The organism is Mucilaginibacter aureus (genome assembly GCF_053514885.1).
On record NZ_CP170601.1, the window covers coordinates 690,400 to 748,070 of the forward strand.

The window sequence follows — 57,671 nt, forward strand, 5'->3', positions numbered from 1 at the left end:
TAGATTAGCAAAACAAATAAGCCCCGCGCGCGTTTAATAACTATACAATCATAGTTGACATTCGTCCAATTCAAAAAGTTCAGTTAATCCTATCTTTTTCCTGCCGATCAATGCTGTGTAACTCGTCAAAGTGATGAGCATATCTGTGATGCTTTACATTAAATTGATTTTTATGATCATCCTCCTCTTCTTTTTTTCGCATTGGTTCCTGTCGCTTTTTTTTCAAACATTCTTCCAGCACCGTTACGCATCGCACCAAATGTTTACTACCAGCAAAAACTGGGAAAAGGTTTTTTATGTACTGGCCTATCTATTTGAAGGTGCATCCTTTTTAACCCCACGTGCCTATGCCATGATGCACCGCGAACACCACGCTTACAGCGACACGGAAAAGGACCCGCATTCGCCGCACTTTTTCAGGGACGTGATCCAGATGACCAGGGCCACCTTTAAAAACTTCACCGCGCACCTGGATAGAACAAAAGTGACTGATGCTAAGCTTGCAGGGCATTATCCTGAATGGCCCCTGATCGACCGGATGGGTTGTTCTGTTGCTTCACAACTATTGTTCGGCGCGGCTTATACCACTTTTTATATCTTTTTTGCTACGCACTGGTGGATGTTCCTGCTGCTGCCTATCCATTTTTTAATGGGGCCGGTACAGGGCGCCATAGTGAACTGGTGCGGGCATAAATACGGTTATTCTAATTTTGATAATAAGGATAAGTCAAAGAACACTACCCCATTCGACTTTTTGATGCTGGGTGAGTTATTCCAGAACAATCACCACAGGCACCCCAACAGCGCCAACTTTGGCAGCAAATGGTTTGAGTTTGACCCGGTATACCCGGTAATGCGACTGTTGCACTGGATGAAGATCATTAAACTGCGTAAAGCTTATTGATTGTTTACGCACGCACCTTTTTAAATATTATAAAATGAAAGATCAAAAAATAGAAGATCAAAGCAAGGTATACCTTTTTGATCTGATCAATACGGCCCTCGAAAACGGCTTTAAGTCCGATGAAAAATGGGAGCTTGGCCTTGTAAACGAGGAGCAAAAAATCAGGATCCAAAAAGATTATTCGCCTGCTATTGCCAGCAAGGTACTGCCGGAAATATTGTTACAGGTTTACCACGTAGTTAAAGCAAAGCTTAACCAAACCCTAAACAGCGAAGAACAATTACTGGATATGAAACAGGTACTGAGCGAAAAACTGAATTATATTGTGGCTTATATCCCGGCAAGGCAGCGGAAGTAATGGTTAGGATTTTGTTAAAGACAGCCCACTAATGGACGCTTTGCGTTTGCGGGTGGTATAATAAATATATAATTCCGCTATCAGCAAGTTACCAACCCATCCCAGCCACGAAACTATATGGTAAACATCCATGGGCCGGGGTTCAACCATGAGCACAAACAACCATTTCCAAAAGCGGAGACTTATGGCGGAAAGTGTGAGCGCATAGCTGCGGTACATCCATATACGGTGGGTTATTATATTACGTGCGACGGCTGCGGCAACGCCTTTATAAGTAAACACCACCCACAAAACAGCAAGGATGCAAAATGCCGACCTGCTTACCCAGCCACCGTTACCGTAAATACCCATTATTAAACCTGCCGGGCCGGTCACGATGATAATGAGATAAGCGTAAACTCTGCCACACCAGCGGTGCAATGCAGGAAAACGGTTACGGATGTAAGCCGGGAATTGCAGGATGCCTGCTATCAATACAAACATTCCCGTGTAAACATGAGCAAAAAATGCGATACGGTAATGCAGCATACCTACAACATCTTCTTTGATGAGTAAAAAGGCTACATCGGTACGCATGGGCACGTATTGTAGGGTGATGAGCAGCATAAGGTACGAAAACCATAGCAATGCTGCATACCAGATAACCAGACTGGTATTATGGAGATACAGTTTCTTTACAGCGATCATGTTCATTTACCCGCGACCGAAAACATCGTAATATTCTTTGGCATTGGTTTCATAGCGCATCAGCAGCTCAATGTTTTTCTTTTCGACATCGGTGAGGTCTTTTTTGATATCGGTGCTTACCGGGATATACCACATTTCCCTATCGAAATAAGCCCGCAATTGTTGGTTTTTAAACGAATAGCCGTGTCGCGCATAAATTGAGTTACGCAAAATAAACAGATCGGCTTTTTTAAGGTTGGCTACCTGAGCTTTGGTGAGTTCGTGGGCTGAGGCATTGTATTTAAAAAGATCGCGGGTGGTAGTAAAATAAGATATATCATAGTCGGAACGATAGTGGGGATCGTTAGGTGGCACCTTTTTGTTTCTCGCCCAATTAACGTACTGATTACTTTCATTCAATTTTTCGTTTGCATTATAATGAAATACCTTTTTTTCTAAATCAAAGTTTCTTTTCGGGATCCGTATTTTATTATTTGCTTTCCAGGTTCCTGTCAAGAGATTTTTTTCGGTAATGTAAAAATCAAAAACACCGTCGTACTTATCATCGCCTGGCTCTTTTACCAGAAAATGAAAGGTATTATGTTCATTGATCATTTTACCTGTAAAAGGTCGATAATTGCCTGCAACCACGCTATGGCCCTTAACCAAGCCGTTCGTAATTTCATCGATCGAAATGGTTATCTTATTTTCGAAATTCCAGGCGTCATGTTCGCCAGTGCTAATGCCGACGATATCTTTATCCGGCTTAAACCATCCCACCCAATAACCTAAGAATGCATCTGCAGGGTTCGCTGCTTTTGATGCGTGGCTTTGATAATTGCTCAAAAATGCCAGGGCAATAAATAAAAAAGATGTTTTAAAAAATCTCATAACAGAATTTCTATAATGATACAGAGAACATTAACGGCCAAAAGAACGATAATAATCTTTGGCATTTTTTTCGTAGCGCATCAACAGGTCGACGTTCTTTTTTTCAATTTCGGTGAGATCTTTGTCAACATCGGTACTCATCGGGATATACCACTGTTCGCTATCAAAATAGGCCCGCAGTTGGGGCGTTTTGAAAGCGTAGCCATGCCTGGCGTAAATGGAATTACGCAAGATAAAAAGATCGGTTTTTTTTAGGTTAGATACCTCGTCTTTAGTTAATGGTTGAGCTGAGGCATTAAATAAAAACACATCGTTAGTAGTAGAAGAAAAAGCCCTGTTATAACTTTTTACGTACTTTTCGCCAGCAGACGGTGCATTTTCGCGTTTTACCCAATCAATGTACAGATGGCTATTGGTTAGTTTTACAGATGGATCGTACTTAAATACCATTTTCTGCAATGTATAATGCCAGGCCGGTATGTTTATTTTGTTAGTTGCTGTCCAGGTGCCGGTTAGCTTAAGGTCATCATCAATATAAAAAGTAAAAACGCCATCGTATTTATCGTCGCCGGATTGTTTAAGCACGAAGGTATACATCGATCTATCTTTTGTAACGGTACCCGTAAACGGCCGGGTGTTACCTGCAACAATGCTATGGCCGGTTACGTTGCTGCCATCAATCTTATCGATGGAGATATTTATTTTATTTTGATAATCCCACGCTTCTCTTTCGACGCCATTTACTGGTTTAAAATCTTTATCGGGTACAAACATTCCCACCCAGCTACCAGGTATAGTGTTTACATCGGCATTTTTTACTGTTTTTGGAACTTTGATAACGGGCACGTTTACCGCGATACCGGAACTTGCCAGGCAGGCACTAATGGCGAGGATGCAAAAGGCTACAAGTGGTTTCATTGGTTGAAAGTTTGATTAAATATAAGTTTATTTTTGAATAGTACCATGAATAAACCCGATACAAGGCAAGCCGTTTTCTTGCAATTGTCCGAAATTAATGGTATATTGTATGGATGCAGAAGCTCACGAAATTCCATAATTTTTTTTTGAGCGCGACGCTTGAAACAAAAAGGAGAAGCGAAAGGGTTGAAAATTCTCTTACAATTTCCCCCCTTTTTTAAGGATTGAATGATTGAGTTTTGAATGACTGAATGGGAAAGCTTTGTGAAAATACCCATGTACCGTAAAAAAATAGGTACACCGATGTAATACCGATGCCATACCTATGTGTTACTTCGGTATAAATTAGCAGGAAAATGCATTTAAAGCTCAATACGGTGGTTTTCGCTAAAAATTGTGAAAAATACCGAAGAATACCTATGTAGCCCCCTCTAAATCTCCCCCGGGAGGGGAGACTTTACCATTGCTTAAGCCCTCCCTGCTGGGGAGGGTTGGGTGGGGCTTTTACCATCCAATCTTGGTATCATCACCCCTTGGGTCGGCGCCGCCTTCGTAGTAGCCCCATTGGGTAAGTAATATGGCGTCTACCCGGCCGCTGCTGCCTTTGCGTTGTACCAGTTTATAGCCTTTTTGGGTAAGCCTGATCTGGGCGAGGCTATCAATGGCGCCTTTTTCAAAGTCGACCTGATCGGGCAGCCATTGGTTATGGAAGCGTTTTGAGGTAACAGCCCTTTGCATGCTTTGGTCGAACTCGACCACGTTGAGGATAGTTTGGAATACCGAAGTGATAATAGTCGATCCACCGGGCGTACCCACTACCATGAACAGCTTGCCATTCTTTTCGAGGATAGTCGGTGTCATGGATGAGAGCATGCGTTTGCCGGGTTGAATAGCATTGGCCTTGCCGCCAACCAAACCGAACATATTGGGCACGCCGGGTTTGGCGCTAAAATCGTCCATTTCGTTATTGAGTAAAAAGCCCGCGCCTTTCACAAATATTTTGGAGCCAAAGCCGCCGTTGAGCGTTGTAGTAATGGATACCGCGTTACCGTCGCGATCCACAATAGAGTAATGCGTGGTTTGGTCGCTCTCATAACCCACAAACGAACCGGGCTGCACAGCGGTGCTCGGCGTAGCTGCTGCCAGATTGAAAGTTTTCATGCGCGATGCAACATAGGCAGGGTTCAGCAGACTATCAACGGGCACTTTGAAAAAATCTGGGTCGCCGAGGTATTTTGAGCGGTCGGCATATACCCGGCGTTCGGCTTCAACCATCAACTGGATAGTTGAATCTTTATTGAATCCCCATTTTTTGATGGGATAAGGTTCGACAGATTTGAGTAGTTGCAGCAAAGCGATCCCACCGCTTGACGGCGGTGGCATGGTAATAACTTTATAACCTTTATAACTGCCGATAATAGGTTTGCGCCAAATGGAATGATAAGCAGCCAGGTCGGCTTTGGTGATCATGCCTTTGCCGCTTTGCATTTCGGCTACCAGGCTATCGGCGACAGCGCCATCATAAAAACCGGCGCGACCCTTGTCGCGGATCAGTTCGAGCGTTTTGGCAAGGTCTTCCTGTACCAGCAGGTCGCCCTCCTGCCAGGGCTTGTCTTTGATAAAGTAAGTTTTGCCCGGGTTGAGTTCTTTGAAATCTTTTTGTGAGGCATTGAGTGCCGCAGCTAACTTTTTGGTGATCTTAAAGCCATCGCGGGCCAGATCAATAGCAGGCTGAACGAGGTCGGCCCATTTTAATCTGCCATATTTTTGGTGAGCGGTGATCATGCCGTCAACACTTCCGGGCACACCCGATGCCTGGTGGGTTAACAAGCTCATATTGGGCACTACATTACCGGCCGAATCTAAAAACATGTTTACAGACGCGGCTGCCGGGGCTTTTTCCCGAAAGTCGAGTGTGTTAGTTTCGCCTTTACCTGAGCGGTATACCATGAAACCGCCGCCGCCAATGTTACCAGCTTCGGGGTAGGTAACTGCCAGCGCAAATTGCACCGCCACCGCGGCATCAACAGCGTTACCACCTTTTTTGAGAATATTTACACCAACCTGGGCTGCATCCGGATAGGCGCAAACCACCATGCCGTTGGTAAATTCGCCGCCATTGTTTTTGCCTAACTGCCCTTGCACACAGCCCAAAGGCAAAAAAAATCCTGCCATAACAAGCAGGATAAAATATTTTGAATTGAATTTGGCGTTAAGCATGGTGTGCATCTGTCTGATAAATTTTCTCCACTAATTTATCATATTTTTTTAAGATCACCTTACGCTTCAAACTCAGTTTAGGGGTCATTTCGCCGCTGTTGATTGACCATTCATCGGCAACAAGTTCAAACTTTTTAACCTGCTCCCAGTGGCCAAAGCCCACATTATACCGGTCTATCTCGCGCTGGTACTTTTCAATAACCTGCGGGTTGGTAATGATCTCTTCGCGGGTGGTATAGGTGATGCCTTTTTTTGTGCACCAGTCTTTCAGGGCATCAAAGGCAGGCAATATCAAAGCAGCGGGGAAACGTTGGTTTTCGCCGATCACGATGATCTGTTCGATGAGCGGCGATTCCTTGAATTTATTTTCGAGGGTTTGCGGGGCTACATATTTGCCGCCGGCTGTTTTGAAAATCTCTTTTTTACGGTCGGTTATGCATAGGTATTTGCCATCGAGCAGTACGCCAATATCGCCGGTATGGAAAAAGCCATCGGCATCAATCACTTCGGCCGTGGCGTCAGGGCGGTTATAGTAACCTTTCATTACGTTAGGACCCTTAACCAACAGTTCGCCGTCTTCGGCCATTTTAACGGTAACGCCTTTCAATATCGGGCCAACACTGCCTAATTTGGTTTCGCCGGGAAACGGCGCGTTTACCGCGATCACCGGTGAGGTTTCTGTCAAACCATAGCCTTCGAGCACCTTGATATCGGCAGCCCAAAACACACGGGCCAAACGTGGCTGCAGTGCCGCCCCGCCCGATACAATGGCAATAATATCGCCGCCAAGGGCCTCTTTCCATTTGCTGAACACCAGTTTGCGGGCAATTTTGAGCTGTGTTTCGTACCACCAGCCATTAGCTCCGTCAAGTTCATATCTCAAACCCAGTTTAAGGGCCCAGTTAAATATGCTGCGTTTGGCGCCGGTTAGTTCGTTGCCTTTGGCCACTATCTTATCGTAAACCTTTTCGAGCAGGCGTGGCACCGTGGTAAAGCAATGCGGTTTTACATCAACCATATCGGCAACTATGGTGTCCATGCTTTGGGCGTAGTGGATTGAGATGCCCAGGTAGATATACATATAGATCACCATGCGTTCAAAAATGTGGCTCATGGGTAAAAAGCTCAATGCCCGGGTAATTTCTTTAGGGTATAGTTTTGACGATTCGAGCACGTTGCTCATCAGGTTGCCGTGGGTAAGCATCACACCTTTAGGGGTACCCGTTGTGCCCGATGTATAGATCAGCGTCAGCAAGTCATCGGGCTGAATGGCATCGCGGCAGGCGTTCAGATCGGCCTGCCGGTTATTTTTACCGGCCTCTGTAATTTCGCTCCAGTGTTTTGCACCGGCTACTTTTTCGTAGGTGTAAATATCCAGATCCAGTCCGGTTTTGTTTTTTACGCTGGTTATTTTGGTGCAGATATCTTTATCCGATACAAAAATGAGTTTGATGCCGGCATCCTTTAATATGTATTCGATATCGGCATCGGCCAGAGTTGGGTACATAGGTACCTGTGTAGCGCCTATCTGCATAATGCCAAAGTCGCAAAAGTTCCATTCGGGCCGGTTAGGCGACATGATGGCTATTTTGTCATCTTTTTTGATGCCGATGGAAAGTAAACCGCAGCTCACATTATTGATGGTATCAACCACTTGTTGTGTGGCATAGTTGCTCCAAACGCCCGATTCTTTGTACGCCAGCATATCGGCCTTCGGAAATTTTTCCAGGTTGTAGGGCAATAGATCGAAAACCCGTGTTAAGGCCATAGCGGTAGGAGTTAAGTTGTTATAAATCGGTATAAAAGTAAATTGGTGCAGGGCCTGGTAGCGCCTTAACCAAAGTTATAATAATTAGATTTCATACCCAAACTGTTTTTAAAATATTATGCATGCATAGATAAATTTTTACAAAAAGCAGATCGTGGCTATACTTATATGCACCATAAAACGTTTTTTGTGGCTGATGGCAGGAAATCTGTTTCTTTGCCGCATTCAACTAAAACGCTATATGAAAAAGCTATTTCCCTGTTTTATTGTATTTAATTTATTTTTATTTGGCGCTCAATCGCTACACGCGCAAACTTATCAAACCGCCTTTGGCTTAAAATTCGGAGGATACGAAAACGGCCTTTCGGCCAAGTATTTCTCCACCAAAGACATATCGCTCGAAGGTATACTGGGCTTCCGTTCTCACGGTGTTGTTTTTACCGGTTTGTACGAGATAAACCAAACCGCGTTTGATGTGGCCGGACTTAAATTTTACTATGGCGCAGGTGCGCATATCGGTTCAATAAGCAGCGGCTCCTATCAGCGCATAGGCAGCAGCAGCCAGGATTATAACGGCAATTCACTTTTGCTTGGCGCTGATGCCGTAGTAGGCCTGGAGTATGTGATCCCTAAATCGCCGATAGCCATCAGTCTCGACCTTAACCCGCGCCTCGAACTGGCGTCGGGTCCGTTCTTTGACCTTGCCCCTGGTTTGGGTATCAAGTACACGTTGTAATTTTTGAGGTAGAAATAATTTAGCTCTGTGTTCTTTGTGCTTTCTCTTAGTGCTCTCTGTGGTAAAATTAACCACAAAGTTCACAGAGGGGTTACACAGAGACCACAGAGTTTTTCTAATTCTACTTCAGCATCGTTATTCGCCGCACATAGGTTTTGTCGTCTATCTTCAGTTGTAAAAAGTATACCCCATCCGCCAGGGAAGATACATTGAGAATGGTATTGAAAGGGCCGGCCGTTATTTGCTGTGTACTGCTGTAAACGCTCTGGCCTATGGCATTTTTTATCGTCAGGGTAAGCGGTTCGTTCTTCGGGGCCACAAACGCAACATGCAGTTCGGTAATTGCCGGAACCGGAAATACCGCTAACGATATATCCGAGCCATCGCCTGTGCCTTTTGCAGGTAACACAAAGCTAAAATCGTCCGACCGGGATATACAACCGCTCGCTGTTGTTACATCAACCCGGTATATGCCGCTGACCAAAGGCGTATAGGTTTGGTCAGTTGCGCCGGCAATCAGGTTACCGTTCAAGTACCATTGGTTGTTGGCGGCAAAGTTTGAGGTGAGTACTGTACCGTTTAGTGTTATTACTGGTTTTGTAAACGCAACGGCTACCCTTGGCCCGCCTAAACAATCCAGACTTTTAACTTTCATGTTATAAAAAAAGTAGTAAAAACCCTGGTTGTAGGTAGTATCGTTTGGTGCTGTGGCTGACGTGGCGCCATTACCCGTTATGTTAAAAATACCGTTCAACGTAAACGGATAACCGGTTACCCCCCCGTTGTTACGGTATACAGTGGCAGCATCCGGATAGCTGATATTGATACTGTAAGTACCTGCTGAGGGTAATGCCAGGTTTAACGGGTACACTGCACCCTGGTCGTTAGGGTCATTGGGCTGATCGCCAGCTGCGGGCGTAGTTCGGGTAGCAACTACATTGAGTGTTGTGCTCGAGACATTTATTCCGCTCGAGTTTGTAACAGTAAAGGTTATTGTGCCCGAATTACCGATATATAGCCTTGCACTCTGGATCAAAACAGGTACACGCGTACTTACATATACCCCCGGTGTATACTGGTTATACCCGCCTGCCGAAAATACATTTTTTGTTGCCGGGCCCACAGTGCCGCTAAAATCATTTACCCCGGCATAGTATAGGTTATTGGTTGGTGCAACAGTTGTATTTACGCTTGCGCCCGACGTAAACGGTAAAGCATCCCCTATGTTTTTATACCAGAATATGGTGCCATTGGCAGTACCGCTAAGGCTATATAGTTTCAGGTCGGTGCAATATGATGCCTGAGCGCTGGATATTGAGGGAGCGGTGCTCACCACTATATTGGCTGTTGTTTGATTATTGGTGCTGTTTAAGTCGGTGCTTAGCGTTGAAGTGGCGGTAATAGCATAGCTTGCACCCGCAACGGCGGTAAATGTACCGGTTAAGTTAAAATCAGCCTGGGCACCCGCAGCTATCGACCCTGTGTACACTTCGTTAAGCGTAGTTACAGCGCCGCCGGCAGCAGCGGTAATGGTTACCGTTACCGGGATATTACTTAACGTTACGGTACCAAAATTTTTCAATTTTACGGATACCGGGCTTGTAGCCGACGCGCAAACACCGTTTACTGCCGGGCTGTTAACAGCGGTTATACCAACATCCACACTGGCCTGCAAAAATTTGACGGTATAATCCTGCGTTTCGCCTTTTGCATAACTGCCGCATGCACTGATAGTTGCAGGATCGGTGGTTTCGCTAAGCACTATACGCATTAAGCTTAAATTACCCGGTATAACCGTTGTTGGCACCGTAATATTGGTGGTAAACACACCGTTGCCCGCGTATACGCCCGATGTGGCAACCAGTTCGGCGGCATCAAAAACACCATTGCCGTTCCAATCAATAAAAACCTTGGCTATTTTATTGAAATTTGAAGTACAGGTACCTAACGAAATGCTTAACGGATAGGTTTTCCCTTGTTCAAGCGATATGGTTTGGCTGGTATTGTTAGTATACGTTGTACAACCCGCCGGTGCGGTATAATTGAGATTTGAAAGGGTAACGTTGGTGATTTTTGAATCGGCGCTTGATGTTGGCGCCGAGGCGCAATAAGCCGAGCCGCCAATACCTGTAACTATCAACGAATAATTTTGAGCAGACCCGGTACCTGCAAGCGTGCCTTTATGGTTTACAGTAATCGTATAACTTTTGCCCACAATGGTATTTGCAATATACACCTGTTCAACATTATCGCGTATATTATCGCCAGTTGTGGCGTTTGCCGATGGCGAGTTAGGGTCGAGCACCCAGGGTTTAAAGGTTGTTGTGCCATCGCTTATGCGGATGTCCAGGTCGTTTACCAATTTAGGTGTCCGGTCGTTTATCACACCTACGGCATTTGATGTTCCGGCAGGGTCGGTCCAGCAGATCGTAGCCATCAACGCCCCATTTCCTGATGCTATCACAGTATAGGTTTGGGCTTGCCCTTGTGTCAAGGTCTTTTCAGCGATCATGCTTTTTGTACCGTTATCGGTAATTGCCTGCGCTGCTGCGCCCATATCCAGCAAGCCCCAGCCATATACATAATCGGGGCCGGGATTACCCGCATCAAGCGCGGTATGGCAAACCAGCCCTTTTAAGGTTGAAGCGTTCATAAAGCCCGCATATTTTTGTAAATAATACTCCTGGAGTAAAAGCAATGAGCCGCTTACATTGGGTGTGGCCATTGATGTACCCGAAAGTATGCCATAAGCGTTTGTAGCGCTCGAGAACGATGAAAGCACGTTTACCCCCATCCCTGAAATATCCGGTTTAACCCGGCCGTCATCGGTGGGGCCCCAGCTGCTAAAGGATGCGTTTTGTACCGAAGCTGATCCTGAGGGGCCGGCAGGCAGTTGATTAACGGCGCCAACTGTCAATACATTTTTGGCCACCGCGTGCGAATCTAAATCATCATACCCCGTTTGGCTGCTGATACCGGCCGGACGTAGACCTTTATTAATGATAGTTGCATCAGTACGGCTGGTATAACCGTAATAAGTAGAACCAACCGCGGGGCCATTGTAACCGCGTGAGTTACCGGCTGCAAAAACCATCAGATATTGAGGGGCGTTACTTGCTGCATGATCCAAAGCAATGGATGTTGAATTGTACTGGCCAAAGTTGTAATCTTCCGGATCGCCTGGTAAGCCGTACCATATCCATTTTGTGCCGTCATAATCCCAGCCAAATGTAAATCCGTACGAATGGTTTGAAATGAGCAGGCCCGATGCCGCATTGGCTATTTCAGACAAGTCGTTATTAAAATCATATGATATCAACGAAGTGGCACCAAATGCCATCCCTTTTGCAGGAGCATAGATACCCTTGGCTATCATTGTACCGGCCACATGTGTTGAGTGGTCAACTAAAGCAACAGCCGAATTATCTTTATTTGCAACAGTTTTACCAGCAAATTCCTGGTGTGATGCATATACGGTGCTTCCGTCCCATATAGCCAGCTTATTAACCAGCGCAGCAGTTGAACCGCTTAAATTTAAATTAAGTGAGCCACCGGGCTGCACTGTATTGGTGCGGGTTGTAGCAGCGGCAATAACATTATCATTGGTTTTTAAATAAACCGGGAAACCAAGTTCGTTAACTCCGTCCAGCACCATTATTCCACCCTGAGGTAGTTTTTTAAAGATGGCCCAGCCTTTTTTAGCGGCAAGCTCAAGCGCACGTTTATGGTTGGCCTGGTAATTGGTATTTAAGGTATTTGACAGATTCGACAGGTTTTCTTTTTTGATCGCATCCGTTGCAAGATTTTGTGAAAGTACTGTTCCCGTGCTAAAAACAAATATTACCAATAATAAAATAGTGTAAAGTTTATTCATATACGATCTGGTTTCGAATTTTAGCTCAAGTTGCGGGAATAATATAGCTGTAAAAACGTTATATTAGCGTGAAAGGTATGAAAAAAAAATTATTATTTATGACGTTGCTAACTTGTTGTATCGTGGCAAACGCAGCCGGGCAGGTTAAACAAGGCATTAATGGCAGGGTCTATTTAAAAACCGGTAATGCCATGCCTTCACCTGATCGTAAAATCACCCAGGGCACACCTGTGTCACGCACTGTTTTGGTTTATGCATTAACGCGCCGTATCGATGCTAATGCTAACGGGACCTTGTTTAGCGACATTAAAACCAAACTGATAGCCAAAACAAAAAGCGATACTACAGGGCGCTATGCCATTGCTTTACCAACAGGCAGTTATTCTGTTTTTGTTGAAACAGATGCCGGCTTATTCGCCAACCTGTTTGACGATCAGGGCAATATCAATAAAGTTGAGGTTAAAAAAGACAGTATCAGCAAAAGAGATATCGTGATCAATAACCTGGCAGTATATTAGCGATCTGCATTTTTAAGACAGGTATTTCCCAACTATCGGCATACGCCTGCCCATTCCAAACGCCTTTGGCGAAACCCGTAATATAGGTGGTGTTTGATAGCGTTTATGCTCGGCACTGTTTACCAATTTAATGATGCGCCTTACTACAGCTTCGTCATAACCCATCGCGATAATTTCGCTCGATGATTTACGGTGCTCGATATATTCCATCAAAATTGTATCCAGTATATCATATTCGGGCAATGAGTCCGAATCTTTCTGATCCGGCCTTAGCTCTGCCGATGGAGGTTTCACAATTGAATTAACCGGAATAATTTCGCGGTCTTTATTGATCTGGTTAGCCAGTTCGTAAACCTGGGTTTTATATACATCGCCCAACACCGAAATACCGCCACACATATCGCCATACAAAGTGCCATAACCAACTGCCGCCTCGCTTTTGTTAGAGGTATTGAGCAGTATATAACCAAATTTATTGCTCATGGCCATCAGCAATACGGCCCTGCTGCGCGATTGGATATTTTCTTCGGCAATATTGAACGGCAGCCCTTCAAACTGCGGGTGCAGCGCGGTTTCAAAAGCTTCGGTAACGTTCTTTATCGCGATGGTTTCGCTTTTACAGCCGAGGTTCTTAACCAGGTCTTCAGCATCGGTAATCGAATGATCTGTTGAGTATTTGGATGGCAGAAGTACTGCCATTACATTTTCGGGGCCTAAAGCTTCCGCGGCAAGCGCACATACCACTGCCGAATCTATCCCACCCGACAAGCCCAGTATGGCCCGGGTAAAACCTGATTTATAAAAATAATCGCGTATGCCCAATATCAACCCTTCATGTATTTGTTCAATATCTGTAGCTCGTTCGGCTTTAATATTGACTGTGTGCTCAAAGCTTACTTCTGATTTACCCTGCGCATTTTTATCAAGCCGGTAATAAGCAACATGCTCTTTAAAATAAGGCATCTCGTCAACCAGTTTACCGGTCGCGTCAAATATCAGCGATCCGCCATCAAATATCAACTCGGTTTGCGCTCCTACCTGGTTAACATAAAATAAAGGCATTTGATATTGTTTGGCATTGTTGCTCAAAATAGCTATCCGTTCCTCATCATGGTTATAGGCAAACGGCGATGCCGCTATATTGATCATTACATCGGGTTGCTGATCGATCAGCTTGTCCATCGGGCGGGTTATGTACAGCGGGTTTTCGATGGTATTCCACAAATCTTCGCAAATAGTTAAAGCAATGCGATGCCCTTTAAAATCAATACAATTAAAATCAGTTTCGGGTTCAAAATAACGGTACTCATCAAAAACATCATAGTTAGGCAGCAATGCTTTGTTTACAATGGCTTTTACTTTTCCATCAGCAATAAAATAAGCCGAGTTGAACAGATCTTTACCTTCGTCTTTTAAATTATAAGTTGGCAAGCCAATTATACATGCAACATCATTACATACCGCGGCAATCTGTTTGGCCGACTCTTCACAAAGCCCAACAAACTCTTTAAATTCCAAAAAATCACGGGCCGGGTAACCGCAAACGCATAGCTCGGCAAATACAACCAGATCGGCCCCATTTTTTTTGGCACCCTGTATGGTATTTATAATTTTATTGGTGTTCGATTCAAAGTTCCCAACATGGTAGTTAAGCTGGGCTAAAGCTATTTTGATCATATATATTTATAGGTAGTAAACAATAGTATCGGCAAAATTCAGTTTTTAGTTTAATTTCGTAGTTCATGACCACTGTTCGCCAATATAGACTTTCTAAGCAAATTTACCTTTTTTTTTCAATCAGCCTGCTATTAACAGCATGCGGCAGGAATAAAAAGGTTGACGTAAGTAACATCAATGTAAACATCAGTATCGCAAGGTTTGACGCCGACCTCGACAAAATGCGCACCCAACCGATGTATGCCCAGGCCCAGGCGCTGCAAAACAAATACGGTGCTTTTTACGATGATTATATACAACGTATTTTAGAAGCCGGCAGTACCGGTGATACCACCTATTTTGCTACACTACGCCGGGTGTTCGGCAGTAGCGGTTATGCCGACCTGAAAAAGGAAGTTGACCAGGTGTACCCCAATCTTAACAAACAAAACGCCGAACTGACGGATGCCTTCCGGCGGATAAAATACTATTTCCCGCAGGTAAAGATCCCGGCGTTTTACGCCTACTTTTCCGGCTTTAAAGCGCAAACCTCTATAGGCAATAATTATTTTGGCATTGGCCTGGATATGTTTTTAGGCGCCAATTCAAAGTTTTATCCGGCTATCATAGAGTCTTTTCCACATTATTTATCGCGCAGGTTTACCCCCGATAACATTACACCGCGTGTAGTTGAAGGTTTTGTTCGCGAAAACATGTTTCCCGAAAATGATGAGAACAAATCGTTGTTAACTAAAATGGTTTACGGTGGCAAGATCATGTATTTTATGGATCAGGTTTTACCCGATGCGGAAGATTCGATCAAAATAGGTTATACCCCCCAACAGTTAAAGTGGTGCAATGATTTTAAGGCACAGATATGGGGTTACTTTTTGGAAGACAATTTGCTGTATGAAACCGATTTTCAGAAAATACAGAAATACCTGAACGAAGCACCATTTACACCGGGGCTTGGTGAAAAAAATGATTCGGCACCTAAATTAGCTATCTGGACGGGCTGGCAAATTGTACGCCAGTATATGGACAGACATCCCGAAGTAACGCTGGCAAAATTAATGGCCGATGACGACGCACAAAAAATACTAAATGAATCCAAATACCGACCAAAATAAACCTAAAGTAATCGGCCTGGCCCTGTCGGGCGGCGGCATACGGGGTGTAGCACACCTGGGGGTAATGCAGGCCCTTACCGACCGGGGAATTAAATTTTCGCACATATCGGGTACCAGTGCAGGGGCTATAGCAGCGGCCTTTTTTGCTGCCGGTTATGCGCCTAAGGAAACTTTAAAGATAATCCGCGAAGCCCATTTGCTGCGTCAGCTAAGACCGTCAATTGGCAGCACAGGCTTATTATCCATATTGCGTATTGAAGATCTTTTAAAAGAGTACTTTCCTGACAATAAATTCAGCAAGCTTAACATACCTATTACGGTCACCGCGGTCGATCTGGGAGAAGGTAGGCTGGTGTATTTTAACGATGGCGAACTGGTTAAATGCCTGCTGGCATCGTGCTGTTTACCGGGGGTATTTAAACCCATCATTATTAACGGCCACATGTTTGTTGACGGCGGCATATTGAACAACTTCCCGGTAGAGCCGTTGGTGGGCAACTGCGATTTGATCATCGGTGTAACCTGCAACCACCTGGCACCTGTTACCGAAATACATTCGTTTGGGCAAATGGTCGATCGTGCTGCCATGCTGGCTATCAATGCCAGCCTTGATAATCATAAACAATTATGCGATGTGGTTATCGAGCCCCATGGACTGGGCACTTATGGCATTTTTGATACCAATTACGCCGAGTATATTTACATGATAGGTTACGAGGAAGGGCTTAAGGCTTTAGAAAGCAACGAGGTGCTTAAAGCAATTGTGGCGCCGCGCAAAAAGCAATAAAAAAGGCGTTGTATACCACAACGCCTTCAAAATATCTTTAAGTGAACCTTATTTCATTATTGTAAAAACAGCTTTCAGGGCAATCAGTACACCGATAACCAGTATAATGTTAGCTGCAATGTTCCAAATACGGGCGTCGCCGGCAAAACGCAGGTAAACACCTACCAAACCAATAACTATGGCAACAATTAATAAAATATAATTACTTGGATTATTAGCTTGTTCTCTTGTATTCATTGTTGTATTTTTTTTAACGCCCAAAAATAGGAATGTTTACCGAAAACCAATAATTATTAGCCACAAAAAAAATTAATAATTTAATCGTTTTCAGTTAGTATAGTAACAGGTTATTAATTACTGTTTATCAATAGCCGGTATCGCCTCATATATTCATCTATCAATATGTCCTGGGCAAAATTAGCTTCTACAAGCTGCCGGCTGGTTTTGTTTATGCGTTCCCGCTTTTCAACATCAAGCGTGGCCTGCAATATGGTGTTGCTTATAAGGTTAATATCAAGCGGTGTTATCCAGCCCAGATCATTAGCTTTTACAAATGATGAAAGGCCAACCATATCGGTGATCAGTACCGGAGTCCCCATATATAGCGATTCAACGATCACGTTGCCAAAATTTTCGTTATACGAGGTGAGGATACATATATCGGCCTGCATCAGCTGCTTAAATTTGGTATCAGCTCCCTGCCATTCCATCCATTCAACCTTGCGCTCAATGTTCAGTTTTTTTGCCAGCTGTTTTAGGTCTGTAATATAATCAGGGTCGCCGGATCCGTATACTTTCAGTTTCACTTCGGCTTGTAATCTGGCCATAGCCTCAAACACATACTCCAAACCCTTTTTAGGGTCAATGCGCGAAAGGAAGGCTATGGTAAATACTTCGTTAGGTACTTTTTGAATGGGTGGCCCGGTAAGCGGTAGTATGTTGGGTACAATAAAACCATCCCAGCCTGGTATCAGCGCTTCGCACTCATCATACTCCATAACAGCGGTGGCATGAAAGCGTGAACGTTTCAGCAAGCTTTTACCGATAAAAAGATGGATGCATTTTTTTATAAAACTATTGTTCCCATTAAATATATAATCGCACAGCATGCCCCGCGGCGATATAATAACTTTTGCTCCTTTAAAATAGCAGATCATTGCCGAAACCAAAACCAGGATGTTCCACCAGGTGTGGATATGCACCATATCGTACTCGTTTACATTTCGGTACAGGTATCGCCACAGGCCCGGCGAAATAAAGGTGTTGTTTTTGGTATAGCGTTTAAAATAGATTACCGGAACCCCGTCAACCATGAGTTCTTTACCGGTTTCCACATCCAGTTCTTCGCGCCCGTTGCCCGTGGTGGTCAGTACTTTTACATAGGTGCCATTTTCAATCAGTAACTCGCATAGTTTACTAACTGAGTTAACTGGCCCTCCGTATTTGTAGGCTGGCTTATAACATGGTACGATATGTAAACTTTTCAATTTTAAAAAAACCTATTGAAGTAGCGAACTAACAATTAACCTGATTTTCTATGTAATAGAAATGATAAGGGGTATACAAGTATCGGAAATTTTAACATTATTTCATCCTAAAAATCCGTTAATAATACAACTATTTTAAAATAGTTGGGATTTCTTTCTAATGTTCTTAATTTTTATAACGATTTACTATCTTTTCAGCTAAAAAAATCTTTAAATAGCTTAGCCAATATTCGTTTAAAAAATTTCATGTCATAAAAGGGGATAAAGCGCCAGTAACCTTTATGGTTAAAAATCCAGGCAAATATACTTTTATAATCTTTGTGCTTAACACACCTGCGTATATCCCGGTCAAAGATAGCGATCTCTACCTTTTTGTTGTGGCCATTGCTGCCTGGCGCATGAGTAAGATTACCTGCTATGATCTGTTTTATGCCGTCCGAAAAACTATGACCGGTAAACCGCGAATATGGCATCCAGGCATTGGCACGGGCATCAACCTCAATAAGGTAATATGTTTTACGTTCGGGGTGGTAAATGTATTGGATGCTGGCAAAACCATTAAGACCCACACTTTTACCCAATTTTTTAAGCAGGATGGCTACCTCTTCACTTTGATAATATAACCTGCGTGTTGTAAACGAAAACTTATTGTACATGTAGGTTAAAACGTCGGCACAGTTATAAGTGATCAGTTCACCCTCCCTAAACAGGGCTTCAACACCAATATCTTCGCCTTTAATAAACTCCTGTAATACCAGATTGGTTTTAACACGTACTTTTTCAAGGCAGGCAGGCAGCTCTTCTTCCGTTTCGCAATATTGAATACCAATACCCGAAAAACTGTAATCTTCTTTCAGCAGAATCGGAAATTTGAGTTTTTTGATCGCGGCTTCCACATCGTCAACCTCCGAGTAGTTGATATAGCCAGGGGTAACGATATCGTATTTCTGGCAGATATTTGACAGGCCCAACTTTGACGAAAGTATTTCGCGGTTCTCTATTTTGGTGATCGGCAGTATTTTTTTGAACAGGCGTTCATCGGTTATAGATTCGTTCATCAGTTTAACCGATGCATCATCCAATACCATCACCCAATCGTAATGGTCAAACTTTTCTTCAACCAGCTTGATCAGTCCGTTTTTAAAAGGTTCGTGCTCAACACTGCTTTCAATCCAGTTATCATAAAACCTGTTCGACAATAGCCACGACGAACTATTGCAATAAACATCGACTGTTTTACAACCAGCTTGTTTAAAAATGTAAGGAATCTCGGCTGTTGAATCAAAGCCGGTTAGCGAAGCCAATAAAACATTATACATAAAAATTCGTCAACCGCATACGGGTTTAACTTTAGGGGTTTGTTATCTATTCTCGTTAAACAATGCTCGCAGCAAATTACTTCACATTTTTCGAAATTCAAACTTTATTGCGTTATTATTTCAAATTATCTTTGTTAATTTAACCTGTATTCGCACACAATAAATACCACATGCAATTACCCGGCTTATCCGATCTGAAAAACAAACACGTGTTAGCTTTGCTTGGTAACTTTGTTATTGCAGCGGTTAGCTTTGGCATGGTGGCTTTGCTGGCCCATAAAATGCAAAAAGGCGACCTGGGTATCTGGTTTTATTTTTTGATGATCTATGGTTTCGCCGATTCGGTACGTAACGGCCTGCTCACTACAGCTACCATAAAATTTTATGCCGGTACCACACCCGAACGGGCACGCGAAGTTTTAGGCTCGGTATGGTTGTTGGCCCTCGGATTAACCGGACTATTGGTTTTAGCCAATGCCGCAGCATTACCATTTATACACACTACCGATAATAAAGAGGTACAGGTGCTTATACAATGGTTTGGGCTAACTGTGCTAAGCTCGCTACCATTTAATGTTACCTTTTGGATAATGGTTGCCGATAATGATTATGGTAAGATACTTTGGTTACGCCTGGTAAACAATGGATGTATGATTATAACCATTGGCATTTTAGCGTTTTTACATCAGGCTACATTAGAACATATATTGCTGGTGAATTTTTTAACCAATGTGTTAACCAGTTTGATTTGCCTGGCTTTAGGTTACTCAAAGTTTACTTCGCTTTTTAAAAGTACCCGTGTTTGCACCAAAGAGCTATTTGATTTTGGCAAGTTTAGCCTGGCCAGCAACATGAGTTCGTACTTATTGGGTATGGTTAACGGGCAAATTGTAAACAGTATGCTTACTCCGGCAGCTTTAGCAGATTATGTTATCGGTACCAAATTAATGGAAGTTGTTGAAATACCCCTGCGCAGTTTTGTAGGTACAGGCATGAGCGCTATGGCAACCGCTTATAATAACAACAACATGTACCACCTAACCTTTGTGAGCAAAAAATACGCCGGTATGTTAACCCTTGTTTTTGTACCAATGGCTATCATTGCTTTTTTTGGCGCCGATTTAGCCATACTGATATTGGGCGGTAAAGATTATGTACATAGCGCCGCCCCCAATATTTTGCGTATGATGATGTTTATTGCCATCCTCTATCCTATTGATAGGTTTAACGGCGTTACGTTGGATATTATTAACCAGCCAAAGGTTAACCTGTACAAAGTTATCACAATGGGTACGGTAAACATTGCCGTTGCCTTTGTGGCTACCTTGTTTTTAAAAAATGCCTACGGTGTAGTAATTGCCACCCTGTTTGCTACCCTTGCGGGGATAACCGTTGGTTACTACCATCTGCGCAAGCATATCGATTATTCGTTGCGGGGCATTATTTTTTTAGGGGTGGTTGAATTGAAGAACTTTTTTAACGAAAAGATCATGAAACGCCCACCTGCAAATACAACACCTCAAATTTAATTATGATTATCCGTTTAGCTCAATTAGCCGATGTACCCGGCATTATGCAGGTAATTAAAGCGGTGGTACCCGCTATGCAGGCCGCAGGTAATTTTCAGTGGGATGATACCTACCCTAACCCACAGGTTTTTGAAAACGATATTGCCGATGGGCAACTTTGGGTTGCAGTTGTGGATGGAGTAATTGCGGGTGTTAGTGCCATCACTACAGAGCAATATGCCGAATACGCCAACGTTGGCCTTGATATTACCGAAACCGCGATAGTAACGCACCGGCTGGCGGTAAGTCCGCACTTTCGTGGGATGGGGATTGCAGCGGCATTACTTAAACAGGCCGAACAGGTAGCCATTGATCGCGGCATTGCTGTTTTACGTATCGATACCAATACTCAAAACCAGGCTACGCAAGCTTTATTTCCAAAGGTGGGTTATGTTTATGCAGGTGAAATAGGCTTGGAGTTTCGCCCGGGTTTGCGGTTTTATTGTTACGAAAAAAGGCTTGCTGATCATTAATGGAAACCCTCGCCGAAAAGATCATCCGTTTTAACAGCGAGCTTAATTTTCAAGGTTCGCTGCCCAATGGTATCCATATCATGAATCCGTTTAAAGAAAGTGAGGCCGCATTAGCCGCTTCGACCGAATTTTACAGGAAGTATTATAATGATAACCATCCGCGCCATCTGATATTAGGCATTAATCCGGGCCGGTTTGGTTCGGGTCAAACAGGCGTACCTTTTACCGATCCTAAACGTTTAAAAAGTGTTTGCGGCATTAATTTCGAAGGCCCGGTTACCCACGAGCCATCTTCCGTTTTTATTTATGAGATGATAGACGCCTACGGGGGACCAGAAAAATTTTACCGTGATATTTACATCAGTTCGGTTTGCCCACTGGGTTTTACCAACGTTAATAACCTGGGTAAGCATGTTAATTATAATTATTACGATAGCCCGGCTTTAACCAAAGCGGTATACCCGTTTGTTATCGAAAGCCTGAAAAAGCAGTTACAAATGGGATTGGAAACCGGTATCTGTTATTGTTTCGGCTCCGGCCAAAACGAAAAGTTTATCCGCAAGCTTAATCAGGAGCATGGCTTTTTTAAAGAGATCATCGCACTGGAACACCCGCGCTTTATTATGCAGTATAAATCAAAAACCAAGCAGTTTTATATTGATAAGTATCTGGAGGCGTTTAGCAGGATGAGCCGTTAATGTCTATTTGTTTAAGATGAAAACCATACAAATTATACTTCTCTTCACGCTGCTGCAAACTGTCGCATATGCACAAAAATTGATCGGTTATGGAGCATTAATGCAACAAGGCGAAAAGGTGCTATTTAGTTTCAGATTAAAAAACAGCGATAAAATAACAGTGTTATGTACCGGTAAGAACGATGGCTATTTAGTATACCGCTTCGGCACAAAAGACCAGCTGGAGCTACAATATCCTGCATTATTAAATAAGGCATCGTGGAAATTATTTAAATACATCGGTTACTGGCGAGGTGGAGGAGTTAAGAATGATGCAACCGAACAACATTCGATTACATTCTCAAATAACAAGGCATCTTACCAGGTATTTGATAATTGGTATAGCGAAGGCAACGTTAAGGAAGCATTTATTGTGGTTAGCATAAATGGTAAAAAAAGCAGAGTCAATGGCGCTGCCTCTTCCGGTATAGGCTCAATTGGCTTATTACGGGATAAGGAAGCTTTGATCCATAATTACTATTGGGATTAAACCAATACTCTCTTAACAAAAAAACTTCCAGAATGCTATTTCAACCAAATATCTTTGAATCAATGCTCAACTCCCGCGCAAAATACTTGTATGGCAGTGGGCGAACAGCACCTCATCCAAACTACTAAGACTGAAAATCTTGCCTGTGAAAAGTAGTTATGATTTTGGCATGATGACTGGGGCCGGTTATGCTTCTGGCGCCACCGCCGGGAGTCAATTTAGATTGTGTGTAGTTGTGCTCATGGAGAGTATTTAACGGCCCGCCATTAATATTAGTCCCTCTACTAATAACTATCAGTTCGGGATTGGTCCAAGCATGTTTAGCCGGTGTTGTTTCTGTAGTATTTTCCATTGCTCTTTTTTCAAAGCTAACATTAATTATCAGGAATGGAAGTTTTGATTGCGGGATCATTTGCGGGTGTTATGCGGTATGAAGTTAAAACAAAACCGGCCGCTCGTAACTTGTCCTGTGGGATGTCGAAACAAGTTCGGCATGACTACTGTGGTCACAAAAAAAGCCTCCCAGGTTCGGGAGGCTTTCATTTAAGGTTATAACGGATAGTATCTTAGTTGCTTGATAATGCTGCCGCGCCGCTCACGATCTCGGTCAATTCGGTAGTGATGGCTGCCTGGCGTGCCTGGTTGTAGCTTAAACGTAAGTTACGCAACAGTTCGCCGGCGTTATCGGTAGCTTTGTCCATCGCCGTCATACGGGCGCCATGCTCTGATGCATGCGAATCCAATACGGCTTTGTACAATTGTATCTTGATATTTTTTGGTATCAGCTGCTCAACGATCTCTTCTTTAGATGGTTCTAAAATATAATCAACCTTTGATGCTGTTGTGCCTTTAGTATCCTTTTGTTCGGCTTTTGGCACAGGCAACAGCTGCTCAACTTTAATGATCTGTACCGCCGCATTTTTAAACTGGTTATACACCAGTTCCACACGATCGTACTCGCCTTTTAAAAACCCATCCATAATTGATTGGGTAATTTTAGATACGTTTTCGAAGTTAAGCGCGCTATATATTTCGTTATTATTGCCTATTACATTGTATTTACGGCGCTGATAAAATTCCTGAGATTTTTTACCGATACCGATGATAGATACATTACCCGCTTTTAACTGGTTGCTGTATTTTTCGGCAATAACGTTGTTAGCCGCCTTAATAGCGTTGGTATTAAATGCACCGGCCAAACCACGGTTTGACGATACTACAACCACTAAAACCTTTAGAGGCTCACGTTCCTGCAGGTATGGCGAAGAACCATCTTCTAAACTTGCAGAAAGATTTGCCAATATATCATTCAGCTTGTTGGCATAGGGCCTTAACTGAATAATAGCATTGGTGGCACGCTTCAGCTTGGCAGCCGAAACCATTTTCATGGCTTTGGTGATCTGCTGTGTTGACCTTACCGACGCGATCCGGTTTCTTACTTCTTTTAAATTTGCCATTCTTGTTTTGGTATTGAGTATTGCGATGTGCGTATTGCGATTTCTTCAAGTCATCGCAATACGCAATACGCTGTACGCACTACTTATTAATATTTCCCAGCTAATTCTTTAGCTACTGTTTCTAATACACCGGTTAAGCTGTCGTCAAATTTACCTGCTTTTAAAGCGGATAAAACTTCAGGGTGACGCAGTTCTAACTGGCTCAGGTATTCGGCCTCAAATTCACGTATTTTGTTTACAGGCACGCTACGCATCAGGTTTTTTGTACCGATGTAAATAATAGCAACTTGTTTTTCAACGGTCATTGGCGAAAACTGGCCTTGTTTCAAAATTTCCACGTTACGTGCACCTTTATCCAACACAGTTTTGGTTGAAGCGTCCAGGTCAGAACCGAATTTTGAGAAAGCCTCTAATTCACGGTATTGAGCCTGATCTAATTTTAAGGTACCGGCAACTTTTTTCATCGATTTGATCTGCGCGTTACCACCTACACGTGATACCGAGATACCTACGTTAATAGCCGGACGAACACCGGCGTTGAATAAGTTTGACTCCAGGAAGATCTGACCATCGGTGATCGAGATCACGTTGGTTGGGATATATGCAGATACGTCACCAGCCTGTGTTTCGATGATCGGCAAAGCTGTTAAGCTGCCACCACCTTTAACAATACCTTTGATAGATTCAGGAAGATCGTTCATGTCCTGAGCAATTTTGTCAGAAGCGTTGATCTTAGCGGCACGCTCTAATAAACGGCTGTGCAGGTAAAATACGTCGCCAGGATAAGCCTCACGGCCCGGTGGACGACGTAATAACAACGATACTTCGCGGTAAGCAACAGCTTGTTTTGATAAGTCATCATAAACAATTAATGCAGGGCGTCCGGTATCGCGGAAAAACTCACCAATTGCAGCACCGGCAAACGGCGCGAAGAACTGCATCGGGGCAGGATCTGATGCCGAAGCAGCTACGATGATGGTATACGGCAATGCACCTGCTTCTTCTAAAGTACGCAGTACGTTAGCCACGGTCGAGTTTTTCTGACCGATAGCAACATATATACAATAAACCGGTTTACCGGCTTCGTAAAATTCTTTCTGGTTAATAATGGTATCGATACAAACAGCCGATTTACCGGTCTGCCTGTCGCCAATAACCAACTCACGCTGGCCACGGCCGATCGGGATCATGGCATCGATCGCTTTGATGCCAGTTTGTAATGGCTCGGCTACGGGTTGGCGGTAAATTACACCAGGAGCTTTACGCTCTAATGGCATTTCGTAAGTAGTACCGGTAATCGGACCTTTGCCATCGATAGGCTCGCCCAAAGTGTTTACCACACGGCCAAGCATACCCTCACCTACTTTAATAGATGCGATTTTGCTTGTACGTTTTACAGTATCACCTTCTTTTACACCATCAGATGCACCTAACAATACCACACCCACGTTGTCTTCTTCCAGGTTAAGTACTATACCTTGCAGGTTAGCATCAAATTCAACAAGCTCACCCGATTGTACTTTGGTTAATCCGTAAACGCGGGCAATACCATCACCCACCTGGAGTACGGTACCTACTTCTTCTAATTCAGATTCTGACTTAAAGCCCGACAATTGCTGGCGCAAAATTGCTGATACTTCGTCTGGTCTTACCTCTACCATTGTTTAAAATTTATTTTAGAGTTCTATTTACAATTATTTAATTACCTCGTGGGCAAATTCGTTTTTCAGTTTCTTTAAACTGTTGGATATGCTGTTATCAATCTGCTTATCGCCAACGGTTAAAATAAAGCCGCCAATAAGGTTTGGATCAATTTTAGTTTCGAGTATAACCTCGCAATTGCTGCCAACTTCGGCCTTCACTATTTCGCTTACGGTCTTTTTGTTAGCTTCTGATAGTTCGACAGCCGATACGATCTTTGCTTTTACGATGTTCTTTTTAGCGTTATACTGATTGATAAACTCCTGGGCGGTGTAATATAAAACCTCGCCGCGGCTTTTATTGATCATGATCTTAAAGAAACCGATAGTTGCTTTACTTACTTTGCTTTCAAAAAGAGAGTCAAGTATTTTGATCTTTTTATCGTGCGAAATAATAGGGTTACTCAACACAGTTTGCAACTGGTGATTTGCCTTTACGGTTTGCACAAAAAGTTCCATATCACCCCTAACCTGCTCAAGCGAGTTTTGCTCGATGGCAAGATCAATTAATGATTTGGCGTACCTTGAACCTACTGTTAATTCCGACATATTTTTTTTATTGAGATTTGAGATGTTAGATATGAGATTTGAGATAAAGGTTATGCGATCTCAATACTCACATCTCAATACTCATATCTAATTTAATTTAACTTTCTTCAACAGGTCTTCCACAAGGTCTTCCTGTTTTTGCTTGTCTTCAAATTGCTTGCGCAAAATTTTCTCGGCTATTTCTAACGAAAGTGAGGCAACCTGCTCTTTAACACCAGCCATTGCAATAGCTGTTTGGTTATCGATCTCAATACGGGCCTTCTCGATCATACGTGCGCCTTCTTTTTGGGCAGCGTCTTTTGCTTCGCCGATGATCTGGTCTTTTACATGTTTTGCTTCGCGCAGGATTAAGTCGCGTTCGGCACGGGCTTGTTTCAATAATTCTTCATTTTCGCCGGTTAAACGTGCCATTTCTTCTTTGGCAGCTTCGGCTTTAGATAATGCTTCTTCAATTGAACGCTCACGCTCGGTAACTGCTCCTAAAATTGGTTTCCAGGCAAATTTCCCTAAAATAACCAACAGGATAACAAAGGATATAAAGGTCCAGAATATTAAGCCTATCGCGGGTTGAACTATGTCCATCTGTTTTATCTTATTTAATTTTCAGTTTCAAATTTTTAAAAACACTATCCGTTGCCAATCGCTCCGGAATAGTGTTTTTTGTTTTGTGCAATCTTAAAGATTACATTAATGCAACTACCACAGCAAACAGTGCAACACCTTCTACAAGGGCCGCAGCGATGATCATGTTAGTTTGGATTTTTGAAGCAGCCTCAGGCTGACGAGCTATACCTTCTACAGCTTTACCGCCAATTTGACCGATACCGATACCAGCACCGATTACTGCTAAACCAGCGCCAATTGCGCCCAGTTTTTGTAGACCTACAACACCAGCAGCTGCTTGTGCTATAATTCCGATCGTTCCAACCATTGTTTGTTAATTTAAATGTATATATAGATAATTAATAATTCAAAAATTAGTGCTGCGCATGCTCCTCAACAGCCATACCAATAAACAGGGCTGTGAGCATCGTAAAAATAAACGCCTGCAGGAATGCTACCAGCAATTCGATACAGTCCATAAACACTACGAACGGAACTGATACAGTAGCCATCCATGTTGTTTTAAATATATAGATGAGCGATATTAAGCTTAACACGATAATGTGACCCGCAGTAATGTTAGCAAACAAACGGATCATTAACGCAAAAGGCTTAGAGATGATACCGATGATCTCAACCGGAACCATAATAGGATACAACCAAAGTGGTATATGCGGTGTAAAGATGTGCTTCCAATAGTATTTGTTACCGCTAAAGTTGATCACGATCAGCACAATGAAAGACAAGGTAAGTGTTACCGCGATATTACCGGTTAAATTAAAACCACCCGGAAAGATGGGAATCAAACCCAGCAGGTTATTGATCAATATAAAGAAAAATATAGTGAGCAATAAAGGCATGTATTTAGCATGCTTAACGCCGATATTAGGGATAGCCACATCATCACGCACAAACAGCACGATAGGCTCCAAAAATGACTGCAAGCCTTTTGGCGCTTTACCTTCGCGTTTTTTGTAAGCCGATGATATGCTGCCGAATACGATAATTAAAATAATCATACCCATCCACATGCTGGCAACGTTACGGGTGATAGAGAAATCCCAAACTTTTTTGGTTGCCTCTTCATCAACTTTGCCCGATGCATCAACTACCTTAATTTTATCTTTTTCCAAAGAATAGCTATAAGCCTTGCCCTGGTATACTTGTGGCACTAACTCGCCGTTTACTTCGTGTTCTTTTATTTTAGCCGAAGAAAATATTTCTAAACCTTTATCGGTATATAAAATAACAGGTAGCGCCAGCGAGTGTTCACCCAATATTGTCCACGAGTGCGAGTCGCCGATGTGTTCAAAAATGATATCTTTTGTATCTACTTCTTTTTTGGGGGCTTCAGCAGCTTTTTCCTGCGAAAAACCGGTGGCTGGAAAAGTGGCCAGTGCTATAAAAAACGCACAAAAGAGCGAGAGGGTAGAATTTTTTATTTTCAAAATCGAGCGTCTATACATCTAAATCAAGCTTTTTACCTTAAATTTTGGTTGCGCAAGTTACGTAACAAACCATAAACTTCAAAGGCTGTATTTAAGAAATATACATAAAAAAAATCGGCCACAAAAATCACCTTATCAACGTGGTTTTTTCGTAAAAAAACCACCATAAAAACAAGGCAAACCAGTATTTTAAATGTGGTTGCCGCCAGGAACACCTGCGAATACATTTCGCTGTTGGCCCGCTGGCTTACTAAAACGGCAGTTATCACCACCAGGGTAAGGCCCGATATAAAGAAAAATAATAGCCAGAAATGCGGTGTAAGCAGATCATTATTACCGGTATACGTTAATAATACAGGCGGAACAGCGAGCAGAATAACAAAAATGATAAATGATAAAATAGTGCGGTAAACTTTCATGGCTTTAACGATCTGATTACAATATACATGGCGATGAAAACACCGATAAGCGAGAGGATGGCGGTTACCCATTTAGTTTGATGGCCGGCCGACTGATCAATTTTATATCCCGCGAAAGCGAATACGCCTATAATGGCGATCATCTGGAAAGCAATGCCTGTAAATTTAGCCAGGTTGTTCATTTGCTTACCTTTATTACCCTCTTCGGGGGATGGGGTTGATTGCATGCGACAAAAATATCAATCAATTTGAATAATGTGTAGTAAATTGGCCCAACAATTAATATATCAAATATCTTTGTATAAACGTTACCTGTTAAAACGACCATCATTTTGAGGCTTACACCATCTACCCTTTATAAAAACTTTCATTATCTGCTGCTGGCGCTGTTGTTTGCCGGTTGTTCTACCGAAAAAGAAACCGGCTTTAACCGTGCGATGCAAAACCTGACGGCTAAATACAATATCCTTTTTAACGCCAATGATGTTTTACGCCAGCGTCAGGAAACCATGGCGCTGAATTATGTAGATAATTACGGCCAGATATTGAGCGTTTACCAGGATACAGCCACCAAAACCCCGGCATCGGATAAATTATTGGAAAGTGTAGTGATCAGGGCCAATACCATTATCAGCGAAAAAGAGCAAAGCCACTACATACCCGATGCTTACATGCTATTGGGCAAGGCTAATTTTTTAGAGTTTAATTATTACAACGCCATTGAGTTTTTTAGCTACGTGATCCGTACCTACCCTAAAAGTTACGACCTGGTACAAGAGGCCCGCACCTGGAAGGCCCGCTCGCTGATGCATATTAACCAGTTGGCTGTAGCTGATACCTTACTGGATACCGCCATCCGCAATATCTTCCCGAAAGAACAGCATACGGCCGATGTTTATGCAACTAAACTGCAATACGATATTTATGCCGGAAAATATGCCGATGCCGAACTAATGGCCACACAGGCTATACATTTTAGCCGTGATATTGGCCATAAAATGCGGTGGACATTTATACTGGCCCAACTGCAGGAGCTTAACCATAAGCCCGCCGACGCCGCTAAAAACTACAGCCGGGTAGCCAACAGCAACGTCCCTTTCGAGATGGCATTTAATGCCAGCCTTAACCGCATCAGGATAGAGGATAACCAGACGGGCAATAAAACCAGCCGTATTGACCGCCTGCACCGTTTATTGAAAAATGAAAATGACATCGACTTTATCGACCAGATCTATTTCCAGATAGGCGAGATATACCTGGCACAGGGCAATTACGGCGAGGCGATCAAAAACTACAACCTGTCCATCCATAACAGCATCAAAAACCAGAACCAAAAAGGGCTCTCTTACTTACGCATTGCTGACATCAATTTTAAAAACTATGCCGAGTATACTACTGCCAAAAGGTATTACGACAGTACGCTCACCAATCTTTCGCCAAGGTACCCGGGATATCAAACCATTCAGAAAAAAAGTGATAACCTGCAACTATTGGCCGACAAGTTGCAAATCATTGCCCGCGAAGATACCTTGCAAATGCTGGCCCGCCTAAACGACAGGGACCGAGCCCTGAGAATTACCGCTTTGGCTGCAAGTATTTTACTGTTGCAACAGCGGGCAGCCGCCACGCCGGGTAAAAGCGGACCGTTTAACACACCACAAACCACCTTGCAAAACAGCGCACTCAACAGTGTAAACAACTTTTACTTTTACAACACCAAGGCTATTGCGCAGGGCTATATCGATTTTAAGCGGATATGGGGTAACAGGCCGCTTACTGATAACTGGCGCCGCAGTTCGCAAACAAACAATAATACGACAACCAACCCTACCGTAGCTGCTGTTATACAACAACAAAAAGCTACAGCTTCGCCAGACCAGTTAGCTAAACCGCCCGCCAACCCTGCTCTGATTAAAATTGAGAATGAACTGGCACAAAACGTACCGCTTACCCCGGCACAGCTTACCGCATCTAACACTAAGGTTTATAATGCCTACCTGGATATTGCCAGCTTTTATCGTGATATATTGGAAGACAACAAGGAAGCCATTGCCATATTTGAACTGCTGCTGCAACGTTTTCCTAATACCATCAACAAGCCATCGGTATATTATAACCTGTACCGGCTTTACAGCGATATTGATAAGCCCAAATCAGACTACTATAAGGATCTGATCCTAAAAAACTATGCGGAAACCAATTTTGCAAAGGTTATCCTCGACCCGGAGTACAATCAGAAACTGAACGACCAAAATGCGGCCTTTACCGCTTTTTATACCCAACTGTTCAATCTTGTGGAGCGTCGTAAATATGACGAGGCCATTGTAAAATCCAACGAACTGATCGCGCAGTTTCCGGGCAGTACCTTTTTAGCGCAGGCTTACTATTTACGCGCCATTGCCATGGGACATCAGCAAAAGCTGGACCCTTTTAAAGCTGAATTGCAGGAAATAGTGACTAAATTTCCGGATGACAGGCTGATTGCCCCGCTGGTTAAACAACACCTGGCCTTTATTGCCGCAAATGAAACAGAACTTGCAGCAAGGCAGGTTGTGTTGGTTGATACCGATGATCCGACTGAAATACCTTTCGTACAAAAAACCGGTATTGTTTATACAAACCCATATATGGATTTTGGCCCGGCACCTGTACGTATACAACCTAAACCGGCACCGGTTAAAATTACCACGCCGCCGGTTGCAAAAACAGTGGTTACGCCGCCGGTAAATAAACCATCGGCAGTTACACCGCCGGTTACCAGTCCGGCATTTAAACCGAAAGATAGCGTGCTTATTAAACCCCCGGTAAATAACACCAGGGATAGTATTGCCGCTAAGGCTGCCGTTATTGAGCCGCCTTCCATATTTTCACTTGCCGATAGCACCAACTATTATTTTGTGATAGATGTAACTACTAACCACGTAAACCTGGCGCCATCACGCTTTGGCATTGGCCAGTTTAACCGTGGGCGATATACCAACAATACGATCAAACACGAGCGAAAACCTGTAGCCGATAACCAACTGATCTATGTTGGCCATTTCCGTAGTTTAACTGAGGTAAAAGCTTACGCACGCGCTATTGTGCCGCTTTTGCCCGAGATAATGACCGTGCCGGTAGATAAATACAAGTTTTTTATCATCACCCAACAAAATCTGGATAAATTAGCCGATCAGAAAACGCTTGACAGCTACTTTGAATATTACCAAAAACACTATTAATTATGTGGACCAAAACCAAGGATAATCAATTAACGTCGCAGGATATCAAAAGATACAACCTGGTGATATGGAAATTTATTGGCGGCTGTTTCGCGTTTTTAATTTTGATGATTGTGCTTACCTGGTTTGGCGTATTTGGTGCCCTGCCATCCTTCCGCGACCTGGAGAACCCTAAAAGTAACCTGGCATCACAGGTTATATCCGAAGATAACAAGCAGCTTGGGGCCTGGTTTGTACAATACCGCACACCGGTAACCTATAAAGGCCTTTCGCCAAACGTAGTTCATGCGTTAGTGGCAACAGAAGATAAGCGGTTTTATGAGCATTCGGGTATTGATTTTGAAGGCTTGCTGCGGGGCGTTTTGTATACCATTATCGGTAAAAAACAAGGCGGCAGTACCATCACCCAGCAATTGGCGCTTAACCAGTTTTCGGATAAGGGCCGTGCAAAGAACAAGGTTAAACGGATCATTCAAAAATTACAGGAATGGATCATTTCGGTACAGATAGAGCGCCGATATACCAAAGAAGAGATACTGACCATGTATTTTAACACGGTCGACTTTGGTGCGTACAATACTTTTGGCATTAACGCAGCCGCACGTACTTATTTCAATACCACGCCGGATAAACTCACGCCCGATCAGGCAGCGTTACTGGTTGGCATGTTAAATGCGCCGGGAGCCAATTCGCCGATCAATCACCCTGAAGCAGCGCTTAACCGCCGTAACCTGGTTTTACACCGCATGGCGCAGGCGGGCTTTTTAAGCGATGGTCAGGTTGAAGAGTTTAAGCAAAAACCATTGGGACTTAACTTTACCATTACCGCGCATAACGAAGGTTTGGCAACCTATTTCAGGCAGGTATTGAAGAACGACGTACAAAAGATCCTGGAAGAATCAAACACCACCAAAAATGGTGTGCCTTATGATCTGGATCGTGATGGTTTGAAGGTTTATACAACCATTAACTACACTATGCAACAGTATGCCGAAGAAGCGCAGCAGGAATACATGAAACAGTTGCAGGTGCAATTCAACAATCACTGGAAAGGTTATAATTTATCAAAAAGCATTAAAAACTATAAGTTACTAATGAACGAGGGCGTACACCGTTCGGACCGTTACCGGGATATGAAATCGGATGGTAAATCGGACGATGAAATTGACCAGGCTTTTAACACTCCTGTAAAAATGACCCTGTTTAGCTGGCACGGCGATATCGATACGACAATGAAACCTATCGACTCGGTATTGTACAGCAAAATGATACTACAGAACTCGCTGATGAGCATGGACCCTACGACAGGTTACATCAAAGCCTGGGTAGGTGGTATTAACTATGAGCATTTTCAGTACGATCACGTTAAGATCGGTACCCGGCAGGTTGGCTCAACAGCCAAGCCTTTTACTTTTGCCGTGGCGATAGAAGATGGCTACTCGCCTTGCATGGAGGTTGATAACGTACCTATTACCATTAAATACGATGGCCAGGAATGGTCGCCGGTTTCGCAGGATACCAAGCCGGGCAGGTTAACATTGCGTACCGCATTAGCCTACTCGCAAAACTGGATAACGGCTTATATTATGAACGAGGTGAAACCCGAGCCGGTGGTACAGTTAGTTAAAAAGATGGGCGTGGTAAATACCGATATTACCCCGGTACCGTCGATCTGCCTGGGTTCGTTCAATGCTTCGTTGTATGACATGACAGGCGCTTACAGCGTGTTTGCCAACCACGGTATCTGGAAAGAGCCTACCTATATTTTACGAATTGAAGATAAGAACGGAAACGTGCTGTATAACCATACCCCTAAAACCGTACAGGCCATGAACGAGCAAACCGCCTATGTAATGACCTATATGCTGAAAGGCGTTATTGAGGATGGCACCGGCAGCAGGCTGCGTTATAAGTACGGCCTGAGTAACCCTATTGCCGGTAAAACAGGCACCCCACAGGATAACTCTGATGGTTGGTTCATTGGTATGACACCACAGCTGGTTACCGGCGTTTGGACAGGCTGCGAAGATCGTGATTTCCACTTCCGTTCAACCGCATTGGGCGAGGGCGCTAACTCGGCCCTGCCGGTATTTGCGCTGTATATGAAAAAGGTGTACGCCGACTCCAAACTGGGTATTAAAAAGAGCGTAGATTTTGACCCGCCGAAAGCGCCGTTGACTATTACCATTGATTGTAATGCCTATAAGCAACAGCAGCAGCCCACAAATGATGCGGATAAGAAGTTGAGTTTTTAAGAATGTGCAGATGATGGTATGACTAATCTGCACATCAAATTACAAATCCTGCTTAATATCTTCCAGGCCTTTAACGCTCACCCTTGCGCTTATGCCCGCGGCAATAACCGAGATACCCATTACAGTGATAAATACCAGCACAAAATCGGTAAATTTTAAAGCGATGGGGTAAGCATCCATAGTGGTATAATTGCTGCCTATTTTTATCATACCAAATTTTTGCTGCAAAACACAAAATATCAGCGCAAGCAACATACCGCTCACGCAGCCGATGAGGGTGATCAGCATACCTTCGCAAAAAAATATGCCTTGTATTAACCTGCGGCTTGCACCAAGGCTTGATAGTATGGCAATATCCTTACGTTTATCCATTACCAGCATGGTTAGCGAGCCGACAATGTTAAACGTAGCGATAATAACCACAAAGGTTAATATGAGGTAAACTGCCCACTTTTCCGAATGGAGTATCTTGTACAGCAATGCGTTTTGCTCCGCGCGGTTGCGCACATTAAAATCGGCGCCTATTTTATCTTTAATGGCTTGCTGCAGGTCATCCGCGTTAGCGCCGCTTTTTAAATTGATCTCGATGGCCGATACTTCAACCGGCTGATCGAGCAGTTCGCGGGTAAAGGCCAGTGGTGCCACAATAATATTGTCAAAATCCTGCTGAATGCTGAACACGCCCGATGGGTAAATATATTTTACCACGAAATCGTTAGTCGGATCGATAGAATTGATAGCCGCTGTGCGCCGGGGCGAATAAATTTCGAGCGGCATCAATTTATCTCCGATATTAACGCCCAGGCTGTTTTGCACCATGGAGCCGATCACTACAGCCGGCCTGCCATAATCGTCTGTTAACGAAAAAGCGCCCTGGTGTATGGTACTATCGAGATTTTTATTCTTTAAAAAATCATCGCTCACCCCTTTTATGGTAGTTGGTACCTGCTTATCGCCATATCGGGCCAACGCTTTTTCTTCGAGCACTTCGCTGAACGAGAAAATGCCGGTGTTTTTGCGCAGCTCATTAAAGTAAGCAGTGTTGGGGTTAAATGTTTTGCCTTGTTTAGCTTCGATCTTTATCTGGGGCGAAAAATTGCTGTAGAGTTTTAATATCTCGCGCTCCAGGCCATCAAATGCTGATAAAATGATGATCAGCGCCGCGCTGCCAATCAGCACGCCTAACATGGATATGCCCGAAATAATATTAATAGCATGCGTGGTCTTTCGCGAAAAAAGATAACGTTTAGCTATATATACCGATGTATTCAAACTGGCTTAGGTTAAAAACGGGTTGGTTTGCTTTTCGTAACCTATGGCAGTTTCGGGGCCGTGACCGGGATAAACCACGCAATCATCAGGCAACGCAAACAGCTTGGTTTCGATATTATTGATCAGTTGCTTAAAGTTACCCCCAGGCAGATCGCTGCGGCCGATACTGCCACGAAACAGCACATCACCGCCAATCAGAAAATTCTCCTTTGCTGCGTAAAAACATAGGTGTGCGGGCGAATGTCCCGGTGCAAATATCAGTTCAAAACCACTGCTGCCTAAAGCAATTTTACCTGTTTCGGGCAAGTAGGTATCGGGTATAGGCGATACCTCGTACCTGAAACCCATTTGAGGGGCGTAGCCAGGCACTGCAGTTAAAATATCCAGCTCGCCTTTATGAAACTGCGGCTTTAACCCGTACTGATCAAAAACAAATTTATTACCCAGCACATGGTCGATATGGCAATGGGTATTTAACAGGATAACCGGCTTTAGGTTGTTCTGCCTGATAAAATTGGTTACCGCATTTTGCTCGGAAGCGGTGTACATACCCGGATCGATAATAGCGCACTGGCCACCCTCATCGTAAACGAGGTAGGTATTTTCCTGGTAAGGGTTATTTTCGAATGCCTGTACTTGTAACATGGTTCAAAAGTAAGGTTTTTATGGTGAGTTGTCAGTGGTGAGTTGTGAATCGTCATTCTCATTACTCACCATTCACTATTGACTTTTCCACTTAAAGCTCCCGATCATTACATCCATGTCCTTCTTAATAAATTTAAGCACCGGTTGTATTGAGTCTATACGCGGTTCGTTGTAAAAATAGAGCGAGCACCGCAGGTAGTGTTTGGTACTGTCGGTTAGGTAAAATTGTGCCGATGATGCTGCGTTGCCATCAATGGTATAATAGATTCCGTATAGTTTCCTGTCGGGATAGGCTATCACCCCTTCGTCAATAGAGGTGGCTTTTACGGTGTGCTTAAACGCAAAGGTATGTGCCTCTTCTATCAATTTATTGAAACTTTCTTTAGAGGTGATCTGCTCATAACTTAGATGCAGGGTACCGTTAAATTGCGGAAACCTGACGTTTACCCAACAGGGTTTGGCGCCTCGTTCATGATCGGCCTCGACGTAGGCGTATTTTGGATAAATAAACGTAAACGGGCAATCGCTTATATAGGGTTGGTATTCCTTTTTAGGGAACGGAATGCGGAAGTATCCACGCGGTTTAGGCGAATAGTCGTGATTGCCGCCGCAGGCAGATAAGATCGCGCAAAGCAAAACTATACAAGCAATATCCCTCCTCATTGGTGCTTGTTTTTTGCGTTCCATATCTCCCACGATCTGTCGGCCTGCAATTCCAGCATTTCGTAACCGTTTTTGATGGTCGCGCCCCTTTCATATCCTTTTTGCAGAAACAGGGTTTGCTCCGGGTTATAGATCAGATCGTAAAGTAAATGATCATCGGTAATACCTTCATAAGGTATGGGCGGGCATTCGTCAACATTAGGGAATGTGCCTACCGGCGTGGTATTAATGATGAGCTTATGTTCTTTTACTATTTCGGGTGTTAGGTCGCCAAACAAAATACTGTTTTCTGATGAGCGCCGGGTTACGATCTTATAATCGATGCCGTACTCGCCCAATACATATTTAACCGCGCATGCCGCACCGCCGTCACCTAATACCAATGCTTTTTTATGATGACGGTTAAGCAATGGTTTTAATGATGTTTCGAAACCGTAGATATCTGTATTGTACCCTTCGAGCCTGAAGTTATGGCCCTGGACGCCTACCTCGCCGGTAAAGGCCGCTGTTACCGGACTTTCGGCATGGATATGGATACAGTTTACTGCACCAACTTCTTTGGCATCGTGGCTTATCCAATCCAGGTAGTGCATTACATTTTTTTTATGCGGAACAGTTACATTAATACCGCACAAGTCGGGATTGTCTTCGAGCAGTTTGGGAAGATCTGTGATATGCTCCATCTGAAAAAGCTCGTATCTATGATCTTCGATGTGTTCGCGCTCAAACATATCGCTGAAATATTTTTTCGAGAAAGAGTGTGTAAGCGGATAGCCTATTAGCCCGTATACTTTCATTATTATTTTTGATTACACCGATTTATTGTGGGATTACACCGATTATTGTGAAATTACACGGATGCCTCACCATAACGAAACCAAAGCTACATTAGTTTAGGTGATTTTAAAATCAGTACGATGTAATAAAGTAACAGGTCATCCCGAACTTGTTTCGGGATCCCATTAGCAGGTAGCCCACATGTCTCTCGTAAACTTGTCCTGAGAGATGCTGAAACAAGTTCAGCATGACCCATAGGTTTAAAGATTTATAAAATGATCAAAAGTATCACTCCTTAAACCAAGCCTCAACGTTTCCAAAGGGATAATATCGGCCGGAGCTATGTTTCCCAGGTTAACATTGGCGCCAAGTAATTTGATAAACCAGGTTTGTTGTGCTTTTTGGGGTGCTTCCCATATAATGGTTTCCTGTGGTATTTGTGTCAGTATCTCATCAATCAAACCTTGCCTCACCTCTCCCGAATCGCGATAGATACCCACGTTACCGCTTTCGCGCGCTTCGGCTATTACCTTCCAGGCACCTGCCTCAATTTCGGCGTTCATTAGTTTTATCCATTTGTAGGGTGCAAATATCTTTTGCACATCTTTTGATCCTACTTCGGATATTACCGTGATCTGTTCGCTTAATTTACGGATGTATTCGCACTTCACATCATGCTCTATCTCGATGGAGCCATCAGAAACTTCGGCAAACTCCATTTTGTAACGATCTAAAATACGGCGATAATCATCAAACTGGTTACGCACAATAAATGCCTCGAACAGCGTACCGCCAAAATAAGCTGGTAAACCGGCTTGTTTATAAATGGCAAGTTTCTCATCCAGTTTTGGGGTAACAAAAGATGTTGCCCAGCCTAACTTCACAATATCCGAATGCGGAAGCGCAGCTTCCAGAAAATCTTCGGCCTGACGGCAGCTTAAGCCTTTATCCATTACCATGGTAAGGCCGTTGGTACGGGGTTTTACTATTCGATCGGGCAGATTATTAAGTTGGTAGTTCATGAATTATATCGATTTGTTATAGACTATAACCAATGGTTTTAATCGCGTCAAATTTCAAAAAAAATCCGAAGCTTTAAAAGCTCCGGATGTAATTATTTGTTAAAAATATTTTACCTGGTGTAGCGGTTTATAATATCGATGATCACTTTGTTTTCCTGCAGTTGCGGCAGGTAATCAAATAAAATAAAATGTTTATCCGGATCGGTGATCAGGGCTTTTTCTAAAAATACAATGGCTTCGTTGTAATCGCCTTTGGCAAACAAATAGGCCACCATACGGTAATAAAGCTCTGCCGAATCGGGGTTGTTTTTTATAGCCTGCGATATGATCTCGATAGCGCCTTCCAGATTTTTTTGCTCATATAAAATAGAGGAGTAATCCAGCCAGGCATCAGCGTCAAGCGGGTTTAGTTCCACAACCTTTTCATAAGCCTGTTCAGCTTCGGCCATGTGCCCTAATTTATATTGCGCGTCGGCAATGGCAAACCAGTAGTCGGCATTAGCTATATCCAGATCTAAAGCTTTTTTATAAAAATGCAGGGCCTCAAAATAGCGCTCTTCAAAATCGAGGGTTACACCAACACCAAACCAGGCATCGGCCAGTTTTGGGTCCATTTTAACCGATTTTTTATAGAAAGCGCGGGCATCGTCCATTTGCTCAAGCTTTTCGTAGCACTCGCCAATGGCGCAATACGTATCGGCATTGGGCTGCTCGTATTCAAAGGTTTGGCGGTAAACTTCAATAGCCTCGGCAAATTTATCCAGGTTAACCAGTGCATTACCTTTATTAAAGTAAGCCGATGCAAAACTATCTTTGATCAGGATGGCATAATCGTAGGCATCGATCGCCTTTTCAAACAAACCAAGCTTGGTATAGGCATTACCTAAATTGTACCATGCGGCATAGCTGTAAGGCTCATTATCAATATATTGCTGATAAAACTGCACGCTTTCCTGCTGGTTATCCATTACATCATAACAAAAAGCCAGTTCGTATAAAGCGTCCTGGTTTTCCATATTTTGTTCAAGGCAAAGTTTAAGGTAGGTTATCGCTTCCTCATAGTCGCCCATATTTTGGTTAACGTAGGCTATGTGCAGCAATATCTCGTCGGTCTCTTCGGCCATATCCAGGGCCTTGTGGTAATTTTCAAGTGCTTCAGGGTAGCGTTCTATACTTTCGTACAGGTTACCCCTGATGATATAGATATCCGCCTCTGATGCTTCGAGTGTTTCGGCAAGCTCGAGCGAAGCAAATGCGTCGCCAATGCGATTGGTAACTACAAATAGCTGCGCTTGCTTAATGAGGAACACAGAAGCAAAAGGGTGTTGGTTGCGGGCATATTCAACTACCTGTAACGCCTTAACCGGGTCATTCTTCTCAATGTAATAGTCGATGATGTTCTCAAACGCTTGTGCATCAAAAAAGTACTGATCGTGGTTACGGATCATCTCTTCGTATCGCTCTACCGAGAATTGAGGGTCTTCGGTAAAACCAAATTCAAAATCTTCTTCCATTCAGTTTTGTTGCAGAACTTCTGCTTAGCTAGTTAGTCAATAGTTGTGCCAAGTCTTTTGTTACAGTTAAATTAGGTATAAAAACGCCCCATTATAAATTTACTTTTCCACATTTCCCCATTTTGAACAAAAGCTAATGTAAGTGGTTGATTGTAAACGCCAAAGTTTTTGATGAGATAAATACAGGGATGAGGTGCGCTTAATAAATTTTTTACCTTTGATAAAGCTTTACAAACACATGAATAACCATAAGCAATCCGTATTAAGCAATTTAAATATAAACGCTGTAAACCACGCGTTTAGTACAGGCCAGGTTTGGGGCAGCAGCGATGAGGCGCTTGTGCGCACTATTTATTCGCCGGTTGATGGTTTGGCAATAGCCGATGTAAAAATGGCTACCAATACTAATTACAACCAAACTGTAGCCAAAGCCGCCGAAGCCTTTAAAACCTGGCGAAATATACCTGCACCAAAACGCGGCGAAATTGTACGCCAAATTGGCGATGCCCTGCGTAAATATAAAAACGACCTGGGGTGGCTGGTGTCATACGAGATGGGCAAAAGTTTGCAGGAGGGCCGTGGCGAGGTGCAGGAAATGATAGACATTTGCGATTTTGCCGTTGGCTTAAGCCGCCAGCTTTATGGCTTAACCATGAACAGCGAACGCCCACAGCATCGTATGTACGAACAATATCACCCGCTGGGTGTGGTAGGCGTTATATCGGCGTTTAACTTCCCGGTGGCGGTTTGGAGCTGGAATGCCATGCTGGCCTGGGTTTGCGGCGATGTTTGCGTATGGAAACCTTCCGAAAAAACACCGCTCACCGCCATTGCCTGCCAGCACATCGCGCAAAGCGTATTTAAACAAAATAATGTACCCGAAGGCGTATCATGCCTAGTGATCGGCGATCGTGAAATTGGTGAGCTGATGGCGAATGATAACCGGATACCTTTGGTTTCGGCTACGGGAAGTACCCGTATGGGTAAGGCTGTGAGTGTAGCCGTTGCGGCGCGCTTAGGCCGTAGTTTACTGGAGCTTGGCGGAAATAACGCGATCATCATTACCGAGCATGCTGACTTAAATATAGCGCTTACCGGTGCCGTATTTGGCGCCGTGGGTACCGCGGGGCAACGCTGCACCACAACCCGCAGGCTCATTATCCACGAAAGTGTATACGATGCGTTTAAGCAAAAGCTGGTTAACGCCTATAAACAATTGCGCATAGGCGACCCATTGGATGAGCATAACCATGTTGGCCCGCTGATAGACAAAGCCGCGGTTGCGCTTTACCTGAAATCAATTGAAGATTGCAAGGCACAGGGCGGTATTTTTATTGTTGATGGTGGTGTTTTGGCAGGGGCCGGATATGAATCTGGCTGCTATGTGAAACCTTGTATTGCCGAGGTAGAAAACCACTACCCTATTGTACAGCACGAAACTTTTGCGCCTATTTTGTATTTAATAAAATATAAAACTTTAGAGCAGGCCATTGAATTGCAAAATGGCGTGCCGCAAGGTTTATCATCTGCCATAATGACAAACAATTTACGCGAGGCCGAAGCGTTCTTATCGGGCGCGGGGTCGGATTGCGGGATCGCCAATGTCAACATCGGTACATCGGGTGCTGAGATAGGCGGCGCTTTTGGCGGCGAAAAGGAAACAGGCGGCGGCCGCGAGTCGGGCTCGGATGCATGGAAGGTTTATATGCGCAGGCAAACCAACACCATCAATTATTCGAGCGAGTTGCCGCTGGCGCAGGGAATTAAATTTGATCTATAATCCATTTTGATGTCAAAATTTTTTAAGAAGCTATCGGGCTTTGCGCTTTGCGGGGCCTTGCTATTTAATGTTGAGGTTAAAGCGCAGGCAACTGTTACTGCGGGTGAGCCGCAACCGCCAAAAAACTGGCACCAGCTTGATTTGAAGGCCGATGGCTATTATGGTATCAGCTTAAACAAAGCTTACCAACTGCTAAAAGGCAAAAAAAGTAAAACGGTAGTGGTAGCTACTATTGATAGCGGTGCTGATACCTTACAAAAAGACCTGCAAGGTATTTTATGGACCAACCCAAAAGAAATACCCGGTAATGGTATAGACGATGACCACGACGGTTATGTTGACGATGTGCACGGCTGGAACTTTTTAGGCGGCGCAAACGGCAAATGCGATTTTAACGAAACTACCGAAGAGGTACGCGAGTACGAACGCCTTAAGGGCAAATATGCCAATGCTACTTATGCCACTGCCGCCGATAAAAAGGAATATGAATATTGGAAAAAGGTAAAGGCCACCCGCGATTCGACCGTGGCCGGTTCGCAAAATGATTATAAGCAGCTGGCGCCATTGGTTAACGCGCTGGTGGCTACAAGCGGCGTGATCAAAAAGGGCCTGCACCTATTGCCCAATGCCGACTTTACCTTAGCCGACCTGAATAAGATAACCCCGACAAACGATACCCTGAAAGAAAGTACAGAGTTTTGGAAACTGATTATGCAGCAGGACCCGGCCAGCAACAGCACCAAAATTATTAAGGATTGTACCGAGCAGCTCAGCAAAGCCAATAACGATATCAACCCCGACCTGGATAACCGCAAAAATATTATTGGCGATAACCCCGACGATAACAGCAACCCGCATTATGGCAATAACATTGTGAAGTACGAAGATGCATCGCACGGTACGGGTGTTGCCGGTTTAATAGGCGCCAAACGCGGCAACGGTTACGGTATTGATGGTGTTGCCGATAATGTAAAAATTATGGTTATTAAGGCCGTGCCTAATGGCGATGAATATGATAAGGATGTAGCTAATGCCATCCGCTTTGCGGTTGACCACGGGGCACAGGTGATCAATATGAGCTTTGGTAAAAGAATATCGCCGCATAAAGACTGGGTTGATGCCGCCTTTAAATATGCCGCAGCCAAAAATGTTTTATTGGTAATGGCCGCAGGTAATGAAAACCAGGATGTGGATGCTACCCCCGAATATCCTAATGACATCATGGAGGGTAGCCTGGTAAGAACCGGGGATAATGTGATCTCCGTTGGTGCATCGGCAGCTAAAAACAATGATGAAAAACTGGCAGCAACTTTTAGCAATTATGGTAAAAAGAACGTAGATGTTTTTGCACCGGGCGTAAAAGTAACTTCGATAGAGATGGATGCCGAATTTGATACCGCAGATGGCACCAGCTTCGCCTCACCAATCACTGCCGGACTTGCGGCTTTATTATTAGAATATTACCCGCATTTAAGTGCCAAACAGGTAAAACAGATCATCCTGCAATCTGCAAAGCCGTTAACAGGCACCATGGTTTATAAACCGGGCAGTACCAGCGAAAAGGTTGACTTTTCTACCCTATCCAAAACCGGCGGCATTGTTAATGCGTACCAGGCGTTGTTGATCGCGGCGAAGACTAAGGGGGAGTTGAAAGTAGATGTTGGAAAGGCGGAGTAGGGTTGGGTAATGAAAATAAAACAAGTTATCCGGAGAGCGATCGTCACGGCATTTTTTGTTCTGGCTGGCTTTATCGTGGCGAATGTAATAAACATATTGATAGGCGATATCATCATTGGCGATCCGGAAGCATATGATACTGATGGGATAAAAACCGGCCCAGTCTTCAACCTTTTTTACGAGATATCGTCAAACACCGGCTATCATCCGGAGCCATCCATCTTCAATGGTATTTTTGTGACGGTGATTGGCGTGGCACTTGGCGGCTGGTTTGCTTATCGGCATTTTAAGCGCACTGCGTTCCGGGCAACTGGCGAGTAAGTTTGCATTAAAACGCGCATTTGTGCGAAAAAATACGTATATTGTACGAAAGCGCGAGGCTAAATTGATTGCCAATTTGATAATTGGGCAACGAAAACAATGTTAAAAATACCGACAATTACCCCCCTGTTTTAATTTTTGGTTGCGAAAATGGCAATGCTGTAGCGTTTGGAAACGAGCGCAAGAGATAGTTTAAGATTGCGTGACGTTTATAAGCAGGGCGTTGACCGTTATGATGGGGTGCCGAAATAAATTCGGCATGACGAGTTTTTGTTTTTTAGCCTTTAGTTTACGAGCAACTTATACCCTTTACCGTGCACGTTGATGATCTCAACCTTTGAGTCGTCCTTAAGGTATTTGCGTATCTTACTTAAAAACACATCCATACTGCGGCCGTTAAAGTAGTTATCATCATGCCAGATGTTCAAAAGGGCTTCTTCGCGGGTTAGTACTTCGTTTTGTTTAAGGCAGAGCAGACGGAGCAATTCGGCTTCTTTAGTTGACAGCTTTTGTTTCTGATCGCCATCGTAAATGATCTGGGTGGTATAATCAAACTCGTATTTACCTATTTTAAAATGGGTTTGCTTTTCAACACTATCTTTCCCGGTATCGTTAACACGTTTTAACAAGGCGTTAATGCGTAATAACAACTCCTCTATGCGAAACGGTTTGGTGATGTAATCATCGCCGCCAAGGTTAAAGGCCTGCGTCTTATCTTCGATCATGCTTTTGGCAGTGGCGAAAATAATAGGCACGGTGGCGTTCATTTTCCTGATCTCTTTGCCAAGGGTAAAGCCATCCTTTTTGGGCATCATCACATCCAGTATCAGCAGATCGAACTGTTGTTTGGTGAAAGCCTTGAGCCCTTCATCGCCGTCTTTACAAAGTATTACTTCAAACTTACCTTTAAGCTGCAGGTAGTCCTGCAACAGCAGTCCTAAATTTGGATCATCTTCAACCAGTAATATTTTCATCATTTATTATTTGCCAGGATCAACCTGATCGAATTTTAATTCAAACTCAGAGCCTTTATCTTTTTCGGATCGTACACTAATTGTGCCGTTTAACCTTTTTACAATGGTATTAACATAGCTCAGACCCAGGCCAAAGCCTTTAACATCGTGCAGGTTACCTGTAGGTATACGATAAAACTGCTCAAATATTTTACTCTGCTGATCGCTGTTCATACCTATGCCCTTATCGGCAACCTTAATTACCGCCTGGTTATTACGGTTAACTGTAGTGGTGATGGTAATTTCGGGCGCTTCGCGGCTATATTTTATAGCGTTATCAATCAGGTTATAGATCACGTTAGAAAAATGCAGCTCATCGGCCTTGATAAACAATTCGTCCTCGGTTAAGCTGAGATCAAGTTTAACGTTGTGCTTTTGCAGCTTTAAAGCCATACTGTCTAAAACGGCGGCAATCAGTTCGTTGATCTCGATCTTTTTGATATCTAACTTAAAGTCGTTCTTTTCAATACGTGCAATGTTTAGCACCCGCTCGATATGGCTACCCAGGCGAACGTTCTCTTCGTAAATAATACCAGCCAGTTTAGCTACGCGGCTTTTATCCTGGGCTATTTCGGCATCTTTTAAAGCCTCGCTGGCTATCATAATGGTTGATACCGGGGTTTTAAACTCGTGGGTCATGTTGTTGATGAAATCGGTTTTCATTTCCGATATTTTTTTCTGCCTTAAGATAGAGTAGATGGTAAAACCGAAGCAGAAAACAAAGAACAACAACAAACCGCCGGTGGTAGCCATAGTACCGCCCATCTGGCTCAATATTAACGAGTTTTTTTGCGGAAAGTATACTTTAAGATCACCGGGATCCCTGATCACTTCCTGGCTAAAAATTGAGGCGTGGTAGGTATTGGCCGGTATAAAAAGCGGCTTTTGCCCATCAACATCCATCGCTTTAGAAAATATCACCGAGTCGTTATGCGCTTGCGTAACCTCGTAACTAAAAGGCAGCGTAATACCGTGGCTATTTAATTCAACCCGGAGTAGCGTATCTATCCATATGGGATTGATCCGTTTTTCAAGTGGTTCGTCCTTTCGTGAGTACTCGCGCCCCAGGTTTTCAAAAATAGTTTGCGCAGCCCTTGGCACCTTAGCCGACATTTGAGCATTTTCGGCCTCTATTAACAACTTTCTAACCGCCTTTATGCGTTTTTCGTTGCGTATGCGCTCCTGTTCCTGCACCCATAAAGGGTTAAGCCGTGGTATTGATATTACCTGCCGGCCAAATTGCGCGTCGGTGTATACAGAGTGCAAAGTATCTAAATACTTAACCTGTTTTGCCTTTTGGAGCGCTTGTTTTTGTTTTGCTGATAAAGTAAAATTATTTCGGGGGTTAATCGTAACATATTGTAATTGTACCGCGCGCCCATACTCGTCTTCTTCAACACTGGTTTGTATGCTCACGGCACGGCTCACGTCTTCTATCTCCTGCTGAAGCCTGCTTTGCTGCAGCATCCGGTTAACGCTGTCGCGCAGTTGGGCTATCCGCTGGCTATGCGCAGGGTTGCTTTTGCTTGTTGGCAGGTGAATAAGTCCGTCATCCGTCATATCCGCATTTGCAATATTTACCATGCTGATCTTTGCCTGCGAATGGTTCCCTTTTTTATCTGCCGTATCGGCTACAGCCACAAAATTGTTTTGGCGCCTAACCTTTTCGTTTAAAAAATTTACGGCATCCTGCTTACTGATGCGGGTAACCACATTATTCAGGGCGGCTTTAACATCGCGGTCAAACAGATCGGACTGTAACTGGTATGATTGACGCAGGAAATAAAACTGCATAGCTATTACTCCCATTAAGGCCAAAGCCATTAACCCGGTAATGATAATTATGCTTTTTCGTTTCATGTAACTACAAAAATATTGAACAATAGGCTAATACAATTTGCTTTAACATTATTTAACATATCATTTAACAAAATATAGCCGAATACTTCTTTAACTTAGTTTTTAGTTGTCAACAATATTAAAACCAATTGTGTCATGAAAAAAAACAGTATCTCACCAATCCTCGAACTGTCGTTCGCTGCGGGCATTATGCTCATCCTGGCGCTGCCCTTTGCAGTTAAGGCGCAAGATCATAAAGAATTTATGGTGAACATTAACAACAGCGATACGACCATTAACGGCAAAAATATCAAAGATCTTTCGGCCGCCGACCGTAAAGATGCATTAAAAAAGTTAAGCGAACTAAACGACCATATCAGCATCACGATGCAAGACGGCGATGGCGGCAGGATATTGGTTAAGCGAAAAGGTGGCCAAAACTCCGTTGTTACCATTGATAGACGCGGTGCTAACGGCCTTACACCGATGGCCAACGCTTATAGCATGACTTTAGACAGCACCGGCAAAGAAATGGTAATAGCCAACATGGTACGCGGCGATGGCGACATGGCACCAAAAATAGCACAGGGTTTTAGTTTAAGCAGGACCATGGGTGGTAACGGGCGTGGTTACAGCACACTGATTATGAGCGGCGGCCGTAAAAATTCGCAAAACTTTAGCTACTCAAACACCGATAAAGACGGTATAAGCACGCATATCAATTTTACGGTAAGTGATGCCAGCGCTGAAAAGGTCAAAAAAATAGCCGGTACCGAAACAACCGATCTAAACATACAGGATCTGAACATTGCACAATCGTTTTCGACGGGGAAAACTACCTTAAGTTTTACTTTAGCCAATAAGGCTGCTGCCGATGTGCAGTTTAAAGACAGCGAAGGCGCCGTATTATGGGAAGGTAAGGCTACCGGAGCCGAGTTTAAGAAGAGCTTTGTTTTACCGAAAAACGGCGTTTATTACCTACAGGTTAAACAAGCCGGAAAACTGGCTTTACGCAAAATAACCAAAGAAGAATAGTTTTAATTGAGCATAAAAAAAGGGGCCCGGTTTTTGAAACCGGGCCCCTTTTTTTATTTAAGTTTCATCAGGTAATTGTGCATATTATCGCTCAATTTCTCAACGTCCCATTCATCGTTTAATTTTTTGATATAGAACTCTTTTACGTCTTCCCATTTATAATACGGAAAGTTGTTTGTTTTTAACCCGGTAATAGCCACTTCCCTTTCATTCAATAAAAACTTAATCAGGTAATCGCGCTGCGTATCAGGGCTTTGGCCTTTGTATAATATGAATTGGATGTTTGCGCTCAGCGGGATAACCTCGTCGGCTTTCCAAACCTTTTCAAATTTAAATATATCACCACTTTCTTTGCTTGCACCTTTAATACCTAATAATGCAGCAAACGAGGCTATTGTTTCGGCATTGGTTATCCTGATGCTAGCGGCCACGTTAGGGCTCACCAGGTATGCATCGGTGGTATTGATAAAATTGACCAGCAATGGTACTGTGGCCCTTACCTGTATGCCCGATTTATCGCCACCCGGACCTGCTTTATAATATTCTTCGGCCGAGTTTAACGTATTAAACAATGCTAATTCAGAGCAGGTAAAAAACGAGCGCATATCCAGTTGTTCGAGCGTAAAACCGGCGGCAACAATTTCGCGGTGAATAGAGTTGATCACGGTACTTGTTTTATACAGATCGAGGATAAAGCGGTTCTGATCAGCCTCTTCTATCTTATCAAAAAACCCTTGTTCAAAAAAGCGGGTTAAAAACCTGATGTTAAAATTTTCGGGCTTTTTTTGATCGCGTATGTTCTCAACATTATCTTTCCAATCGCCGGTTTTCACTAGTTGAATTAACGATGGCGCGGTTGCAAAAGGGTTAATGTTGTCATCATCGTTATAGCTTGGTATGTCGCAAGCGGGTTCGTTGAGGGTATGTCTCAATCCGCTCAGTAATGCTTCAGCGCTTTGTTTCATACGGTCTTCGTTTATCGTGGCAACCTCAACGCATTTTTTCTTAGCGAATACATCACCAAACAAAGCTAACATCCGTGTACCTATCCCCTTTTCTTCAGCAATTCCAGACAGCGAAATCCTATCCAGTTTATCTTTTTCAATAACCTGCAAACTAAGCAGCATTTTACGCAGTTTGCGGCCATCAACCTTTAAAGCATGAGCGCTATCAGCTTTTTGCAACAATGAAAAAGCAAACGTTGTTGAAATATCCTTTACCAGGTGCTCTGCTCCGTTACGACCAATAAAGTTGATAAAGATCGGTTTATAGTCGGGCGGAGTTGTTGTGATCGTGATATCGCGCGGCTGGTATTGTGTGTGGCTGCCCCAGTACTCAGATGCGCAATTGGTTTCCTGAGCGTTTGCGATATCTGCACAGATCAGTAAGGAAAAAAAAGGTAGATAAAAGAGCTTCCTGTTCATTTAACGTTGGTTTGATTAGATGATAACGGTTTAAGTATATTAATGGTATATACCAGAATACCCGCTGAAAGGTTTCCTGTTCAAAAATAATTATTTAAACCCAATATTGCTATTGCAGATTAATCAGGTAGGCGTGCATATCATCGGTAAGGCCGACATGCAATTTTGTTAATTTATTTAAATAAAACGATCGCACATTTGCCCATTGATAATAAGGGAATGTTTTGGTAGCCAGGCCACCAATTGCAACTTCTTTTTCGTTCAGTAAAAACTTAATCAGATAGTTATTGCGGTTGTTTTTGAGCATCACCATTTGGATATTGGCGCTAAGCGGGATAACTTTTGATGTTTGCCAAACACCGGCATATTGCAGTATATTTTTTGCGGGGGTACCTGCACCGTTTAACCCAAGCAATGCTGCAAACGGCGCAATGGTTTCGGCATGAGCAAAGCGCAGCTCGGCAGCTGTGTTTTGATGTGCGATGTATTTATCGGTAGTATTGATAAAGTTAACCAGCAAAGGCACGGCATCGCGTACCTGGATACCGTTACTATCCATAGCCGGGCCTTTTTTTAAAAACTCATCGGCGCCATTTAATTCATCAAGCACACGTAGTTCATCGCAGATGATGAGTGAGCGGAAATTCAGATCAGCGATCCTGTAACCTGCATTTTTAATTTCAGCACTGACAGAATTGGTTATGCTGCTAAAACCTAAAATATCATCTATAAATTCGTCCTGCTCATCAGTTTTAAGTTGGGATACAAAGCCGGCATCAAAAAAACGGTTTAAAAACCTGATATCAAACCCCGCTGGTTTAACCGCTTTTTCCAGTTTGTCCATCTGCTGTTTCCAACTGCCGTTTTCTTCAAATTGGAGATAAGCCGGAGCGATGGAAAAAAACCGGAGTGCATCGTTATCCACTTTTATTGGTTGTACACAGCCTTTGTAACCTAACCCTTTTAAAAAAGCTTCGGAACTTTGTTTGGTGCGCTCTTCTTTAGTTATGATTATGTTAAGACATGATCTGTCATCGGCAAATACAGCTGCATTGTGCAAACGCATACGTGCGCCAATGCCTTGCTGCTCTTCGGCCCCCCTGATGGAGATTGATTTGAGGTAAGGTTGCTCAACTTTTTGCAGGGCAACAACCATAGCTTCCAGCTTTTTGCCATCTGGTTTCAGGGCTTTGGCACTATCGGCTTTTTGTAATAATTTATAGGCCAGGGTTGTGTTGACATCCTTGGTTAAATGCCTTGCGCCATGCCTGCCAACATAGTTGATGAATACGGGTTTATATCCGGGCGGTACCGGCGCATACTTTTTTTGCTGCGGCTGATATAGGGTTTTGGTGCCCCAGTAAGCATCATCACAATTTTGGGCAAACGTTACCGTGCATGAGGCTAAGATCAGCGCAAGCGAACAAAAAATAAGCTTATTCATTTTATACAAGATCAAAAAATTACTGAACATAAAAAAATCGGGAGTTGTTAGGGCTCCCGATCGAAAAGGTTTGGTTTTCAAATATCAATGCTGGTTACCTGTTCCATCAGTTTGGTAAGCACCCAAATCACGACCCGGAGGTGTAATAGTTGTACCCAGTGTACCTGTTGCGGTAACTGTACCGTAAGGCACAATTGACGTATTACCTTTACCAATAGCAGGCGAGCCCGCTACTAATTTAAAGTTTGAAGTGTTCATGGCGATGATGGCAAACGGCATAACGTTAGGTGTTATAGGACCCGGATTAGCTGCAAAGAAAGTTGCCGCAGCCGCACTATTATACGAGTAAAATGTTGGATCGTTAGCGCCTACCGTAGTTGTCGAAATAATGTCGTTGCTGCCTTTAGGGATACCGGTAAAGCTATCGGCGGTATAAAACTGGTTCATGATAGCGGTAGTTGAAGCGTAGAACAGGTTGTTGTTATAGCTAACATTGGCTACGTCGGCATCGCTGGTTACCCGCATGCTAAAACGGCAATTGATAAACAGGTTGTTATAGCACCTGCCTTTAGCCAGCTTTTCAAAATCAACAGCGCCGCCGCGACCTGATTTGGTTTGACGGAAACCGCCATTTATAAAGGTATTGTTATACATGTTAACATTACACTGGGTACCTGTGCTGCCGGCATCAGAAGCTTTTAACGAGTTGGTGCCCGAACCGATGCACATGTTATAAGCCAGATCGCCAACGGTGCCGCTCTTCATGTTAAAAAACTCGCCGCCTACGCCGTTGCAAAGCTCAAAAGTGTTACGCATAATGCTCACCTTGCCGCCATCGGTACGTACGTTATCATCTTTAGCACCAAAAAACCACGAGTCTTCAACAATCAGATTTTTGGTAATATTGGCAAAGTAAATATTATAACGCGGTGAACCGGTAGCATAAAAAGCCTGGTTATCGGCTGCGCCGGCAGGGCCGCCGCCAAATTCAATATGCGTCCATTTGATGATACAATCGCCACCTTTTGGACTTGGATTTGAAGCTGTAGCCGCGGCAGGTGTACAGGTAATACCGCCCCACCAGCCTAAAAATACGTTGTTATAGTTTTGCTGTGCGGCCTCGGCATGCAACGTAGCAGCATTTTTTACGGTGATGTAGTTAGGCTCGTCTTTTGTACCTAAACTGATAAAGGTACCGTGCATAAATATTTCGGGAGCGGTTTCGGGTTTAAGGCCATCGCCTAAAGCAATAAGTGTAACACCGCTTTGTAATAACAGGGTATCGCCATCGTTAACCGTGATATCGCTTTTAAAATAGTAGGTTTTGCCGTGCAGCAACGTGCCTTTAACGGTACCTTTCAGGGTGTCCGATGTAATAGCGTTAGCTGTTTGGATTAACGGCGGCGAAATATTTACAATTTCGGTTTGGTGGCAAGAGCTCAAAATAACTGCCAGGCATACGGGCGCTAACAGTAAGTAAAATATCTTTTTCATGATCGGTTAAAGTTTATAATGTAAGCCCAGTATGTAATATTGCTGATAGTTATCTTTACGGATGAAGGTGTTTTTACCTGCTTCCTGGTACTCAATAGGCTGGCCGGTGTTACCATACGCGCCCAGCGGCGGGTAAGGCAGTTTTACAAACAACTCGTAAGGTGTATTTAACAGGTTGGTGGCCTTAGCATAAATGGAAAACTTTTTAAATATTCTTTTCTCGGCCGAAAAATCGAGTGTAACGATGCCTTTTTGCCAGATATCGTTATCCAGGTAAGCTGATACGCTGTTAATGCGTTCGCCGGTATATACTGCTGAGATCTGCGCATCAAGGCCCAACTTGCTATCTTTATACAGGAACGACAGGTTACCTATGTTTTTCGACTGGCCTTGCAGCGGGCGGGTTTGTTCAACCTGGCGCGTAGTGATATTGCCACTGGCATCGCGGTAACGCTGACCTTTTGCAGTAGTGATATTTGAGTTGGTAAAAGAGTAATTGGCACGGAAACCGAAATTATGGATGTACTTGGTAAAATCGGCCTCAAAGCCGTAGTTGTTGGCCGTACCGTAGTTACCTGCCTGTAAGGCAAAACCGCCTGAGCCCGCAGCCATCAGGTTGATGAGGGCGTACTCGATAGGATTTGCTATTCTTTTATAGAAAACACCCAGCAATAACTGATCGTTACCTTTAGGAAAAAACTCATAACGCAGGTCATAGTTATCGGCTGTAGCATGTTTTAAATGCGGGTTACCAATTTCCTGGTAGTCGGCATCAGGGTCGCCGCTGGTGTGCGGTACCAGCTCGTAAAAGTTAGGGCGGCTAATGGCCGAATAATATGACGCGCGCAGGTTTTGCTTATCGTTAAGGACATATTTCAAGTTTACGCTTGGCAAAATGTCATAGTATTTTATCGAACCTGTTTTACCTTCCTGTGTGGCAGGCAGGGCATCAAAATAGCTTTGATCGGTATGCTCATAACGGGCACCGGCCAATATTTCCAGTTTATTGATATTGAATTTTACCTGGCCATAACCGGCAGCAACATTTTCGGTAAAGCTATAGTTTAACGGGTCGTTAGCGGTACCTTCTAAAGTAGATACTTTAAAAAAGTTGTTATCGATGTTGCCGTCGTAGTTTTGTGTTGAGCTTTTAGCCGGATCGAGGCCTAAAGTATATTGATCGAAGGTGCTGCTGCGGGTTTTGTTGCGATACATACCGCCTGCGGTAATAATTACCTTTTGACCACCTATTTTTGGCGTGTAAACCAAATTAACGTACCCGCTTTTATCCTGATCGGAGTTATAGCTGAAAGTTTGCGTTTGACCTTTTAAGGCATCGATAGTTACTGGGGCTTGTACCACTGCGCCACCTGGCTGCAATGTGTTGCTGGTAACCAATGCCAGATCGTAACGGTTACCGTTATCAGTAGCTTTGGCATAAACCCCGGTATAATTGAGGCTTAAATTGTAGGTTAGCTTATGATCGCCATGCAAAGCGAAGTTATATATTTGTTGTACTTCGCGCTGGCTGCGTGGATCCTGTGTAACGCGGCCCTGGCCAATGCCGGTACGCTGCAGGTTTAAACTGGTATCAGACGAGAAACGATAAAGGTTTTGGCTGAGATTGATATAATCGGCATCTAACGACAGTTTGTTTTTATCGTTAATACGGTAATCAAAACGACCGATGGCAGCGGTACGCTCTTGCTGAATATTGTATGAGCGACGGGTGATATCGGTTACTACGGGCGAATTGTTAACGTCCACATCCGAGCCGAATAATACGCTCTGGTTATCTTTATAAACATTTTGGTAGCTCACTGAAAACAGCGCACCTAATTTTTTATTGGCTGTACGGCCGCCTATGCTGATGTTACCTAAAGAACCAACAGGCAGTTTTGAATTGGTAAAATGCTGAGGGTTGTTTGAAAAATCGGCAAGTGTGGCGCTGTAATGATCGCCGTTAAGGATACGCGGCGCACGCAGCGAAACATCGTTATTACCAAATTTGGTGAAGCCATAATCCATTACGCTTTGTGAAACACCGGCACCTAAGCTGGCCCTTACCGTAAATTCATCAGGGGCGTTTTTAAGCACCATGTTTACGCCACCGGCAATAGCGTCCCCTTCCATTGCCGGGGTAAGCGTTTTATAAACTTCGAGGCGCTCAATAATATCAGCCGGGAATATATCAAGCGGTACATAACGGTTCTTGTTATCGGGGCTTGGTATTTTATAACCGTTAACCAGGGTGTAGGTATAACGTTTTTCCATACCACGGATAATGGCGTACTGGCCCTCGCCGTTGTTGCTACGCTCGATAGATACGCCCGATACGCGCTGTGTTACGTTAGCTACGGTAATATCAGGAGATATTTCGATGGTTTTAGCCGAAACGGCATTTAAGACCTGGTCTGAGCGCTGCTCCATCCTGCGGGCGGCCTGGTCGCTGCCACCGTCAGCCTTGCCGGCGATGGTTACCTCGCTCAGATCAGAGCCTTTGGGCGCCAACTGAAGCTTTACCAAATAGATCGCACCATCTTTTAATTCAAATTTAGTTTCGCTTTTTTCGTACGATACATATTTAACTTCGAGTTCGTAAGAGCCGGCTTCAAGCCTTTGAAAAGTAAAACTGCCGTCAAGGCCAGTCGCGGTTAGCTTTGGGGCTTTCGTTTGGGTTTTTAAAATTACGGTGGCACCAATTAAAGGTTCGCCGGTTTGCTTATCGGTAATGATACCTTTTACAGTTGCGGCAAAAATTGGGGCAATACTAAATAAAAGGAGTACTAACAGGAGTAAAGGTTTCTTCATTGTGAAAGGGCAAAAAGTCTTTCGCAAAGAAACAGCAGCAACGTAAATACAACATTACGCGCCGATTAAGATAACATTATGCTTAACCGGGCATAGGTAGCCCTATCCGCATCAATTTTATACGGCTTTTAAAGTTAAAAAGCGATGATATCACAATTAAACGAATGAAATCTGGAGAAATTCTGAATTTTTCCGGGCTGTAAAGTATCTGGCAAAAAGGTAATTTAATGTTAATATTGGCTTAACATAAAGCAAGCGCCATCCGTTTGACTATTAAATACTTACATTATCAATCAACAGAAACGGTCAAACCTTCCTGCTGCAATATTTTGCGGTAAATTTCCATCTCGGTAAACGAACCTTCCAATACGGCACATTTGCCTTCGTTATGAACTTTCCAGGCAATCTTTTCGCCCTGCGACTGGGAGTAGTCGAGGTATTTCATCATGCAAAAGATCACGTGGTCAAAAGTGTTAAAGTCATCGTTCCATAATATTAACCGGTGCATTTCTTTCAGTCCGGCTAATACTTCTTCGAGCGTGAGTGTTTCTTCTTCTACATGAGTTGACATGCAGCGAATTTACGGAAAAAGAAGGATTTTTTGATTTCGGATTTCGGATTAACTTTATTGAGCGCTTCGCGGTTTTCAATTTCGGATTTAAAACCGCTCTCCTATTGGCAGATGACAGAAACCACTCACATCTCGCCATTCACCACCTTATTTCGCCGAGCGTGTCATCTGTTCAATGGCGTTCCACATTTCGTTAGGCACCATCTCGAGGGCGCTGAACTGGCCGGCGCCCTGCAGCCATTCGCCGCCGTCGATGGTGATCACTTCGCCGTTGATATATCCCGAGAAATCGGAAACTAAAAACGCCGCCAGGTTTGCCAGTTCCTGGTGCTCGCCTACACGTTTAAGCGGTACACGGTTTTTAAAATCAAATTTAGATGCCATTTCGCCGGGCAGCAAACGCTCCCACGCGCCTTTGGTTGGGAACGGCCCCGGAGCAATGGCATTGGTGCGGATACCGTGCCTGCCCCATTCAACGGCTAAAGAGCGTGTCATGGCCAGCACACCGCCCTTGGCACAAGCTGATGGCACCACGTAAGCTGATCCGGTAAAGGCATAGGTGGTAACGATGTTTAAAATGGTACCGGCTATTTTTTTATCGATCCAGTATTTACCTAAAGCCAGCGAGCAGTTTACCGAGCCTTTTAAAACGATATCGATAATGGTGGAGAATGCATTGGCCGACAACCTTTCGGTGGGCGATATAAAATTGCCTGCCGCATTGTTGAGCAAGGCATCAACCTGGCCAAATTTTTCAACCGACTGGTGCAGCATGGCTTCAACTTCATCGTAGTTGCGCACGTCGCATTGCACTGCAAGTACCTTGCCGCCGGTAGCCGCTTCCATTTCGGCAGCCGTTTTTTGCAAAACATCCAGTTTGCGGCTGGTGATCACCACATTGGCACCCAACTGCAAAAAATAAGTGCTCATAGCTTTACCCAAACCTGTGCCGCCGCCGGTAACTATAATGGTTTTGCCCTGCAGGGCATCATCGCGTAACATGCCTTTAACTGCCGTTGCTGATATCATGGTTATGCTGTTTTAGGTTTCTGTAAATTGTGGATGATCATTTGCAGGGCCTTGCGTGTTTCGGGCGCCCACCATTGTGTGATCATTTGGTTCAGGGTTTCGGTTTGGTCGGCATTGGCGTGTGCGATCAGGTGTTTACGCAAGTTGAGTTTGCTTTGACTCCAGGTGCTGGGGTTAAGCTGCATGTATTTTCTGATCTGGCGTTCGGCGGTGCTGATCACACTTTCGGGGTTGCATACCTCGTCTATCAAACCGATCTGCAAAGCCTCATCAACCGAAACCAGTTTACCTTCCAGTAAATTTTGGTAAGCCCTGCGTTCGCCTATCCAAAAGGCGTAAAGTTTAAAAATGCTTTCGGGTACAATAATGCCTACGGGTATTTCATTTAAGCCGATGATGTATTTGCCTTGTGCCATTACCCTGTAATCGCAGCAGATGGCCATTACGCAGCCGCCTGCCGGGCTGTGACCACTGATTGCAGCTACCATTGGCTTTTTAAACGATACCATTGCCGCATTCAAGGCCATAAAATCGGCCCAGAAGGTTTTGATCTGCTCTTCGTTGTAATCGTAAAGTTCGATGAGATCCAAACCGGCCGAAAAAAAGTTTTCCTTGCCAGTGATAACCAGTCCGCCGATGTTGTCGTCGGTATCGATACTTTTCACCAGCAGTGTAAGTTCTTTTACCATCTCGGCATTCATGGGATTTGATTTCCCGCGATTAAGCTGGGTGATAGCCAGCCGGTCTTTTACGGTAACCTGGAGTGTGTTCATTGGGTAAATGGTTTATATCAGCCAAGGTCGGTTTAATTTTTTATAAATACAATGCACGCATAGTAAATTTTCAAAGCGTCATTGCGAGGTGAGACGCGGGTAAGTTCTAATACAACTTCTGGTAAAACGCTTTGAGCATTTCGGCGGGGTCGGGGGAATTATTGATGGCCCCCGATACGGCAATGCCTGCAACGCCGGTTTGCATCAGGTTTTCTACATCTTGTAATTGTATCCCGCCAACGGCTATAACCGGCAAGGTGGTAGGATATTTCTGCAGTTCGCGGAATCCGTCGAAACCTAAAAACGGGTAGTTATTGAGTTTGGTATCGGTATGGGCGAAGGGGCCGTAACCGCAATAATCAACCATGCCTTCGTTTTGCAGTTTTAAAAGGCGATCGACAGTAATGGCTGATGT

At 43.8% G+C, this 57,671-nt stretch carries 50 protein-coding genes (1 of these 50 running past the window's edge); 16 read left to right on the forward strand and 34 right to left on the reverse strand.

What is annotated here, in order from left to right:
• Window positions 1–172 precede the first annotated feature (172 nt).
• A complete protein-coding gene (locus tag ACFGVR_RS03020; RefSeq protein WP_448701038.1) occupies window positions 173–904 on the forward strand; it encodes an acyl-CoA desaturase in 732 nt (243 codons plus the stop codon).
• 34 nt (window positions 905–938) lie between these two features.
• Window positions 939–1,262 carry a hypothetical protein gene (locus ACFGVR_RS03025; protein WP_448701039.1) on the forward strand — a complete coding sequence of 108 codons (324 nt, stop codon included), beginning with the start codon at window positions 939–941 and terminating at the stop codon, window positions 1,260–1,262.
• A gap of 3 nt (window positions 1,263–1,265) precedes the next feature.
• Here ACFGVR_RS03025 and ACFGVR_RS03030 read toward each other — a convergent pair whose 3' ends face one another.
• The 5 genes from ACFGVR_RS03030 to ACFGVR_RS03050 all read right to left on the reverse strand — a co-directional run bounded on the left by ACFGVR_RS03030 (window position 1,266) and on the right by ACFGVR_RS03050 (window position 7,725).
• Window positions 1,266–1,949: a DUF2306 domain-containing protein gene (locus ACFGVR_RS03030; RefSeq protein WP_448701041.1), complete on the reverse strand. Its 684-nt coding sequence runs from the start codon at window positions 1,947–1,949 to the stop codon at window positions 1,266–1,268.
• Window positions 1,950–1,955: 6 nt separating this feature from the next.
• Complete coding sequence (locus ACFGVR_RS03035; RefSeq protein ID WP_448701043.1) at window positions 1,956–2,819, reverse strand: YARHG domain-containing protein; 864 nt, start codon at window positions 2,817–2,819, stop codon at window positions 1,956–1,958.
• 30 nt (window positions 2,820–2,849) lie between these two features.
• Window positions 2,850–3,737, reverse strand: coding sequence for a YARHG domain-containing protein (locus ACFGVR_RS03040; protein ID WP_448701044.1), 888 nt, complete (start codon window positions 3,735–3,737; stop codon window positions 2,850–2,852).
• 504 nt (window positions 3,738–4,241) lie between these two features.
• The gene (gene ggt, locus ACFGVR_RS03045; RefSeq protein WP_448701046.1) at window positions 4,242–5,912 is read right to left on the reverse strand and encodes a gamma-glutamyltransferase; all 1,671 of its coding nucleotides are present in this window, start codon (window positions 5,910–5,912) and stop codon (window positions 4,242–4,244) included.
• Between the two features lie 37 nt (window positions 5,913–5,949).
• Complete coding sequence (locus ACFGVR_RS03050) at window positions 5,950–7,725, reverse strand: AMP-dependent synthetase/ligase (protein WP_448701048.1); 1,776 nt, start codon at window positions 7,723–7,725, stop codon at window positions 5,950–5,952.
• 241 nt (window positions 7,726–7,966) lie between these two features.
• On the opposite strand from ACFGVR_RS03050, the gene ACFGVR_RS03055 reads away from it, so the two are divergent.
• Window positions 7,967–8,461, forward strand: a complete 495-nt coding sequence (locus ACFGVR_RS03055) for a hypothetical protein (RefSeq protein ID WP_448701050.1) — start codon at window positions 7,967–7,969, stop codon at window positions 8,459–8,461.
• Between the two features lie 121 nt (window positions 8,462–8,582).
• Here the strand turns inward: ACFGVR_RS03055 and ACFGVR_RS03060 are convergent, their stop codons facing one another.
• Window positions 8,583–12,335, reverse strand: coding sequence for a S8 family serine peptidase (locus ACFGVR_RS03060; protein ID WP_448701051.1), 3,753 nt, complete (start codon window positions 12,333–12,335; stop codon window positions 8,583–8,585).
• 77 nt (window positions 12,336–12,412) lie between these two features.
• Between ACFGVR_RS03060 and ACFGVR_RS03065 the strand changes: the two genes are divergently transcribed.
• A complete protein-coding gene (locus tag ACFGVR_RS03065) occupies window positions 12,413–12,853 on the forward strand; it encodes a hypothetical protein (protein WP_448701052.1) in 441 nt (146 codons plus the stop codon).
• Window positions 12,854–12,865: 12 nt separating this feature from the next.
• On the opposite strand, the gene ACFGVR_RS03070 is transcribed toward ACFGVR_RS03065, so the two are convergent.
• Entirely contained in the window at window positions 12,866–14,527 is a 1,662-nt protein-coding gene (locus tag ACFGVR_RS03070) for an NAD+ synthase (protein ID WP_448703027.1), read from the reverse strand.
• A 68-nt stretch (window positions 14,528–14,595) separates the two neighbouring features.
• Between ACFGVR_RS03070 and gldB the strand changes: the two genes are divergently transcribed.
• Together gldB and ACFGVR_RS03080 are read left to right on the forward strand one after the other, a co-directional pair.
• Window positions 14,596–15,639, forward strand: coding sequence for a gliding motility lipoprotein GldB (gldB, locus tag ACFGVR_RS03075; RefSeq protein WP_448701053.1), 1,044 nt, complete (start codon window positions 14,596–14,598; stop codon window positions 15,637–15,639).
• Window positions 15,614–16,426, forward strand: a complete 813-nt coding sequence (locus tag ACFGVR_RS03080) for a patatin-like phospholipase family protein (protein ID WP_448701054.1) — start codon at window positions 15,614–15,616, stop codon at window positions 16,424–16,426. Before gldB ends, ACFGVR_RS03080 begins: the two co-directional genes overlap by 26 nt.
• A gap of 48 nt (window positions 16,427–16,474) precedes the next feature.
• Here ACFGVR_RS03080 and ACFGVR_RS03085 read toward each other — a convergent pair whose 3' ends face one another.
• The 3 genes from ACFGVR_RS03085 to ACFGVR_RS03095 form a co-directional block, all read right to left on the reverse strand.
• On the reverse strand, window positions 16,475–16,663 hold the full coding sequence (locus ACFGVR_RS03085) for a hypothetical protein (RefSeq protein ID WP_448701056.1): 189 nt from the start codon (window positions 16,661–16,663) through the stop codon (window positions 16,475–16,477).
• Between the two features lie 113 nt (window positions 16,664–16,776).
• Window positions 16,777–17,913, reverse strand: a complete 1,137-nt coding sequence (locus ACFGVR_RS03090) for an XrtY-associated glycosyltransferase XYAG1 (protein WP_448701057.1) — start codon at window positions 17,911–17,913, stop codon at window positions 16,777–16,779.
• 194 nt (window positions 17,914–18,107) lie between these two features.
• A complete protein-coding gene (locus ACFGVR_RS03095) occupies window positions 18,108–19,232 on the reverse strand; it encodes an ATP-grasp domain-containing protein (RefSeq protein WP_448701058.1) in 1,125 nt (374 codons plus the stop codon).
• Window positions 19,233–19,402: 170 nt separating this feature from the next.
• On the opposite strand from ACFGVR_RS03095, the gene ACFGVR_RS03100 reads away from it, so the two are divergent.
• The 4 genes from ACFGVR_RS03100 to ACFGVR_RS03115 are packed head-to-tail and all read left to right on the forward strand — an operon-like array spanning window position 19,403 to window position 22,500.
• The gene (locus tag ACFGVR_RS03100) at window positions 19,403–20,761 is read left to right on the forward strand and encodes an oligosaccharide flippase family protein (RefSeq protein WP_448701059.1); all 1,359 of its coding nucleotides are present in this window, start codon (window positions 19,403–19,405) and stop codon (window positions 20,759–20,761) included.
• A 2-nt stretch (window positions 20,762–20,763) separates the two neighbouring features.
• Window positions 20,764–21,273, forward strand: a complete 510-nt coding sequence (locus ACFGVR_RS03105; protein WP_448701060.1) for a GNAT family N-acetyltransferase — start codon at window positions 20,764–20,766, stop codon at window positions 21,271–21,273.
• The gene (locus tag ACFGVR_RS03110; protein ID WP_448701061.1) at window positions 21,273–21,971 is read left to right on the forward strand and encodes an SMUG2 DNA glycosylase family protein; all 699 of its coding nucleotides are present in this window, start codon (window positions 21,273–21,275) and stop codon (window positions 21,969–21,971) included. Before ACFGVR_RS03105 ends, ACFGVR_RS03110 begins: the two co-directional genes overlap by 1 nt.
• Before the next feature lie 16 nt (window positions 21,972–21,987).
• Entirely contained in the window at window positions 21,988–22,500 is a 513-nt protein-coding gene (locus tag ACFGVR_RS03115; protein ID WP_448701063.1) for a hypothetical protein, read from the forward strand.
• Window positions 22,501–23,066: 566 nt separating this feature from the next.
• Here the strand turns inward: ACFGVR_RS03115 and atpG are convergent.
• From atpG to ACFGVR_RS03155, 8 genes are all read right to left on the reverse strand, one after another.
• Window positions 23,067–23,957, reverse strand: a complete 891-nt coding sequence (gene atpG, locus ACFGVR_RS03120; RefSeq protein ID WP_448701064.1) for an ATP synthase F1 subunit gamma — start codon at window positions 23,955–23,957, stop codon at window positions 23,067–23,069.
• Between the two features lie 86 nt (window positions 23,958–24,043).
• A complete protein-coding gene (atpA, locus tag ACFGVR_RS03125) occupies window positions 24,044–25,618 on the reverse strand; it encodes a F0F1 ATP synthase subunit alpha (RefSeq protein ID WP_448701065.1) in 1,575 nt (524 codons plus the stop codon).
• A 33-nt stretch (window positions 25,619–25,651) separates the two neighbouring features.
• Window positions 25,652–26,206 (reverse strand): ATP synthase F1 subunit delta, encoded by a 555-nt coding sequence (gene atpH / locus ACFGVR_RS03130; protein ID WP_448701066.1) that lies wholly within the window; start codon window positions 26,204–26,206, stop codon window positions 25,652–25,654.
• Window positions 26,207–26,293: 87 nt separating this feature from the next.
• The gene (gene atpF / locus ACFGVR_RS03135; protein WP_448701067.1) at window positions 26,294–26,788 is read right to left on the reverse strand and encodes a F0F1 ATP synthase subunit B; all 495 of its coding nucleotides are present in this window, start codon (window positions 26,786–26,788) and stop codon (window positions 26,294–26,296) included.
• Window positions 26,789–26,888: 100 nt separating this feature from the next.
• Window positions 26,889–27,137, reverse strand: a complete 249-nt coding sequence (gene atpE, locus ACFGVR_RS03140; RefSeq protein ID WP_448701068.1) for an ATP synthase F0 subunit C — start codon at window positions 27,135–27,137, stop codon at window positions 26,889–26,891.
• Window positions 27,138–27,183: 46 nt separating this feature from the next.
• Complete coding sequence (atpB, locus tag ACFGVR_RS03145) at window positions 27,184–28,257, reverse strand: F0F1 ATP synthase subunit A (RefSeq protein WP_448701069.1); 1,074 nt, start codon at window positions 28,255–28,257, stop codon at window positions 27,184–27,186.
• A 32-nt stretch (window positions 28,258–28,289) separates the two neighbouring features.
• A complete protein-coding gene (locus ACFGVR_RS03150; RefSeq protein ID WP_448701071.1) occupies window positions 28,290–28,676 on the reverse strand; it encodes a hypothetical protein in 387 nt (128 codons plus the stop codon).
• On the reverse strand, window positions 28,673–28,903 hold the full coding sequence (locus ACFGVR_RS03155; protein ID WP_448701072.1) for an AtpZ/AtpI family protein: 231 nt from the start codon (window positions 28,901–28,903) through the stop codon (window positions 28,673–28,675). Before ACFGVR_RS03155 ends, ACFGVR_RS03150 begins: the two co-directional genes overlap by 4 nt.
• A 105-nt stretch (window positions 28,904–29,008) precedes the next feature.
• Between ACFGVR_RS03155 and porW the strand changes: the two genes are divergently transcribed.
• Both porW and ACFGVR_RS03165 read left to right on the forward strand, forming a co-directional pair.
• Window positions 29,009–31,897, forward strand: coding sequence for a type IX secretion system periplasmic lipoprotein PorW/SprE (gene porW, locus ACFGVR_RS03160; RefSeq protein ID WP_448701074.1), 2,889 nt, complete (start codon window positions 29,009–29,011; stop codon window positions 31,895–31,897).
• A gap of 2 nt (window positions 31,898–31,899) precedes the next feature.
• Window positions 31,900–34,152: a transglycosylase domain-containing protein gene (locus tag ACFGVR_RS03165; RefSeq protein ID WP_448701075.1), complete on the forward strand. Its 2,253-nt coding sequence runs from the start codon at window positions 31,900–31,902 to the stop codon at window positions 34,150–34,152.
• A 39-nt stretch (window positions 34,153–34,191) separates the two neighbouring features.
• On the opposite strand, the gene ACFGVR_RS03170 is transcribed toward ACFGVR_RS03165, so the two are convergent.
• The 6 genes from ACFGVR_RS03170 to ACFGVR_RS03195 all read right to left on the reverse strand — a co-directional run bounded on the left by ACFGVR_RS03170 (window position 34,192) and on the right by ACFGVR_RS03195 (window position 40,045).
• Window positions 34,192–35,424: an ABC transporter permease gene (locus ACFGVR_RS03170; RefSeq protein ID WP_448701077.1), complete on the reverse strand. Its 1,233-nt coding sequence runs from the start codon at window positions 35,422–35,424 to the stop codon at window positions 34,192–34,194.
• A gap of 6 nt (window positions 35,425–35,430) precedes the next feature.
• Window positions 35,431–36,069, reverse strand: coding sequence for an MBL fold metallo-hydrolase (locus ACFGVR_RS03175; protein WP_448701079.1), 639 nt, complete (start codon window positions 36,067–36,069; stop codon window positions 35,431–35,433).
• 75 nt (window positions 36,070–36,144) lie between these two features.
• Window positions 36,145–36,732, reverse strand: coding sequence for a gliding motility lipoprotein GldD (gldD, locus tag ACFGVR_RS03180; protein WP_448701080.1), 588 nt, complete (start codon window positions 36,730–36,732; stop codon window positions 36,145–36,147).
• Window positions 36,729–37,529 (reverse strand): shikimate dehydrogenase family protein, encoded by an 801-nt coding sequence (locus tag ACFGVR_RS03185; RefSeq protein ID WP_448701082.1) that lies wholly within the window; start codon window positions 37,527–37,529, stop codon window positions 36,729–36,731. Before ACFGVR_RS03185 ends, gldD begins: the two co-directional genes overlap by 4 nt.
• Before the next feature lie 240 nt (window positions 37,530–37,769).
• Entirely contained in the window at window positions 37,770–38,531 is a 762-nt protein-coding gene (locus tag ACFGVR_RS03190; RefSeq protein WP_448701083.1) for a phosphosulfolactate synthase, read from the reverse strand.
• Between the two features lie 110 nt (window positions 38,532–38,641).
• The gene (locus tag ACFGVR_RS03195) at window positions 38,642–40,045 is read right to left on the reverse strand and encodes a tetratricopeptide repeat protein (RefSeq protein ID WP_448701084.1); all 1,404 of its coding nucleotides are present in this window, start codon (window positions 40,043–40,045) and stop codon (window positions 38,642–38,644) included.
• 238 nt (window positions 40,046–40,283) lie between these two features.
• On the opposite strand from ACFGVR_RS03195, the gene amaB reads away from it, so the two are divergent.
• Genes amaB through ACFGVR_RS03210 form a run of 3 tightly spaced genes read left to right on the forward strand, consistent with a single transcriptional unit; the run spans window position 40,284 to window position 43,823 of the window.
• Window positions 40,284–41,825 (forward strand): L-piperidine-6-carboxylate dehydrogenase, encoded by a 1,542-nt coding sequence (gene amaB, locus ACFGVR_RS03200; RefSeq protein ID WP_448701086.1) that lies wholly within the window; start codon window positions 40,284–40,286, stop codon window positions 41,823–41,825.
• A gap of 9 nt (window positions 41,826–41,834) precedes the next feature.
• The gene (locus ACFGVR_RS03205) at window positions 41,835–43,502 is read left to right on the forward strand and encodes a S8 family serine peptidase (RefSeq protein WP_448701087.1); all 1,668 of its coding nucleotides are present in this window, start codon (window positions 41,835–41,837) and stop codon (window positions 43,500–43,502) included.
• A 9-nt stretch (window positions 43,503–43,511) separates the two neighbouring features.
• Window positions 43,512–43,823 (forward strand): hypothetical protein, encoded by a 312-nt coding sequence (locus ACFGVR_RS03210; RefSeq protein WP_448701088.1) that lies wholly within the window; start codon window positions 43,512–43,514, stop codon window positions 43,821–43,823.
• Window positions 43,824–44,107: 284 nt separating this feature from the next.
• On the opposite strand, the gene ACFGVR_RS03215 is transcribed toward ACFGVR_RS03210, so the two are convergent.
• Both ACFGVR_RS03215 and ACFGVR_RS03220 read right to left on the reverse strand, forming a co-directional pair.
• Entirely contained in the window at window positions 44,108–44,800 is a 693-nt protein-coding gene (locus ACFGVR_RS03215) for a response regulator transcription factor (RefSeq protein WP_448701089.1), read from the reverse strand.
• 3 nt (window positions 44,801–44,803) lie between these two features.
• Entirely contained in the window at window positions 44,804–46,696 is a 1,893-nt protein-coding gene (locus ACFGVR_RS03220; RefSeq protein WP_448701090.1) for a sensor histidine kinase, read from the reverse strand.
• Between the two features lie 135 nt (window positions 46,697–46,831).
• Here ACFGVR_RS03220 and ACFGVR_RS03225 point away from each other — a divergent pair, with 135 nt between their 5' ends.
• Entirely contained in the window at window positions 46,832–47,710 is an 879-nt protein-coding gene (locus ACFGVR_RS03225; RefSeq protein ID WP_448701092.1) for a hypothetical protein, read from the forward strand.
• Window positions 47,711–47,763: 53 nt separating this feature from the next.
• Here ACFGVR_RS03225 and ACFGVR_RS03230 read toward each other — a convergent pair whose 3' ends face one another.
• The 8 genes from ACFGVR_RS03230 to ACFGVR_RS03265 all read right to left on the reverse strand — a co-directional run.
• Window positions 47,764–49,134, reverse strand: coding sequence for a histidine-type phosphatase (locus tag ACFGVR_RS03230; RefSeq protein ID WP_448701094.1), 1,371 nt, complete (start codon window positions 49,132–49,134; stop codon window positions 47,764–47,766).
• Between the two features lie 109 nt (window positions 49,135–49,243).
• Window positions 49,244–50,578 (reverse strand): histidine-type phosphatase, encoded by a 1,335-nt coding sequence (locus ACFGVR_RS03235; protein WP_448701095.1) that lies wholly within the window; start codon window positions 50,576–50,578, stop codon window positions 49,244–49,246.
• Between the two features lie 84 nt (window positions 50,579–50,662).
• Window positions 50,663–52,072: a hypothetical protein gene (locus ACFGVR_RS03240; protein WP_448701096.1), complete on the reverse strand. Its 1,410-nt coding sequence runs from the start codon at window positions 52,070–52,072 to the stop codon at window positions 50,663–50,665.
• Between the two features lie 6 nt (window positions 52,073–52,078).
• Window positions 52,079–54,883: a TonB-dependent receptor domain-containing protein gene (locus ACFGVR_RS03245; RefSeq protein ID WP_448701098.1), complete on the reverse strand. Its 2,805-nt coding sequence runs from the start codon at window positions 54,881–54,883 to the stop codon at window positions 52,079–52,081.
• Window positions 54,884–55,172: 289 nt separating this feature from the next.
• Window positions 55,173–55,454 carry an ATP-dependent Clp protease adaptor ClpS gene (locus ACFGVR_RS03250; protein ID WP_448701099.1) on the reverse strand — a complete coding sequence of 94 codons (282 nt, stop codon included), beginning with the start codon at window positions 55,452–55,454 and terminating at the stop codon, window positions 55,173–55,175.
• Between the two features lie 147 nt (window positions 55,455–55,601).
• Entirely contained in the window at window positions 55,602–56,483 is an 882-nt protein-coding gene (locus ACFGVR_RS03255; protein WP_448701100.1) for an SDR family oxidoreductase, read from the reverse strand.
• 2 nt (window positions 56,484–56,485) lie between these two features.
• Complete coding sequence (locus ACFGVR_RS03260; RefSeq protein WP_448701102.1) at window positions 56,486–57,256, reverse strand: enoyl-CoA hydratase/isomerase family protein; 771 nt, start codon at window positions 57,254–57,256, stop codon at window positions 56,486–56,488.
• 106 nt (window positions 57,257–57,362) lie between these two features.
• Window positions 57,363–57,671: the final stretch of a thiamine phosphate synthase gene (locus ACFGVR_RS03265; protein ID WP_448701103.1), read on the reverse strand. 315 nt of this gene lie beyond the right edge of the window; only the last 309 of its 624 coding nucleotides appear in the window; its start codon lies off the right edge, out of view; the stop codon is at window positions 57,363–57,365.

Bases quoted from the DNA above. Each gene is read 5' to 3' on its own strand.
- ACFGVR_RS03020 (WP_448701038.1), top strand. From the start codon at position 173: ATGATCATCCTCCTCTTCTTTTTTTCGCATTGGTTCCTGTCGCTTTTT.
- ACFGVR_RS03025 (WP_448701039.1), top strand. From the start codon at position 939: ATGAAAGATCAAAAAATAGAAGATCAAAGCAAGGTATACCTTTTTGAT.
- ACFGVR_RS03030 (WP_448701041.1), bottom strand. From the start codon at position 1,949: ATGATCGCTGTAAAGAAACTGTATCTCCATAATACCAGTCTGGTTATC.
- ACFGVR_RS03035 (WP_448701043.1), bottom strand. From the start codon at position 2,819: ATGAGATTTTTTAAAACATCTTTTTTATTTATTGCCCTGGCATTTTTG.
- ACFGVR_RS03040 (WP_448701044.1), bottom strand. From the start codon at position 3,737: ATGAAACCACTTGTAGCCTTTTGCATCCTCGCCATTAGTGCCTGCCTG.
- ggt (WP_448701046.1), bottom strand. From the start codon at position 5,912: ATGGCAGGATTTTTTTTGCCTTTGGGCTGTGTGCAAGGGCAGTTAGGC.
- ACFGVR_RS03050 (WP_448701048.1), bottom strand. From the start codon at position 7,725: ATGGCCTTAACACGGGTTTTCGATCTATTGCCCTACAACCTGGAAAAA.
- ACFGVR_RS03055 (WP_448701050.1), top strand. From the start codon at position 7,967: ATGAAAAAGCTATTTCCCTGTTTTATTGTATTTAATTTATTTTTATTT.
- ACFGVR_RS03060 (WP_448701051.1), bottom strand. From the start codon at position 12,335: ATGAATAAACTTTACACTATTTTATTATTGGTAATATTTGTTTTTAGC.
- ACFGVR_RS03065 (WP_448701052.1), top strand. From the start codon at position 12,413: ATGAAAAAAAAATTATTATTTATGACGTTGCTAACTTGTTGTATCGTG.
- gldB (WP_448701053.1), top strand. From the start codon at position 14,596: ATGACCACTGTTCGCCAATATAGACTTTCTAAGCAAATTTACCTTTTT.
- ACFGVR_RS03080 (WP_448701054.1), top strand. From the start codon at position 15,614: ATGAATCCAAATACCGACCAAAATAAACCTAAAGTAATCGGCCTGGCC.
- ACFGVR_RS03085 (WP_448701056.1), bottom strand. From the start codon at position 16,663: ATGAATACAAGAGAACAAGCTAATAATCCAAGTAATTATATTTTATTA.
- ACFGVR_RS03095 (WP_448701058.1), bottom strand. From the start codon at position 19,232: ATGTATAATGTTTTATTGGCTTCGCTAACCGGCTTTGATTCAACAGCC.
- ACFGVR_RS03100 (WP_448701059.1), top strand. From the start codon at position 19,403: ATGCAATTACCCGGCTTATCCGATCTGAAAAACAAACACGTGTTAGCT.
- ACFGVR_RS03105 (WP_448701060.1), top strand. From the start codon at position 20,764: ATGATTATCCGTTTAGCTCAATTAGCCGATGTACCCGGCATTATGCAG.
- ACFGVR_RS03110 (WP_448701061.1), top strand. From the start codon at position 21,273: ATGGAAACCCTCGCCGAAAAGATCATCCGTTTTAACAGCGAGCTTAAT.
- ACFGVR_RS03115 (WP_448701063.1), top strand. From the start codon at position 21,988: ATGAAAACCATACAAATTATACTTCTCTTCACGCTGCTGCAAACTGTC.
- atpG (WP_448701064.1), bottom strand. From the start codon at position 23,957: ATGGCAAATTTAAAAGAAGTAAGAAACCGGATCGCGTCGGTAAGGTCA.
- atpA (WP_448701065.1), bottom strand. From the start codon at position 25,618: ATGGTAGAGGTAAGACCAGACGAAGTATCAGCAATTTTGCGCCAGCAA.
- atpH (WP_448701066.1), bottom strand. From the start codon at position 26,206: ATGTCGGAATTAACAGTAGGTTCAAGGTACGCCAAATCATTAATTGAT.
- atpF (WP_448701067.1), bottom strand. From the start codon at position 26,788: ATGGACATAGTTCAACCCGCGATAGGCTTAATATTCTGGACCTTTATA.
- atpE (WP_448701068.1), bottom strand. From the start codon at position 27,137: ATGGTTGGAACGATCGGAATTATAGCACAAGCAGCTGCTGGTGTTGTA.
- ACFGVR_RS03150 (WP_448701071.1), bottom strand. From the start codon at position 28,676: ATGAAAGTTTACCGCACTATTTTATCATTTATCATTTTTGTTATTCTG.
- ACFGVR_RS03155 (WP_448701072.1), bottom strand. From the start codon at position 28,903: ATGCAATCAACCCCATCCCCCGAAGAGGGTAATAAAGGTAAGCAAATG.
- ACFGVR_RS03165 (WP_448701075.1), top strand. From the start codon at position 31,900: ATGTGGACCAAAACCAAGGATAATCAATTAACGTCGCAGGATATCAAA.
- ACFGVR_RS03175 (WP_448701079.1), bottom strand. From the start codon at position 36,069: ATGTTACAAGTACAGGCATTCGAAAATAACCCTTACCAGGAAAATACC.
- gldD (WP_448701080.1), bottom strand. From the start codon at position 36,732: ATGAGGAGGGATATTGCTTGTATAGTTTTGCTTTGCGCGATCTTATCT.
- ACFGVR_RS03185 (WP_448701082.1), bottom strand. From the start codon at position 37,529: ATGAAAGTATACGGGCTAATAGGCTATCCGCTTACACACTCTTTCTCG.
- ACFGVR_RS03190 (WP_448701083.1), bottom strand. From the start codon at position 38,531: ATGAACTACCAACTTAATAATCTGCCCGATCGAATAGTAAAACCCCGT.
- ACFGVR_RS03195 (WP_448701084.1), bottom strand. From the start codon at position 40,045: ATGGAAGAAGATTTTGAATTTGGTTTTACCGAAGACCCTCAATTCTCG.
- amaB (WP_448701086.1), top strand. From the start codon at position 40,284: ATGAATAACCATAAGCAATCCGTATTAAGCAATTTAAATATAAACGCT.
- ACFGVR_RS03205 (WP_448701087.1), top strand. From the start codon at position 41,835: ATGTCAAAATTTTTTAAGAAGCTATCGGGCTTTGCGCTTTGCGGGGCC.
- ACFGVR_RS03210 (WP_448701088.1), top strand. From the start codon at position 43,512: ATGAAAATAAAACAAGTTATCCGGAGAGCGATCGTCACGGCATTTTTT.
- ACFGVR_RS03215 (WP_448701089.1), bottom strand. From the start codon at position 44,800: ATGATGAAAATATTACTGGTTGAAGATGATCCAAATTTAGGACTGCTG.
- ACFGVR_RS03220 (WP_448701090.1), bottom strand. From the start codon at position 46,696: ATGAAACGAAAAAGCATAATTATCATTACCGGGTTAATGGCTTTGGCC.
- ACFGVR_RS03225 (WP_448701092.1), top strand. From the start codon at position 46,832: ATGAAAAAAAACAGTATCTCACCAATCCTCGAACTGTCGTTCGCTGCG.
- ACFGVR_RS03230 (WP_448701094.1), bottom strand. From the start codon at position 49,134: ATGAACAGGAAGCTCTTTTATCTACCTTTTTTTTCCTTACTGATCTGT.
- ACFGVR_RS03235 (WP_448701095.1), bottom strand. From the start codon at position 50,578: ATGAATAAGCTTATTTTTTGTTCGCTTGCGCTGATCTTAGCCTCATGC.
- ACFGVR_RS03240 (WP_448701096.1), bottom strand. From the start codon at position 52,072: ATGAAAAAGATATTTTACTTACTGTTAGCGCCCGTATGCCTGGCAGTT.
- ACFGVR_RS03245 (WP_448701098.1), bottom strand. From the start codon at position 54,883: ATGAAGAAACCTTTACTCCTGTTAGTACTCCTTTTATTTAGTATTGCC.
- ACFGVR_RS03250 (WP_448701099.1), bottom strand. From the start codon at position 55,454: ATGTCAACTCATGTAGAAGAAGAAACACTCACGCTCGAAGAAGTATTA.
- ACFGVR_RS03255 (WP_448701100.1), bottom strand. From the start codon at position 56,483: ATGATATCAGCAACGGCAGTTAAAGGCATGTTACGCGATGATGCCCTG.
- ACFGVR_RS03260 (WP_448701102.1), bottom strand. From the start codon at position 57,256: ATGAACACACTCCAGGTTACCGTAAAAGACCGGCTGGCTATCACCCAG.